Annotated in this window: 55 protein-coding genes and 1 tRNA gene (2 of these 56 running past the window's edge); 24 read left to right on the forward strand and 32 right to left on the reverse strand. The window is 64.7% G+C overall.

Annotation, left to right across the window (positions count from 1 at the left end):
- Nucleotides 1-718, forward strand: partial view of an LLM class flavin-dependent oxidoreductase gene (locus tag KMZ29_RS22990; RefSeq protein ID WP_215621342.1) — the 3' portion only. It extends 650 nt beyond the left edge of the window; only the last 718 of its 1,368 coding nucleotides appear in the window; its start codon lies beyond the left edge, outside the window; it ends in the stop codon at nt 716-718.
- A 13-nt stretch (nt 719-731) separates the two neighbouring features.
- Nucleotides 732-1,526, forward strand: coding sequence for a fumarylacetoacetate hydrolase family protein (locus tag KMZ29_RS22995; RefSeq protein ID WP_215621343.1), 795 nt, complete (start codon nt 732-734; stop codon nt 1,524-1,526).
- An 80-nt stretch (nt 1,527-1,606) separates the two neighbouring features.
- On the opposite strand, the gene KMZ29_RS23000 is transcribed toward KMZ29_RS22995, so the two are convergent.
- The 6 genes from KMZ29_RS23000 to KMZ29_RS23025 form a co-directional block, all read right to left on the reverse strand.
- Nucleotides 1,607-2,464: a D-amino-acid transaminase gene (locus KMZ29_RS23000; protein ID WP_215621344.1), complete on the reverse strand. Its 858-nt coding sequence runs from the start codon at nt 2,462-2,464 to the stop codon at nt 1,607-1,609.
- Nucleotides 2,465-2,630: 166 nt separating this feature from the next.
- The gene (locus tag KMZ29_RS23005; RefSeq protein WP_215621345.1) at nt 2,631-3,362 is read right to left on the reverse strand and encodes an amino acid ABC transporter ATP-binding protein; all 732 of its coding nucleotides are present in this window, start codon (nt 3,360-3,362) and stop codon (nt 2,631-2,633) included.
- Nucleotides 3,363-3,372: 10 nt separating this feature from the next.
- Nucleotides 3,373-4,065: an amino acid ABC transporter permease gene (locus tag KMZ29_RS23010; RefSeq protein ID WP_215603515.1), complete on the reverse strand. Its 693-nt coding sequence runs from the start codon at nt 4,063-4,065 to the stop codon at nt 3,373-3,375.
- 5 nt (nt 4,066-4,070) lie between these two features.
- Nucleotides 4,071-4,802, reverse strand: a complete 732-nt coding sequence (locus KMZ29_RS23015) for an amino acid ABC transporter permease (RefSeq protein WP_215621346.1) — start codon at nt 4,800-4,802, stop codon at nt 4,071-4,073.
- Between the two features lie 95 nt (nt 4,803-4,897).
- Complete coding sequence (locus KMZ29_RS23020; RefSeq protein ID WP_215621347.1) at nt 4,898-5,809, reverse strand: amino acid ABC transporter substrate-binding protein; 912 nt, start codon at nt 5,807-5,809, stop codon at nt 4,898-4,900.
- Complete coding sequence (locus tag KMZ29_RS23025; protein WP_215621348.1) at nt 5,806-6,054, reverse strand: hypothetical protein; 249 nt, start codon at nt 6,052-6,054, stop codon at nt 5,806-5,808. The genes KMZ29_RS23020 and KMZ29_RS23025 overlap by 4 nt, the downstream gene beginning before the upstream one ends.
- Before the next feature lie 344 nt (nt 6,055-6,398).
- Between KMZ29_RS23025 and KMZ29_RS23030 the strand changes: the two genes are divergently transcribed.
- The 3 genes from KMZ29_RS23030 to KMZ29_RS23040 all read left to right on the forward strand — a co-directional run bounded on the left by KMZ29_RS23030 (nt 6,399) and on the right by KMZ29_RS23040 (nt 9,530).
- The gene (locus KMZ29_RS23030; protein WP_369810151.1) at nt 6,399-7,352 is read left to right on the forward strand and encodes a tripartite tricarboxylate transporter substrate binding protein; all 954 of its coding nucleotides are present in this window, start codon (nt 6,399-6,401) and stop codon (nt 7,350-7,352) included.
- A gap of 171 nt (nt 7,353-7,523) precedes the next feature.
- Complete coding sequence (locus KMZ29_RS23035; RefSeq protein ID WP_215621350.1) at nt 7,524-8,009, forward strand: tripartite tricarboxylate transporter TctB family protein; 486 nt, start codon at nt 7,524-7,526, stop codon at nt 8,007-8,009.
- Nucleotides 8,010-8,021: 12 nt separating this feature from the next.
- Nucleotides 8,022-9,530 (forward strand): tripartite tricarboxylate transporter permease, encoded by a 1,509-nt coding sequence (locus tag KMZ29_RS23040; RefSeq protein ID WP_215621351.1) that lies wholly within the window; start codon nt 8,022-8,024, stop codon nt 9,528-9,530.
- A gap of 3 nt (nt 9,531-9,533) precedes the next feature.
- Here KMZ29_RS23040 and KMZ29_RS23045 read toward each other — a convergent pair whose 3' ends face one another.
- Both KMZ29_RS23045 and KMZ29_RS23050 read right to left on the reverse strand, forming a co-directional pair.
- A complete protein-coding gene (locus KMZ29_RS23045; protein WP_215621352.1) occupies nt 9,534-9,791 on the reverse strand; it encodes a hypothetical protein in 258 nt (85 codons plus the stop codon).
- A complete protein-coding gene (locus KMZ29_RS23050; protein ID WP_215621353.1) occupies nt 9,788-11,182 on the reverse strand; it encodes a M20 family metallopeptidase in 1,395 nt (464 codons plus the stop codon). The genes KMZ29_RS23045 and KMZ29_RS23050 overlap by 4 nt, the downstream gene beginning before the upstream one ends.
- 188 nt (nt 11,183-11,370) lie before the next feature.
- Between KMZ29_RS23050 and KMZ29_RS23055 the strand changes: the two genes are divergently transcribed.
- Complete coding sequence (locus KMZ29_RS23055) at nt 11,371-12,759, forward strand: LLM class flavin-dependent oxidoreductase (RefSeq protein WP_215621354.1); 1,389 nt, start codon at nt 11,371-11,373, stop codon at nt 12,757-12,759.
- A 113-nt stretch (nt 12,760-12,872) separates the two neighbouring features.
- On the opposite strand, the gene KMZ29_RS23060 is transcribed toward KMZ29_RS23055, so the two are convergent.
- The 3 genes from KMZ29_RS23060 to KMZ29_RS23070 form a co-directional block, all read right to left on the reverse strand.
- Nucleotides 12,873-14,531 (reverse strand): thiamine pyrophosphate-binding protein, encoded by a 1,659-nt coding sequence (locus KMZ29_RS23060; protein WP_215621355.1) that lies wholly within the window; start codon nt 14,529-14,531, stop codon nt 12,873-12,875.
- A 137-nt stretch (nt 14,532-14,668) separates the two neighbouring features.
- On the reverse strand, nt 14,669-15,151 hold the full coding sequence (locus KMZ29_RS23065) for a GFA family protein (protein ID WP_215621356.1): 483 nt from the start codon (nt 15,149-15,151) through the stop codon (nt 14,669-14,671).
- 102 nt (nt 15,152-15,253) lie between these two features.
- The gene (locus tag KMZ29_RS23070) at nt 15,254-16,381 is read right to left on the reverse strand and encodes an alkene reductase (RefSeq protein ID WP_215621357.1); all 1,128 of its coding nucleotides are present in this window, start codon (nt 16,379-16,381) and stop codon (nt 15,254-15,256) included.
- A 173-nt stretch (nt 16,382-16,554) separates the two neighbouring features.
- On the opposite strand from KMZ29_RS23070, the gene KMZ29_RS23075 reads away from it, so the two are divergent.
- The 3 genes from KMZ29_RS23075 to KMZ29_RS23085 all read left to right on the forward strand — a co-directional run bounded on the left by KMZ29_RS23075 (nt 16,555) and on the right by KMZ29_RS23085 (nt 19,659).
- Entirely contained in the window at nt 16,555-17,406 is an 852-nt protein-coding gene (locus KMZ29_RS23075) for an SDR family NAD(P)-dependent oxidoreductase (RefSeq protein WP_215621358.1), read from the forward strand.
- Between the two features lie 551 nt (nt 17,407-17,957).
- Nucleotides 17,958-19,226, forward strand: coding sequence for a PQQ-dependent sugar dehydrogenase (locus KMZ29_RS23080; protein ID WP_215621359.1), 1,269 nt, complete (start codon nt 17,958-17,960; stop codon nt 19,224-19,226).
- A 70-nt stretch (nt 19,227-19,296) separates the two neighbouring features.
- Nucleotides 19,297-19,659 (forward strand): c-type cytochrome, encoded by a 363-nt coding sequence (locus KMZ29_RS23085; protein WP_215621360.1) that lies wholly within the window; start codon nt 19,297-19,299, stop codon nt 19,657-19,659.
- 216 nt (nt 19,660-19,875) lie between these two features.
- Here KMZ29_RS23085 and KMZ29_RS23090 read toward each other — a convergent pair whose 3' ends face one another.
- From KMZ29_RS23090 to KMZ29_RS23100, 3 genes are all read right to left on the reverse strand, one after another.
- Nucleotides 19,876-20,082 carry a hypothetical protein gene (locus tag KMZ29_RS23090; protein WP_215603527.1) on the reverse strand — a complete coding sequence of 69 codons (207 nt, stop codon included), beginning with the start codon at nt 20,080-20,082 and terminating at the stop codon, nt 19,876-19,878.
- Between the two features lie 87 nt (nt 20,083-20,169).
- Nucleotides 20,170-21,042, reverse strand: coding sequence for a type 1 glutamine amidotransferase domain-containing protein (locus KMZ29_RS23095; protein WP_215621361.1), 873 nt, complete (start codon nt 21,040-21,042; stop codon nt 20,170-20,172).
- Between the two features lie 201 nt (nt 21,043-21,243).
- Nucleotides 21,244-22,218, reverse strand: a complete 975-nt coding sequence (locus tag KMZ29_RS23100) for a quinone oxidoreductase family protein (protein ID WP_215621362.1) — start codon at nt 22,216-22,218, stop codon at nt 21,244-21,246.
- A gap of 377 nt (nt 22,219-22,595) precedes the next feature.
- Between KMZ29_RS23100 and KMZ29_RS23105 the strand changes: the two genes are divergently transcribed.
- Nucleotides 22,596-23,873, forward strand: coding sequence for a sulfite oxidase (locus KMZ29_RS23105; protein ID WP_249779769.1), 1,278 nt, complete (start codon nt 22,596-22,598; stop codon nt 23,871-23,873).
- Entirely contained in the window at nt 23,873-24,223 is a 351-nt protein-coding gene (locus tag KMZ29_RS23110; RefSeq protein WP_215621364.1) for a hypothetical protein, read from the forward strand. Before KMZ29_RS23105 ends, KMZ29_RS23110 begins: the two co-directional genes overlap by 1 nt.
- 206 nt (nt 24,224-24,429) lie before the next feature.
- Here the strand turns inward: KMZ29_RS23110 and KMZ29_RS23115 are convergent, their stop codons facing one another.
- Entirely contained in the window at nt 24,430-24,813 is a 384-nt protein-coding gene (locus KMZ29_RS23115; RefSeq protein WP_215621365.1) for a c-type cytochrome, read from the reverse strand.
- 264 nt (nt 24,814-25,077) lie between these two features.
- Nucleotides 25,078-25,263 carry a hypothetical protein gene (locus tag KMZ29_RS23120; protein ID WP_215606875.1) on the reverse strand — a complete coding sequence of 62 codons (186 nt, stop codon included), beginning with the start codon at nt 25,261-25,263 and terminating at the stop codon, nt 25,078-25,080.
- A 178-nt stretch (nt 25,264-25,441) separates the two neighbouring features.
- Between KMZ29_RS23120 and KMZ29_RS23125 the strand changes: the two genes are divergently transcribed.
- Nucleotides 25,442-26,101, forward strand: coding sequence for a class I SAM-dependent methyltransferase (locus KMZ29_RS23125; RefSeq protein ID WP_215621366.1), 660 nt, complete (start codon nt 25,442-25,444; stop codon nt 26,099-26,101).
- 128 nt (nt 26,102-26,229) lie between these two features.
- On the opposite strand, the gene KMZ29_RS23130 is transcribed toward KMZ29_RS23125, so the two are convergent.
- Nucleotides 26,230-26,712 carry a GNAT family N-acetyltransferase gene (locus tag KMZ29_RS23130; RefSeq protein ID WP_215621367.1) on the reverse strand — a complete coding sequence of 161 codons (483 nt, stop codon included), beginning with the start codon at nt 26,710-26,712 and terminating at the stop codon, nt 26,230-26,232.
- A gap of 70 nt (nt 26,713-26,782) precedes the next feature.
- Nucleotides 26,783-27,961: a bis-aminopropyl spermidine synthase family protein gene (locus KMZ29_RS23135; protein WP_215621368.1), complete on the reverse strand. Its 1,179-nt coding sequence runs from the start codon at nt 27,959-27,961 to the stop codon at nt 26,783-26,785.
- 102 nt (nt 27,962-28,063) lie between these two features.
- Here KMZ29_RS23135 and speD point away from each other — a divergent pair, with 102 nt between their 5' ends.
- On the forward strand, nt 28,064-28,414 hold the full coding sequence (speD, locus tag KMZ29_RS23140) for an S-adenosylmethionine decarboxylase (RefSeq protein ID WP_215621369.1): 351 nt from the start codon (nt 28,064-28,066) through the stop codon (nt 28,412-28,414).
- 188 nt (nt 28,415-28,602) lie between these two features.
- A complete protein-coding gene (locus tag KMZ29_RS23145) occupies nt 28,603-28,827 on the forward strand; it encodes a hypothetical protein (protein ID WP_215624431.1) in 225 nt (74 codons plus the stop codon).
- A 46-nt stretch (nt 28,828-28,873) separates the two neighbouring features.
- Here KMZ29_RS23145 and KMZ29_RS23150 read toward each other — a convergent pair.
- Both KMZ29_RS23150 and cpdR read right to left on the reverse strand, forming a co-directional pair.
- A tRNA-Val gene (locus KMZ29_RS23150) sits at nt 28,874-28,948 on the reverse strand.
- A gap of 90 nt (nt 28,949-29,038) precedes the next feature.
- Nucleotides 29,039-29,398, reverse strand: a complete 360-nt coding sequence (cpdR, locus tag KMZ29_RS23155) for a cell cycle two-component system response regulator CpdR (RefSeq protein ID WP_079542506.1) — start codon at nt 29,396-29,398, stop codon at nt 29,039-29,041.
- Nucleotides 29,399-29,699: 301 nt separating this feature from the next.
- Between cpdR and KMZ29_RS23160 the strand changes: the two genes are divergently transcribed.
- Both KMZ29_RS23160 and hisN read left to right on the forward strand, forming a co-directional pair.
- Nucleotides 29,700-30,587, forward strand: coding sequence for an N-formylglutamate amidohydrolase (locus KMZ29_RS23160; RefSeq protein WP_215621370.1), 888 nt, complete (start codon nt 29,700-29,702; stop codon nt 30,585-30,587).
- A 563-nt stretch (nt 30,588-31,150) separates the two neighbouring features.
- Nucleotides 31,151-31,933 (forward strand): histidinol-phosphatase, encoded by a 783-nt coding sequence (hisN, locus tag KMZ29_RS23165; RefSeq protein WP_215621371.1) that lies wholly within the window; start codon nt 31,151-31,153, stop codon nt 31,931-31,933.
- Between the two features lie 35 nt (nt 31,934-31,968).
- Here the strand turns inward: hisN and KMZ29_RS23170 are convergent, their stop codons facing one another.
- Nucleotides 31,969-32,859, reverse strand: coding sequence for a LysR substrate-binding domain-containing protein (locus KMZ29_RS23170; RefSeq protein WP_215621372.1), 891 nt, complete (start codon nt 32,857-32,859; stop codon nt 31,969-31,971).
- A 212-nt stretch (nt 32,860-33,071) separates the two neighbouring features.
- Here KMZ29_RS23170 and KMZ29_RS23175 point away from each other — a divergent pair, with 212 nt between their 5' ends.
- Nucleotides 33,072-33,827: a sulfite exporter TauE/SafE family protein gene (locus KMZ29_RS23175; protein ID WP_215621373.1), complete on the forward strand. Its 756-nt coding sequence runs from the start codon at nt 33,072-33,074 to the stop codon at nt 33,825-33,827.
- Here the strand turns inward: KMZ29_RS23175 and KMZ29_RS23180 are convergent.
- From KMZ29_RS23180 to KMZ29_RS23195, 5 genes are all read right to left on the reverse strand, one after another.
- Nucleotides 33,815-34,453 carry a LysE family translocator gene (locus tag KMZ29_RS23180; protein WP_215624382.1) on the reverse strand — a complete coding sequence of 213 codons (639 nt, stop codon included), beginning with the start codon at nt 34,451-34,453 and terminating at the stop codon, nt 33,815-33,817. The two genes, KMZ29_RS23175 and KMZ29_RS23180, sit on opposite strands and share 13 nt — an antisense overlap.
- Nucleotides 34,454-34,512: 59 nt before the next feature.
- On the reverse strand, nt 34,513-34,944 hold the full coding sequence (locus tag KMZ29_RS23185) for a hypothetical protein (RefSeq protein ID WP_215621374.1): 432 nt from the start codon (nt 34,942-34,944) through the stop codon (nt 34,513-34,515).
- Between the two features lie 264 nt (nt 34,945-35,208).
- On the reverse strand, nt 35,209-35,343 hold the full coding sequence (locus KMZ29_RS26910) for a hypothetical protein (RefSeq protein WP_256442492.1): 135 nt from the start codon (nt 35,341-35,343) through the stop codon (nt 35,209-35,211).
- Nucleotides 35,344-35,526: 183 nt separating this feature from the next.
- Nucleotides 35,527-36,633, reverse strand: a complete 1,107-nt coding sequence (locus KMZ29_RS23190; protein ID WP_215621375.1) for a helix-turn-helix transcriptional regulator — start codon at nt 36,631-36,633, stop codon at nt 35,527-35,529.
- A 16-nt stretch (nt 36,634-36,649) separates the two neighbouring features.
- Nucleotides 36,650-37,597, reverse strand: coding sequence for an alpha/beta hydrolase (locus KMZ29_RS23195; protein ID WP_215621376.1), 948 nt, complete (start codon nt 37,595-37,597; stop codon nt 36,650-36,652).
- A 225-nt stretch (nt 37,598-37,822) separates the two neighbouring features.
- Between KMZ29_RS23195 and KMZ29_RS23200 the strand changes: the two genes are divergently transcribed.
- Entirely contained in the window at nt 37,823-38,296 is a 474-nt protein-coding gene (locus KMZ29_RS23200; protein WP_215621377.1) for an Hsp20 family protein, read from the forward strand.
- Between the two features lie 207 nt (nt 38,297-38,503).
- On the opposite strand, the gene KMZ29_RS23205 is transcribed toward KMZ29_RS23200, so the two are convergent.
- Nucleotides 38,504-39,229, reverse strand: a complete 726-nt coding sequence (locus KMZ29_RS23205; RefSeq protein WP_215621378.1) for a flagellar biosynthesis protein FlhF — start codon at nt 39,227-39,229, stop codon at nt 38,504-38,506.
- Nucleotides 39,230-39,687: 458 nt separating this feature from the next.
- On the opposite strand from KMZ29_RS23205, the gene gltB reads away from it, so the two are divergent.
- From gltB to KMZ29_RS23220, 3 genes are all read left to right on the forward strand, one after another.
- Entirely contained in the window at nt 39,688-44,427 is a 4,740-nt protein-coding gene (gltB, locus tag KMZ29_RS23210) for a glutamate synthase large subunit (protein WP_215621379.1), read from the forward strand.
- Nucleotides 44,428-44,613: 186 nt separating this feature from the next.
- On the forward strand, nt 44,614-46,083 hold the full coding sequence (locus KMZ29_RS23215; RefSeq protein ID WP_215621380.1) for a glutamate synthase subunit beta: 1,470 nt from the start codon (nt 44,614-44,616) through the stop codon (nt 46,081-46,083).
- Nucleotides 46,084-46,361: 278 nt separating this feature from the next.
- Entirely contained in the window at nt 46,362-46,712 is a 351-nt protein-coding gene (locus tag KMZ29_RS23220) for a BA14K family protein (RefSeq protein ID WP_215621381.1), read from the forward strand.
- Between the two features lie 75 nt (nt 46,713-46,787).
- Here KMZ29_RS23220 and htpX read toward each other — a convergent pair whose 3' ends face one another.
- Both htpX and KMZ29_RS23230 read right to left on the reverse strand, forming a co-directional pair.
- Nucleotides 46,788-47,723, reverse strand: a complete 936-nt coding sequence (gene htpX, locus KMZ29_RS23225; protein WP_215621382.1) for a zinc metalloprotease HtpX — start codon at nt 47,721-47,723, stop codon at nt 46,788-46,790.
- Nucleotides 47,724-47,883: 160 nt separating this feature from the next.
- Nucleotides 47,884-49,599, reverse strand: coding sequence for an outer membrane beta-barrel protein (locus tag KMZ29_RS23230; protein ID WP_215621383.1), 1,716 nt, complete (start codon nt 49,597-49,599; stop codon nt 47,884-47,886).
- A 202-nt stretch (nt 49,600-49,801) separates the two neighbouring features.
- Between KMZ29_RS23230 and KMZ29_RS23235 the strand changes: the two genes are divergently transcribed.
- Both KMZ29_RS23235 and KMZ29_RS23240 read left to right on the forward strand, forming a co-directional pair.
- Nucleotides 49,802-50,821, forward strand: coding sequence for a KpsF/GutQ family sugar-phosphate isomerase (locus tag KMZ29_RS23235; RefSeq protein WP_215621384.1), 1,020 nt, complete (start codon nt 49,802-49,804; stop codon nt 50,819-50,821).
- A 144-nt stretch (nt 50,822-50,965) separates the two neighbouring features.
- Entirely contained in the window at nt 50,966-52,135 is a 1,170-nt protein-coding gene (locus tag KMZ29_RS23240) for an IS110 family RNA-guided transposase (protein WP_215620307.1), read from the forward strand.
- Between the two features lie 569 nt (nt 52,136-52,704).
- Here the strand turns inward: KMZ29_RS23240 and KMZ29_RS23245 are convergent.
- Nucleotides 52,705-53,247, reverse strand: coding sequence for a carboxymuconolactone decarboxylase family protein (locus KMZ29_RS23245; RefSeq protein WP_215621385.1), 543 nt, complete (start codon nt 53,245-53,247; stop codon nt 52,705-52,707).
- A 73-nt stretch (nt 53,248-53,320) separates the two neighbouring features.
- Here KMZ29_RS23245 and KMZ29_RS23250 point away from each other — a divergent pair, with 73 nt between their 5' ends.
- A complete protein-coding gene (locus KMZ29_RS23250) occupies nt 53,321-53,665 on the forward strand; it encodes a winged helix-turn-helix transcriptional regulator (RefSeq protein ID WP_249779770.1) in 345 nt (114 codons plus the stop codon).
- Nucleotides 53,666-53,667: 2 nt separating this feature from the next.
- Here the strand turns inward: KMZ29_RS23250 and KMZ29_RS23255 are convergent, their stop codons facing one another.
- Together KMZ29_RS23255 and KMZ29_RS23260 are read right to left on the reverse strand one after the other, a co-directional pair.
- Nucleotides 53,668-54,114: an NfeD family protein gene (locus KMZ29_RS23255; protein WP_215621386.1), complete on the reverse strand. Its 447-nt coding sequence runs from the start codon at nt 54,112-54,114 to the stop codon at nt 53,668-53,670.
- 146 nt (nt 54,115-54,260) lie between these two features.
- Nucleotides 54,261-54,679: the 3' end of an SPFH domain-containing protein gene (locus KMZ29_RS23260; protein WP_215621387.1), read on the reverse strand. It continues 580 nt past the right edge of the window; the window shows 419 of its 999 coding nt (coding positions 581-999); its start codon lies beyond the right edge, outside the window — the gene reads right to left on this strand; its stop codon occupies nt 54,261-54,263.

The following is a 54,679-nucleotide window of genomic DNA, read 5'->3' on the forward strand; positions in this document are numbered from 1 at the left end:
GGGCCATCCGGTCATCATCCAGGCTGGCGCCAGCGGCCGCGGCCAGCGTTTTGCGGGGCGCTGGGGCGAAGTGATCTTCACGGCGGCGCGCAATCTGGCGGGCGCCAAAGAGGGCTACAGCGCGGTCAAGAACGAGGCCGCCAAGGCGGGCCGCGATCCCGACCACATGTTCCTCTGCAACCTGACGACGCCGGTATGCGGCGCGACCAAGTCGGAGGCCGAAGACAGGATGGCCCTGATCGAAAAGCTGCCGCTGGAAATCGACGCGCTGTCGCTGTTGTCGGAGGGACTGAACTACGACTTCGCCTCCAAGGGCATCGACGAGCCGCTGACCACGGAGGAACTGCAGGGCATGCAGGGCATCCTCGGCATCCGCGACGGCGTGCTCAAGACCTCCGGCAAGACCAATCCGAGCGCGCGCGATTTCGTCACGTTCAGCGGTCGCGGCCAGACCGCGGACGCGATCGTCGGCGGACCGAAGGAGATCGCGGACAAGTTCGAAGAGATGTTCATCGGCGGCGGCTGCGACGGCTTTGTCATCGCGGCCACCTGCGTGCCGGGATCCTATGCCGACTTCGTCCGCCACGTGGTGCCGGAACTGCAGCGGCGCGGCCTGTTCCGGAAGGATTATGCCGGCAAGACCCTGCGTGAAAATCTCGGCCTGCCGCGTCCGCCGGCCGGCGCATGGAAAACCAGGCCGCAGGTCGCGGCCGAATAAGAAGGATTGCAGGATGCGCTGGCTCAAATTCACCGCCGCGGGAGAGACCTCCTGGGGGATCGTGGAGGGTGACCGCGTCATTGCGGTCGGCGGCGACCCCTTCGGCGAATGGCAGCGCACGCAGCAAACCCATGCGCTGAGGGACGTCAAAATCGAGCTGCCGCTGGTGCCGCGCACCTTCTATTGCGTCGGCCTCAACTACCTCAAGCATCTCAAGGAAGCCGCCGACAAGGCCGGCACGGTTCCGAACGTGCCTGATAGGCCCGAGATCGGCTATCGCGCCCAGAACGCACTGATCGCGCATGACGAGGACGTCGTGATCCCGGCGACCGCCACGGAAAAGATCCATTACGAGGGCGAGCTGGTCGTCGTGATCGGCAAGAAGGCCAAGCACCTGACCGAGCGTGACGCGATGTCCTGCGTGTTCGGCTACACCATCGGCAACGACGTCAGCGAGCGGACCTGGCAGAAGGCCGATCGCGGGCTGTGGCGGTCCAAGAATGCCGACACCTTCAAGCCGATGGGGCCCTGGATCGAAACCGATGTCGACCTCGACAAAATGGAAACCATCGTCAAGGTCAACGGCAAGGAAACCGGCCGTTTCCGCACCAACGACATGATCTTCGGCATCGTGCCGTTCATCGTCGAGCTGACGAAATATTTCACGCTGTGGCCGGGCGACGTGATCTGGATGGGGACCGACGGCGCCTCGCCCGATCTGAAAGCCGGCGACGTGGTCGAGATCGAAATCACCGGGATCGGCACGCTGCGCAACAAATTCGTCAAAGAAGCGCCTGTTCGGTCCTGATTCCGGCATCCCGGATCGCCTTGCGCCGGCGCTTCTCCTCGCCGCGGACATCGCGGTCACGCTGCAGGCAGTATGAAAATTCACACCGCGGTGGCCTTGGCGAAATCGACATAGATTTCGCGCAAACGCTTGGTCATCGGGCCCGGTCTGCCGTTGGCGACTGGCTTGCCATCGATGGTCACCACCGCCTGCACGAATACGGTGGCGCTGGTGATGAAGGCTTCCTTGGCCGCCAGCGCCTCCGCGACCGTGAACGGCCGCTCCTCGACGCGCAGCTGGCGCTCTTCGGCGAGCGCGACCACCGCCTTGCGGGTGCAGCCCGGAAGGATGGCGGAAGAATTTTGCCGCGTCACGATCACATCATCCTGGGTCAGGATGAAGCAGGACGACGACCCGCCCTCGGTCACCTGGCCGTCCTCGACCATCCAGGCCTCGCCGGCGCCGGCTTCCGCCGCCGCCTGTTTTGCAAGCACCTGCGCCAGAAGGGCGACGCTCTTGATGTCGCGCCGGGCCCAGCGGATATCAGGCACGGTGATGACGCCGATGCCAGTCTTGGCCGATTCCGCATTGACGATGTCCTTGACCGACGTGAACATGATCAGCGTCGGCTTGACGCCTTTCGGAAAGGCGAAGTCGCGCCCGGTGTCGGCGCCGCGTGTCACCTCCAGGTAGACCATGCCGTTGACCAGGTTGTTGCGCGCGATCAGCTCCTTCTGGATTTCCTGGATGCGATCGGTGGTCTCCGGCAAGGCCAGCGCGATCTCGCCGACCGAACGCTGCAGCCGCGCCAGATGCGAGGCGCTGTCGATCAGCTTGCCGTCGAGCACGGCTGCGACTTCGTAGATGCCGTCGGCGAACAAAAAGCCGCGATCCAGTATCGAGACCTTGGCCTCTGACATCGGCACAAACGAACCGTTGACGTAAGCGATCTGTTCCAAGCGGGCTCTCCTGTAGGGGGGAAGCGGATTTGCGGCGGTTATATACGCGAATTATTAATGACCATAAACCCTCGGACCGTCATTCCGGGATGGTCCGCAGGACCAGACCCGGAATCTCGAGATTCCGGGTTCGCGTCTTCGACGCGCCCCGGAATGACGCGTGAGACTAATGCGACAGGATCTTGGACAGGAATTTCTGCGCGCGGTCGCTGCGGGGGCTGCCGAAGAAGTCCTCCTTCAGCGCGTCCTCGACGATTTCGCCCCTGTCCATGAAGATGACTCGATGCGCGACCTTGCTGGCGAAACCCATCTCGTGGGTGACCACCATCATGGTCATGCCCTCGCGGGCGAGGTCGACCATGACGTCCAGCACCTCGCTGATCATTTCGGGGTCGAGCGCCGAGGTCGGCTCGTCGAACAGCATGGCGATCGGGTCCATCGCCAGCGCCCGGGCAATGGCGACGCGCTGCTGCTGGCCGCCGGACAGCTCGGCCGGATATTTGCGCGCATGCTCCTTCAACCCGACCCGCTCGAGCAGTTTTTCGGCCTTTGCCACTGCCGCGTCATGCGGCCGGCCCAGCACCTTTTCCTGCGCCAGGCAAAGATTCTCGATGATCTTCAGGTGCGGGAACAGTTCAAAATGCTGGAACACCATGCCGACGCGGGCGCGCAGTTTCGGCAGGTCGGTCTTGGGGTCGTTGACCTTGATGCCGTCGAGGATGATTTCGCCGCCCTGGAACGGCTCCAGCGCGTTGACGCACTTGATCAGCGTCGATTTTCCCGAGCCGGACGGGCCGCATACCACCACCACCTCGCCCTTGGCGACGCTGGTGGTGCAATCCTTCAGCGCCTGGAAGCCGGGCCCATACCATTTGTCGACGTGTCTGATCTCGATCATGCGCGCTTCCCTAACGGACAATGCTGATACGCGCCTGCAGGCGCCGGACACCGAACGACGCAATGCAGGAAATGGCAAAATAGACCACCGCGGCGAACAGGTACATTTCGACCAGCCGGCCGTCGCGCTGCGCAACCTTGCTCGCCGCGCCGAGGAAATCCGGCATCGACAGCACATAGACCAGTGAGGTGTCCTGGAACAGCACGATGGTCTGGGTCAGCAGCACCGGCAGCATGTTGCGGAATGCCTGCGGCAGCACGACGTAGCGCATGGTCTGGGCGTAGGTCAGGCCGAGCGCATTGGCGGCGGCGGGCTGGCCCTTGGAGATCGACTGGATGCCGGCACGCATGATCTCTGAAAAGTACGCCGCCTCGAACATGATGAAAGTGACGAGCGCGGAGGTGAATGCGCCGACGCTGATCGGGCGCGAGGCGCCGGTCACCCATTGCCCCACATAGGGCACCAGGAAATAGAACCAGAAGATCACCAGCACCAGCGGCAACGACCGCATGAAGTCGACATAGATCCCGGCGATGCGGCCGAGCAGCTTGAAACCGGACAGCCGCATCAGCGCGATCAACGTGCCGAAGATGATCCCGCCGAGGGCGGAGAGCCCGGTCAGGGTCAGCGTGAACGTCATGCCGTCGAGGAAGAGGTAGCCGAACGAACGGCGGATAACGTCGAAATCGAAACTGGCGAACATGGCCGCTATTTCCCCGCGATGTAGCCGGGGATCGCCAGGCTGCGTTCGAGGAAGCGCATGCCGGTGACGACGACGATGTTGATCAACAGATACATCACGGTCGCGGCGGTGAAGGCCTCGAACACCTGGAACGAGAATTCCTGCATCGACCGTGCCTGGCCGGTCAGTTCGATCAGGCCGATGGTGATCGCGACCGCCGTGTTCTTGATGGTATTGAGGAACTCCGAGGTCAGCGGCGGCATGATAATGCGGAACGCGATCGGCAGCAGCACGTAGCGATAGGCCTGCGACGTGGTCAGCCCGAGCGCGGTCGCGGCCTGTTTCTGCCCACGCGGCAGCGAGGCGATTCCGGCTGCCAATTGCACCGCGACACGCGCCGACATGAACAACCCGATCCCGATCGCGGCGGTGTAGAACGGCGCGTTCGGGAGCTGTTTCAGCCACAGTCCCCAGCTTCGCGGCACCAGTTCCGGCAGCACGAAGAACCAGAGGAAGAGTTGCACCAACAGGGGCATGTTGCGGAAGAATTCGACGTAGGCGAAGCCGACCCAGGAGGCGGTCTTCGACGGCAGCGTGCGCAGCACGCCGATAATCGAGCCGAACGCCAGCGCGATGATCCAGGCGAAGATCCCGGTCTTGATGGTCAGCCACAGTCCCGACAGCAGCATATCGAAATAGGTGCCGGTCCCGCCCGGGGCCGGGTCGAAGAAGATGCTCCAGTTCCAGTTGTAATTCACGAGGTGCTACCGTCCGCTATGCCGCTGATACTTGCTCATGCAACGACCGTGCCGTTGCATGAGCAGTAGCATGATCATGCTTTGACGATAGAGCCCTATTTGTAGGAATCCGGGTCGGGAGAATCGGAGGGCTTGGCGAACTCGTTCTTCAGCTCCGGCCCGATCGGGACGTTCAGGTTCAGCCCCTTCGGCGGGATCTTCTGCGTGAACCATTTGTCGTAGATCTTCTGGCCCTCGCCGCCCTGATAGACCGCAGCCGTGGCAGCATCGACCACCTTCTTGAAGGCCGGATCGTCCTTGCGCAGCATGATGCCGTAGGGCTCGGGCTTGGAGAAGGCATCCTTCGAGATGACATAGTCGCCCGGCGCTTTGGATCCGGCAATCAGGCTCGCCAGCAGAATGTCGTCCATCACGAAGGCGACGGCGCGGTCGGTCTCGACCATCAGGAAGGCCTCGGCGTGGTCCTTGGCCGGGATGATGTTGACGTTGAGATTGCGTGCGGCGTTGGCCTCGGTGAGCTGCTTGATGTTGGTGGTGCCCGATGTCGAAACCACCGGCTTACCCTTGAGATCGTCGATCGAATTGATCTTGCTCGATTTCTTGGTGACGTAGCGGCTCGCGGTCAGGAAGTGGGTGTTGGTGTAAGCGACCTGCTTCTGCCGCTCGACATTGTTGGTGGTCGAACCGCATTCCAGGTCGATGGTGCCGTTGGCCAGCAATGGAATGCGGGTCGATGACGTCACCGGATTGAGCTTGACTTCGAGCTTGTCGAGCTTGAGCTCCTTCTTCACGGCGTCGACGATCTTGTAGCAGATGTCCATCGCGTAGCCGATCGGCTTCTGGTTGTCGTCCAGATAGGAAAATGGAATCGACGAGTCGCGGAAGCCGAGCGTGATCGCGCCGGTCTCCTTGATATTCTTCAGCGTGCCCGTAAGCTGCTGCGCCATCGCCGGTCCGGCGCATAGGGCGGCGGCGAGCGCGTAGCCAATCATCGCTTTACGTTTCATACGTGTTCTCCTTGCTTGGTGGGTGTCGACTGCTTGAAAATCTGGCCGTGGACCGGCGCAATGTAGCGGCGAAAGAGATCGTCCTTGAAGATGCCCGGCTCGCCCAGGCCGCCGCCGGCGCGCGATAGGAAAACCGCCAGGACCGCATCAGGACCGCCACGCGCAGGCGCCCGCTCGAGCGGCCCGGGAATTCCGGCAAACGCCTTGATCACCGCGGCGTCGGAGGGGTTCGGGGATGGCGTCATGCGCTTCAAGCAGGCGTTTTCCCGCAATGCCGACATTGGCGACTGAACGGAACGGACCCTTCCGATCCCCCATATCTATGACCGGAACGTCAGGCCATCGCAATGGGCCGTTTGGAGGACCCGCCGCGATACGCCGGGTCGCACCGGCCGGCGCGCATTTTCCATGGTGCGGCAGGCTTATTGTCGCACGCGCCGATTCCGGGAGGAATGCCGTCGGTACAGCGATTTACGCGCTTTTCTTCCCAATCGTTTTCGGGGAAGATCGCAGGAGCCACAACAATGCCGGTCCCGACATGAGCGGGTCCGCAAAGGGAGAAACCAGAATGTTTCGACGCAATCGTTTGATGATCGCCTTGGCGGCGGTCGGCATGCTGATGTCTGCCGGTGCCGGCGCGCAGGACTACCCGACCAAGCCGATCACCTTGATCGTGCCGTGGCCTGCGGGAGGATCGACCGACATCTCGATGCGCGCGATCGCAGACAGCGCATCCAAGATTCTCGGCCAGCCGATCACGATCGACAACAAGGCCGGCGGCAGCGGTACCGTCGGTCCGGCTACCATGGCGGCAGCCGCGAAGCCCGATGGCTACACCATCGCGCAAATCCCCATTACCGTGTTCCGCCTACCGCTGATGCAGGACGTATCGTGGGATCCCGCCAAGGACTTCACCTACATCATTCATCTCACCGGCTACACGTTCGGCGTCACCACCAGCGCCGAGTCGCAGTTCAAGACCTGGAAAGACGTGGTCGACTACGCCAAGCAAAACCCAGGCAAGGTGACTTACGCGACCCCGGGGGCCGGAACGTCGCTGCACATCGGCATGGAACAGATCGCGGGATTGGCGGGGATCAAGCTGACGCAGGTGCCGTTCAAGGGCGGCGCGGAGACCAATGCCGCGGTGCTCGGCCAGCACACCATGCTGCAGGCCGATTCGACCGGCTGGCGCCCGCTGGTCGACGCCGGCAAGCTCCGCCTCCTGATGGTGTGGACCTCGGCGCGGTCGCCGAATTTCCCCAACGTGCCGACGCTCAAGGAACTCGGCTATTCCATGGTCTACGATTCGCCGTTCGGTATCGCCGGACCCAAGGGCATGGACCCGAAGATCGTCGCCAAGCTGCACGACGCTTTCAAGAAGGCGCTCGATGATCCCGCCGTGATCGCGACGCTCGCCAAATTCGATATGGTTCCGAACTACAAGAATACCGAAGACTACAAGAAGTTCGTCGTCGAGGTCACCAATTCCGAACTCAAGGTGATCGAGACCCTCGGCATGGCGAAGAAAAAGGCGAACTAGATTCCAATCCGGGGAATGGCGTCATCCCTCGCGCGAGCGCAATCGCGCTCGTCGCGGCCGGCGCGAAGCCTCGCTTCGCGGCGAGCCTCGAAAGATGGACACGGGCACCGTCGCCCTTCTCGGGCTTCGTTACGCTTCGTCACCTCAGGGTGACCTCTGAAAGCATGATGCATGAGTAATGACAGCAACGTAAAACTCCGCCTCGACAATTCTGAACTGTGGGGCGGGCTGATCGGGCTGGCGCTGGGCGGTTTCGTCATCTGGTCGGGGCTGAAACTCAAGCTCGGCACCATCAACGATCCCGGCTCCGGCTATGTGCTGTTCTACACCGGCCTCCTGATCTGCGTGTTCGCCATCACCATCATTGTCGCGGCAGTGACCGAGGGCGGCCCGACCTTCGCCTCGCGCTGGAAAGACACGCGCTGGACCAAACCGCTGGTGGTCATCGCCTGTCTCATTGCGTTTTCATTTTCACTCAATACGCTCGGATTCCTGCTCTCCACGATACCGCTGATGTTGCTGCTGCTGCGCCTGATCGATCCGGTGCGCTGGTCGCTGGCCATTCCGATCGCCCTTCTCGCGCCGCTCGGGGTGTGGTGGGTTCTCAAGCGCATGCTCCTGATCCAGTTGCCCTCGGGCATCTTCGAAATCGGCTGACCGGACCCAATCATGGACGTACTTTTCAATGTCGCGCAGGGTTTTGGCGTCGCCCTGCAGCCGATCAACCTGCTCTACTGCTTCATCGGCGTCTTTATCGGCACGCTGGTCGGGGTGCTGCCCGGCATCGGCCCGATTTCGGCGATGTCGCTGCTGCTCCCGATCACGCTGTCAGGAACGCCGGAGTCCGGCATCATCATGATGGCCGGCATCTATTACGGCTCGATGTATGGCGGCTCGACCACCTCGATCCTGGTCAACATCCCCGGCGAGGCCGCTTCCGTCGTGACCTGCATCGACGGCCATCAGATGGCCAAGCAAGGCCGCGCCGGTCCGGCGCTCGGCATCTCGGCGCTGGGCTCGTTCATCGCCGGCACGTTCTCGCTGATCGCCTTGATGCTGGTGGCGCCAAAGCTCGCCAGCGTTGCGATCGCGTTCGGGCCGGCGGAATATTTCAGCCTGATGGTTCTGGGGCTGGTGGTGTTGACCTTCCTCACCCAGGGCTCGATGGCGAAGGCGCTGTTGATGGCCTGCATCGGCATCGTGCTCGGCCTGATCGGATTGGACAGCATCACGGCGCAGCCGCGCCTGACCTTCGGCCGCATGGAGCTGATCGACGGCATCGGTCTCGTACCCGTGGTGATGGGCCTGTTCGGCGTCGCCGAGGTGCTGACCAATACCGAGCAGGTCATCAAGCGCGACATCATCAACGCCAAGATCACGCAGCTGTTGCCGAGCAAGGCGGACTGGAAAGCCAGCGCCGGACCGATCGGGCGCGGCACCATCCTCGGATTCTTCTTGGGGATCCTGCCCGGTGGCGGCGCCGTGATCTCTTCGTTCGCGTCTTACGCGCTGGAGAAGCGGCTGTCGAAGTCCCCGGAACGGTTCGGCAACGGCGCGATCGAGGGCGTCGCCGGCCCCGAGTCCGCCAACAACGCCGCCGCCGGCGGCGCCTTCATTCCGCTGATGACGCTCGGCATCCCGCCGAACGTGGTGATGGCGCTGTTGCTCGGCGCCTTTGTCATCCACGGGCTGCAGCCCGGCCCACTGATGATCACGCAAAACCCCGGCCTGTTCTGGGGCATCGTCGCCAGCATGTATATCGGCAACGTCATGCTGCTGGTGCTCAACCTGCCGCTGATCGGAATGTGGGTTCAGCTCCTGAAGCTGCCGTATAACATCCTGTTCCCGCTGATCATCCTGTTCACCATCATCGGCGTCTATTGCTCCAGCAACAACGTGTTCGACGTCTATGTCATGATCGCCTTCGGCGTGATCGGCTATTTCATGCGCAAGCTCGGCTACGAGCCGGCGCCGCTGGTGCTGGCCTTCGTGCTGGGGCCGATGCTGGAAAATAACTTGCGCAAATCGCTGATCCTGTCGCAGGGCGATCTCTGGACCTTCGTGCAGCGGCCGATCTCGGCGGCTTGCCTGGCGCTGGCGGTGGTGCTCCTGGTCGGCCCCTTGCTGCCATCGTTCCGCAAGAAGCGCGAACTGGTGGCGCTGGACGAGGGCGTGTAGGTTTCACAGCAGCCTGGCGCGCACGAACAGCGCCCGAAGCGCATTGGTCGCCTGCACGCTCAACATGGCATTCTCGGCCGCCGCCTCGAGCGCGGCCCTCGCGTCGCCATGCAGCGATTTGAATTCCATCCACTCGACCGTGCTGAGACTGGTGATGAACCCGTAAGCCTGGCCGACGGTCTCGATTGCCACGGCCTTGCCGTTCAGCTTGACCCGGAACGTCGCCTTCAGCCGTGTTTCGGAGGTCGACACGTTGCTCATCGCGGAACTCTGCGGTCGCGCGGCATCTCGCCGAGATCCCAGAACAGGCCGGCCATGATGCCGAGCGCTTCTTCGGTGACCGAGAGGAGAATGTGCTCGTTCGGCGCATGTTGCGAGCAGCCCGGATAGGAGTGCGGCACCCAGATCGTGGGCAGGCCAAGCCCCTCGGAGAACACGTCGTTGGGCAGCGCTCCGCCGAAATTCGGCAGGATCGCGGGCGCCTTTCCGGTGGTCTGCCGGATCGACTCCGCCGCCCAGTTGACCCAGGGGCTGTCGAAATCGGTGCGCGAAGCGGCAAAGCTCTGCGCCGCGCTGACCTCGACCATCGGAAAACCATGGCTGTGCAGATGCGCCCTCACCACCTCAACAATGTTGTCGACCCTGGTGCCGACGACAAAGCGAAGCTGCAGCACGGCGTGGGCCTCGCCCGGAATGGCATTGGCGGGCTTCTCGATATTGCCGGCCGACATCGCCAGCACTTCGAGCGTGTTCCACGCATAGAGCCGTTCGGCGGCCGACAGCCCCTCCTCGCCCCAATTCTCCGATAGCGCCGGCTCATCGGCGGTCGGCTCCACCTTCACATCGGCCAGCGCTACGCGGATCTGGTTGGAAATGCGCGGCGGCTTCAGCTCGTTCAGCAACAGCCGTCCGTGACTATCGACCAGGGTGGCGATCGCGCCGGCAAGAATGGTCGCGGGATTGGCCAGCACGCCGCCCCAGTTGCCGGAATGATGCCCGCCGTCGCGCAGCTTGACGTCGAGGTGAATCCGGATTCCGCCGCGGCAGCCGAGGAAGATGGTCGGGCGATCCGCCGAAAGCCGCGGCCCGTCGGAGGCCAGAAACAGATCGGCCTTGAGTTCTTCACGCAGCGCCTCGCAGACCTGGCGCAAATCCGGCGAGCCGATCTCCTCGCCCGTCTCGACGATGAACTTGGCATTGAAGCCGAGCCGGCCGCCGCGCGCCTCGCGCACGGCGCGGAGCGCCGCCAGATTGATGCTGTGCTGTCCTTTATTGTCGGCGGTGCCGCGGCCGTAAACCCGATTTCCCGATATCGTCGTCCGCCACGGATCCAGATTGTCGCGCCATTCGCCGGCCATGCCGTCGACGACATCGCCATGCCCGTACATCAGAACCGTCGGCGCCGACGCATCCTCGCGATACTCGGCGACGAGGTAAGGACCCTTTCCGGTCGGCGATTCGATCAACCGTGTCGCAAAATCGAGTTGCGCGAATGACGGCTGCAATTCCTGCTCGAGATAGGCGCGCAAAGCATCGCGCTTGCCGGGGTTCTGGCTTTCGGTGGGATAGCCGACCCTGCGATCGAGTTCGGCGATGAATTCGCCGGAATGAAGAGTTTGGCGCGCCCGGTCGATGGCGTCAGTTCTGGTCATGTCTTGCTTTTCCCGGTCGCAGTGCTGTTCGCGTTCGCGGCAACGTAGCGAGATACGGCGCCGATCGGAAGTGGCGCGACGCCGACAATTTGCTTTGCTAAAGCGACCCGGAATGCAACAATTTCAGGTAATGGTCCCGCGTTCGACCGTGCGTTCAGGGGAGACAACGTGCCCAAGGCCCTTCGTTCATGAAAAAACAAATCCGGCTCAACGCCTTCGCCATGAACTGCGTCGCGCATCAGTCGCCGGGGCTGTGGACCCATCCGCGCGACCGCACCACCGAATATAACCGGCTGCCGTACTGGACCGATCTCGCCAGGACGCTGGAGCGCGGCCGGTTCGACGGGCTGTTTCTCGCCGACGTGCTCGGCGTCTACGACGTATTCGGCGGCAGCCCGGATGCGGCGCTGCGCAACGCCACGCAGACGCCGGCCAACGATCCCATGCTGCTGATTTCGGCGATGGCGGCCGTCACCGAAAATCTCGGCTTCGGCGTCACCTCGAACCTGTCCTACGAGCCGCCCTATACGTTTGCGCGGCGGATGTCGACGCTCGACCATTTGACCGAGGGGCGGATCGGCTGGAACGTCGTCACCGGCTATCTCGACAGCGCCGCCAGGGGCGCCGGCAAGGACAAGCAGACCGCGCATGACGACCGCTACGATGTCGCCGATGAATATATGGAGGTGGTCTACAAGCTCTGGGAAGGCAGCTGGGAGGACGACGCGGTGTTGCGCGACCGTATCAGCGGCATCTTCGCCGATCCCGCCAAGGTACACCGCGTCCAGCACGCGGGAAACAATTACCGCGTCGACGCCATTCACCTCTGCGAACCCTCGCCGCAACGCACCCCCGTGCTGTATCAAGCCGGCACCTCGCCGCGCGGAAGGCAGTTCGCGGCGGAACACGCCGAATGCGTGTTCATGTCGGGCCCCTCGGCCAAGATCATCGCGCCCCGCGTCGCCGCCATCCGCGAACTCGCCGCCAAGGCCGGCCGCAACCCGGCCGAAATCCTGATGTTCAGCATGTTCACCATCATTCTCGGCCGCACCGAGGCCGAGGCCAAAGCCAAATACGCCGACTATCGCAGCCACATCAATCCCGAGGGCGCGCTCACGCTGATGTCCGGCTGGACCGGAGTCGATTTCTCGACCTATGATCTCGACCAGCAGGTGCGCCACGTCGAGAACGACGCCGGCCGCACCGCGATGGACAACATCACCCGCGCCGATCCGGACCGGGTCTGGACCGTACGCGAGGTCGCCCAGCATGTCGGCATCGGCGGCATCGGCCCGGTCGCGATCGGCACGCCGGAAAAAGTCGCCGACGAGATCGAAGCCTGGTTCGACCAGACCGATGTCGACGGCCTCAACGTGCCGTTCGCGGTCTCGCCCGGCGATTTCGCTGATATCGCCGACATGCTGGTGCCGGAACTGACCCGGCGCGGACGCTACAAGGGCGCCTACGCCGCGGGCAGCTTGCGCGAAAAACTGTTCGGCGCCGGCCGCGCGCGGCTCAGTGCGCCGCATCCGGCCGTGCAGCACCGCCCTCACTTGCGGGCGAAGGCGGCGGAGTAGACGCGACGAAACCATTCCGGTTTCCGTCATTCCGGGGCGATGCAAAGCATCGAACCCGGAATCTCGAGATTCCGGGTCTGGTCCTTCGGACCATCCCGGAATGACGGGAATTCTCACACCGTGCCGTCCACCACCACCTCGATCAGTTTCGCGCCGGGCCGCGAAATCGCCGATTTCAGCGCGGGCGCGATCGCGCCGGGCTCAGCGACCCGCACCGCTTCCATGCCGAGCGATTTTGCCAGGCCCGTGAAATCCACCTTGGGTTCGACGAAATCCATGCCGACATAGTGATCGTCGCCATGGAACGCCAAGAGCCGCTGCTTGATGATGCGGTAGCCGCCATTATTCACAATCACCACCGTCAGCGGCAGCTTGTGATGCGCCGCGGTCCACAGCGCCTGGATCGAATACATCGCGCTGCCGTCGCCGGAGAAGCACACCACCGGCCGGTCCGGATTGGCGATGCTGACACCGACCGAGGCCGGCAGTCCCCAGCCGATGCCGCCGGAAGCCAGCGCATGATAACCGTAGCGGTCGCGATGCGGGCGCAGCGCCAGGATCTGCCGCGACGACGTCAGTCCCTCGTCGACCAGGATGGCGTTCGCGGGCATCGCCTCGACCACCTGCAGCGCCAGCCAGTCCGGATCGATCGGCGAACGATCCCTGGCTTTGGATATCTGCTCGACCAGCGCCTTGCGCTTCGCCGTCCAGTTCTTCGACGCCAGCGCGGCGATGCCCTGCCTGGCGCGGGCTTGCAGCGCCGCGCCGCCGGCGGCCTTGAGCGCCGGCACCAGCACGCGCAGGGTTTCCCTGACGTCGGCCTTCAGCGCGATCTCGGCGCCGTAATTCTTGGCGAGGTCGCCATCGACCAGGCCGACCTGCACGATCGACATGCCCTCGGGCAGCGGATCGACCTCGCTGTAAACCGACATCCGCAAGGGATCGGCGCCGAGCACGATCATCAGATCATAGGGCGACAGCACCTCGCGGACCTGCTTCTGCAGCCGCGACAGCGCGCCCATGAAGCACGGGCTCTCCGACAGGAAATGCGCGCCGTAGGGCGTCGAGCACTGATAGGCCGCACAGCCGAGCGTCTCAGCCAGCGCAGCCGCCTCCTGCAGCGCGTCGCTTTTGACGATCTCGTCGCCGGCGATGATGACGGGATTTTGCGCTTTCAGGATGCGTTGCGCCAGTGCAGCCAGAGATTCGTCCGACGGCTTCACCCGCGTATCGACGCGGGTCGAGCGGCCGAGTTCGATGCCGGCTTCGGCGTTGAGGATGTCGCCGGGCAGAGAGATGAACACCGGCCCGGTCGGCGGCGTGGTCGCGATCTTGGCGGCGCGGCGCACGACCCGCGGCAGGTCCTCCAGCCGGGTCACCTCGACCGCCCACTTCACCACCGGTTCCGCCATCTGCACCAGCGGTCCGTACAGCACCGGCTCCATCAGCCCATGGCCCTGCTCCTGCTGGCCGGCGGTCAGGATCATCGGCGTGCCGGTGAAGCTCGCATTGAACAGCGAGCCCATCGCATTGCCGAGCCCGGGCGCGACATGGACGTTGCAGGCGACGAGCTTACCCGAGGCGCGGCTGAAGCCATCAGCAATGGCGACCACCAGGCTTTCCTGCATCGCCATCACATAGGTGAGGTCGGGATGATCCTTCAGGGCGTGCATGATCGGCAGTTCGGTGGTGCCGGGATTGCCGAATAGATGCGTGATGCCCTCGTCCTTGAGCAGTGCCAGGAACGCCGAGCGCCCGGTGATACGATTCATGAAAACCCTCCCCCTTCCCGCGGCCGTTACCGTCGGGGTTTTTGCATCATGGCCGATCCGGAATGACGGAGGCAATGGAGCGCGGTCATGGCTGCCCTGCGTCGCCAGACTCGACATCACGCGCCCGCCGTTCCAGCTCAGAACATCCCCTCGGGCTCAACGCGCTTCTTCTTTTTCGAACGCTGCCAGACCACGCCGGGAAACCCCTTCAGCGGCACCAGCGGCTCGCCGGTGTAAGCCCACTCCTGCAATTCTTCGATCGCGATATGGTAGAGCGGCTGCCGGCCGGTGCGGCCCGAGAACAGCGCGCGCGGGATGTTGACCATATGCGGCGAGCGCGCGCGCTCGTAAAACAGCGGCGTGCCGCAGTTCGTGCAGAAGCCGCGCACGGTCTTGGTCGCCTGGTCCTCGAAGCGCGCGATGGTCGCCTTGCCCTTGGTCACCCGAAAGCGCTTGCGCCAGCTGCCGACATAGGTCGCATAGGCCGCGCCATGCGCGCGCCGGGATGCCGCCGAATGATCATGCCAGGCCCAGCGCGCCGGCGTGTCGATTTCGAAGGCCACCTTGCCGCACAGGCATTGGCCGGCGGCGATTCCGACTGGTTTAGCCTCTTTCGCCATTCGCGCCTTCCCCTCCACCGTCATTGCGAGGAGCGAAAGCGACGAAGCAATCCATTCTTGCTTTGTGGCGCGATGGATTGCTTCGCTTCGCTCGCAATGACGTTAGGCCTTCTCCAGTTCCCCATACACCGGATAATCCGTGTAGCCCGCGGCCTCGCCGCCGTAGAAGGTGGCGCGGTTGTAGGGCGTCAGCGGCAACCCTTCGCGCAGGCGGCGCGGCAAATCGGGGTTCGAAATGAAGATGCGGCCGAACGCGACGGCGTCGGCATGGCCGGCTGATATCGCCGCATCCGCTGTCTCGCCGGTGAAGCCGCCGGCCGCGATCAGGATGCCCTTCCAGATCGGACGGAACAGCATCATCGCGGAGGGCACGTTCTGCCAATTGACCTCGGCGCGGCCCGCACCGCTCGAGCGCGGCTCGATGAAATGCAGATAGGCGAGCCCGAGCGGATTGAGCGACTGGACGACATGGGTATAGAGCGGCATCGGGTCCGGCTCGCCGGAATCATTGGCGATGCCATAGGGCGACAGCCGCACGCCGACCCGGTTCGCGCCCCAGACCTCGACCGCGGCTTGCGTGATCTCCAGCAGCAGCCGCGCGCGGTTCTCGATCGATCCGCCATACTGGTCGGTGCGCAGATTGCTGCACGACTGCAGGAATTGCTCGAGCAGATAGCCGTTGGCGCCGTGGATCTCGACGCCGTCGAAGCCGGCCGCCTTGGCGTTGGCGGCGGCCTGCCGGAAGGCCTCGACCACGCCGGCGACTTCGGAGGTCTCCAGCGCCCGCGGCGTCTCATAGGTCGTGACCTTGCCGTCCGCCGTCATGGTCTTCAGGTCAGGCGAGATCGGCACCGCCGAAGGCGCCACCGGCAGCACGCCGCCGGGCTGGAACGAGGAATGCGAGACACGGCCGACATGCCAGAGCTGCAGGAAGATCACGCCACCCTTGGCGTGGACGGCATCGACGACTTCGCGCCATCCCTTGATCTGCGCGTCCGAATAGATGCCGGGCACGCCGGGGCTTCCGAACGCGGTCGCCGCCACCGGCGAGGCCTCGGCGACGATCAGTCCGCCGGCCGTCGCGCGCTGCGCGTAATATTCCACATTCAGCGGCCGCGGCGCCAGCGAGGGCTTTTCCGCCCGCATCCGCGTCAGCGGCGCCATCACGACGCGATGCTGGAGTTGGTAAGGTCCGATCTCGAGCGGTGAAAACAACGACGGAAATTTCATGTTGGCCCCGGATGATGCTGTCGATAGGGCTATGTAGCCGGTTAGCCCCGATCGCAAAAGGCCGGGCGAGGGAGATCGCGACGGTTGAAGACCTCCCATGCGGTTTCGTGCATGGTGGGCCCGCCGCATCGCCATAACTCGTCGCATGCCATCGCCACCTCAGGAGAATGCACGTGCTCCACCCCGCCATATCCCCCAATAATGTCGCCGTGATCACGGGCGGCGCGTCCGGCATCGGCCTTTCCGCCGCGATGCGCTTTGCCGGCATCGGCATGAAAGTCTGCATCGCCGATCTCGGCGGCGACCGGCTCGCGGCGGCGGAAAAGAAACTGGCATCGGCCGCCCGAGGCGGCGCCGCCGACATCATGGCTGTCGCGGTCGATGTCAGCCGCATCGAGCAAGTGTCGGAACTGGAAAGCACGGTGCGCAGGCGGTTCGGCGGCGCCGATATCCTGATGAACAATGCCGGCATCCAGCCGGGCAGCACCATGTTCGGGCCGCTGGAAAACTGGCAGCGCATTCTCGGCGTCAATTTGTGGGGCGTGATCCACGGCTCGCAAGCCTTCGCACCCCACATGATCGAGCGCGGACGGCCGGGCCTCATCATCAACACCGGCTCGAAACAGGGCATCACGACCCCTCCCGGCGATCCCGCCTACAACGTCTCCAAGTCCGGCGTGAAAGCCTTCACCGAGGCGCTGCAGCACGAATTGCGAAATACGGCGGACTGCAGGGTCAGTGCACATCTGTTTATCCCCGGCCACGTCTTCACCGCCCTCACCGCGCGCGGCCGCACCGAAAAACCTGCCGGCGCCTGGACGCCGGAGCAGACCGTCGACTTCATGATCGAGCGCGTGGCGACCGGCGATTTCTATATCCTGTGTCCTGATAACGACGTGCCGCGCAGTCTCGACGAGCGGCGCATTCTCTGGGCCGCCGGCGACGTCGTCGAAAACCGCCCCGCGCTGTCGCGCTGGCATCCGGACTATGCGGAGGCGTTCGCGGCGTTTGTGAAGGGGACTTGAGGTTGTCATTGCCAGGCGATGCTAATCCAAGACCATCATGCCCCGCCAACCGGTCCGGCCCTCGGCCGGCCGGATGACAGGCTCCGGCGGGATCCAGTACGCCGCGGCCTATCGATTTAATCACTGGCGTCTCTGGGATACTGTCATCACCCGCTTTCGCGGGTGATGACAGGCGAAGGATGTGGCGTGCATTCGCACACAAACGCAGTTTCGCGATGGTTTTACGGCTTACTCCGCGCTCTCCTCGGCGACCGGGCTTTCTTGCCACCGTCATCCCTGAGAAGCTTGCTTCTCAGCGTCCACGAACAAGGTCGCGGTGCCTCGCCGGCGCCAATTCGCTTTCCCATTTCATGACACTGAAACGCCGAAGGGAAAATTCATGGGCAGCGTTCCACAAACTCGGCACACGTGCGCCGCACCAGCGCCGCTATTGCGGCGCGATATTTGAAAGTTGCCGTTTGACAATCATGCACGCCGGCGCACTGATAGCGGCATTCCCCCGACAGCGGGTGACCACCCGTTAGAAATGGGGGCATCAAAGGGAGGCATCCATGAAGCTTCGTTTTATGACGACGGTGGCTTTATTGTCACTGGCCGCCTGGCCGGCCGCTGCGCAGCCTGCGCAGCCCGCGCCGAGCGCGCTGGAAACGCTCGGCGCCATGCATCAGACCGGCAGCACGGCCGATTGGCCCGAAATCCCGCAGACCGGTGCGAAAGCCGATCAGGTCAAACAGAATCTCACCAAGATAAAGCTGCCGCCGGGTTTCCACATCTCTCTCTACGCGCTGGTGCCGGACGCCCGCCACATCGCGGTCGGCCCGCAGGGGGTCGCGACCTTCGTGGGCACGCGCAAATCGAAGGTCTGGGTGGTGACCGACCGTGGACGCGGCGGCGTGGGAGACGAGGTGAAGGAGTTCGCGCCGACGCTGCCGAAGAAAATCCCCAACGGCGCCTGCTTCTCGAAGGACGGCTTCCTCTACATCGCCGAGCAGAATCGGGTGCTGGAATATGCGGCGGCCGAGTTCTTCTATGAAAGTAATGACGTCGTCGCCGGCGCCGTCGTCCCGGAAGGCGAGCTGATTCCGAAGGCAGACGAGAGCTACAATCATACGGCGCGAACCTGCCGGATCGGGCCGGACAACAAGCTCTATATCCAGCTGGGTCAGCCCTACAACGTGCCGACGAAAGAGAAAAATGATGCCTACCGCAAGCTCGGCATCGGCGGCATCATCCGCATGGACCGCGACGGCAAGAATCGCGAAGTCTACGCGATCGGGCTGCGCAACCCCGTCGGCATGGACTTCAATCCGAAGGACAAGTCGCTCTGGACCAACGACAACCAGGTCGACGGCATGGGCGACGATATTCCCGCCGGCGAGATGAACCGCATCACCGCCGTGGGCCAGGATTTCGGCTTCCCGTGGTACGGCGGCGGTCGCACGCGCACCAACGAATACAAGACCGATACCCCGCCGGCCAACGTGATTTTCCCCGAAGTGGAACAAGTCGCGCACGCGGCGGACCTCGGCCTCATGTTCTACACCGGCACCATGTTTCCGAAGAAATACCAGGGCGCGATCTTCTCGACACAACACGGCTCGTGGAATCGAACCGTGCCGGTCGGCGCTCGGCTGATGGTGACCTTTCTCAAGGAGGATGGCCACGTCGCAGGCAAGTCCGAGCCGTTCGCCGAAGGGTGGAACGACAAAGGCTATTACCTCGGCCGTCCGGTCGACGTGGCGCAGTTGCACGACGGCTCGCTGATCGTCTCGGACGATCTGGTCGGCGCGCTCTATCGCATCTGGTACGACGGCAAGTAAACTGAGCCGGTTGATGGCCCCCCACACATGGGGGCCATCAGCTTCCTTCGTCCAGGCTCAATGAGGATTCATGGTGATTCCTGCGCATCCCCGGGTGGCGCGGCTCGTCGTCTGCCTGTTGGCATCGGCCTGCCTTCTCGCAGCCAGCGGCAACCCGTGCCGTGCCGGCGACGTCAAAGCCGGCCGCGCCAAGGCGCTGATCTGCCAGGCCTGTCATGGCCTCGATGGCCTCTCCAAGACCCCCGACGCGCCGAACATCGCCGGCCAGACCGAACCCTATTTGATCACGCAGCTGCAGGCGTTCAAATCCGGCGGGCGCAAGAACGACGCGATGTCGGTGGTCGTACCGTCGCTGTCGGACAAGGACATCGAGGATCTCGCCGCCTATTTTTCCGCGATCGAGATCAGCATCGGAAAACTGCCGGGCCAATAGCCGGCATCCGGATTTCGCCGGGCGTTTTCGGCGTCTGCAAAGGGCAGTGCGCTATCGCTCTCAGCGTCGTCCTTGCGAACGCAGGGAGGCGACGGTTATGCGAAAGGTGTCTGCCTCCATGGCAAAACGATAGGCCGCGGCGCATGGGTCCCAGCGTTCGCAGGGACGATGATGCAGGGTGGCATTCCGCGCGCCGCAAAAACAGCGCAGCATTGCTCACAGCGTCTCTTGCTTGTGCCCGCATTGCTTGCAGGCGAATTTGACGCGGGTGGCGCCCTTTTCCGCCGAGATGCGGTTCGGCGCGCCGCATTTGCCGCACGTGGTCTCGATGCGGGTGTTGCCCTGCTTCACGACCAGCGTCTTGCGCGCCATGGTTTCGCGGATCAGGCGCTCGGCCTCCTCGCGCATCGCTTGCTTGTCCATCCGCTTCCGCCTGTCATGACTACCGAAGCAGCCTTATAACAGCGCACTTTGCCAGCGTAAGCCAGAAATGTCGCCTTCGCCGCCGATTCAAGCGGCCCTGTGTTGCTGCTTCAGCATGCCGGCAAAGGTATTCGCGAAGGTGTGAACATCGCCCGGCCATCTTGCCGAGACGTAATTGCGATCCCGGACGACAAAGGCCGGCGTCGCATTGTCGTTTGAATCGCGCTGCAGGCCCGACGTCTTCCGGCGAAAGTGCGGATCGGTGCGGGGCACGTCGCGGAAATCCTCCGGGCGCGCCAGCGCGCGCGTGACTTCCTGCTGCACCGACATAAAGCCCTTCGGCTGCCCGCTTTGCTCCAGATAGGTCCGGTAGTAATCGGGATCCCAGAACCGCGTAATGCGTCCGACCGACCAGGCGCTGTTCTCGAACGCCCAGGTCAGAGCGGTGGTCTGATATCCCCGGAGAACCGAGTGCCCGGTCCGCTTCGAGCGACTGCGCGCCGCCAGCAACACGCCGTGGCAGATCGCCGCCACCGGCTTTTCCTCATCGAAGAAATGGGCGACAATATCATGCAGAATTTCGCTTTCGAGGTAATCGCGCATGCCTCGCGCGCGATGCCCACCGGGTAACAGCAGCCCGTCGTAATTTGCGGGATCGACGGCATCCCAACGCTGCGGCGCCAGATAGTTTTGGTCCGCGATCATTTCGGCGTAGGCCTCGCGCGCGTCGCGGTTGGCGCGCATCAGAAGCCCGATCAGGGGAAGATTCCGCAACAGCGGAATGGCGCCCCAGGGATCGAGCCCCCTCCCCGTCAGCATCATGTCGTCGGCGACAGCGGGCCGTCCGTCCGGCGTCGCAAAATGGACCGCGTGTCCGGCGCTCGCGAGCACCCGCCAGCTCACCGCAGCTTCGCTCGGATCGAAATCCCGCGCCGGCAACAGGACAAGAACGCGCGCCATCAACCCGTCTCCGCACCAGCGGCAAGCGGCGGGCAAGCTGTGCCCGCCGCTTGCCGCTACGTCATTGCGAGGAGCGTAGCGACGAAGCAATCCAGTTTGCCTATGTGAAGGCTGGATTGCTTCGCGGAGCCTGTCATCGGGCGGCGCTTCGCGCCGACCCGTTGGCTCGCAATGACGGCCTCAACACCGTCCGCCAGCCCCTCACACCGTCAACACCGTCGATCCCGTGGTCTTGCGGGCGGCGAGGTCGGCATGGGCCCTGGCCGCGTCCTTCAGCGGGTAGGTCTGGTGCACCTCGATCTTGACCGCGCCCGATTTCACCACGTCGAACAGCTCGTTCGCCATCGCGACCAGGTTTTCGCGCTTGGCGGCGTAGGTGGCAAGCGTCGGGCGGGTGACGAAGAGCGAACCCTTCGCGGCGAGGATGCCGAGGTTGAGCGGCTCGACGCTGCCGGAGGACTGCCCGAACAGGGCGGCGACGCCGAGCGGCGCCAGGCAGTCGAGCGATTTCAAAAACGTGTCCTTGCCGACGGAGTCGTACACCACAGGCACCTTCTTGCCGCCGGTGATCTCGTCGACGCGTTTGACGAAATCCTCGCGGGTGTAGACGATGGTGTGGGCGCAGCCATGGGCCTTGGCGAGCTTGGCCTTTTCATCGCTGCCGACGGTGCCGATCACGGTGGCGCCGAGGTGCTTGGCCCACTGGCTGAGGATCAGGCCGACGCCGCCGGCCGCGGCATGCAGCAGGATGGTGTCGCCGGCCTTCACCCGATAGGTCTGGCGGATCAGATATTGCGTGGTCAGTCCCTTCAGCATCATGGCGGCGGCGGTCTTGTCGTCGATGCCGTCGGGCAGCTTCAGCAGCCGATCGGCCGGGATCAGCCGCGCCTCGGCATAGGCGCCGATCGGCGCGGCGCCATAGGCGACGCGGTCGCCGGGTTTCAGATCGGTGACGCCGGCGCCGACCTCCTCGACCACGCCGGCCGCCTCGCCGCCGAGGCCGCTCGGCAGCTGCGCCGGATAGAGGCCGGAGCGGATATAGATGTCGACGAAGTTGAGGCCCACCGCGGTGTGACGGATGCGCGCCTCGCCGGGACCGGGCTTGCCGACCTGGACTTCCTCCCAGGCCAGAACTTCGGGACCGCCGGTTTTGTGGAAGCGGATGGCGTGCGTCATGGAGTTACTCCTTGGGGTGGGATGATGCGCCGAAGACGACAGGACGGTCCGTTGCGGACAGCCTGCAAAGCGCGCGAATGGTTGTCTTGATGGTGTTGCGGTGTTCGGTTTCCGCCCACGGCGGCGGCACGGATGGCGCAGTCGATCCGCATGGCCGCCATGGGCATTCCCTGGGTTTCGTTCTTGGCGGCCTTCGATGCCGCGGCGCAAATCTGCCGCCGACGGGCGGCAAGCGCAAGGGCGGAGCGGGCCAACCGGCCGGGTAGCGGGCCTGCATCGGCCTTGCGGAGAGGCCCCAAACCGCCAATACTCGGCATCAAAGTTGGCGTTCCGGGGCAACCGGACCACGAACCAACAATGCGAAGGGGAGGATGATCATGACGCAGCAGAGCGGGAGCAGTTTTTCCACCAGCCGGCGCGGATTTCTGGGCAGTACGGGCCTGGCGGCCATGGGAGCGATCCTTGGCGGCAGCCTGCCGATATCCGGCGACGGCGGCGGCATTCCGGCCGCCCACGCGCAAGGCGCGGCCGCGCCCGCCGCGCCGAAAGGGCCGCAATATCTGAAATTCCCCGGCAAGAGCGACAAGCTCGTCGTGCTCGGCGAAAAGCCGCTGGTCGCCGAGACGCCGGAAAGCTTGCTCGACGACGACACCACGCCGATCGACAAATTCTATATCCGCAACAACGGGCAGATCCCCGAAGAGACGAAGAATCCCGACGCCTGGAAGATCACCATCGACGGCGAGGTCAACAACAAGCTCGAGATCACGCTCGGGGAACTGAAATCGAAATACAAGGCAGTGACGCGGCGCATGGTGCTGGAATGCGGCGGCAACGGCCGCGCCGGCTTCTCGCCGCCGGCGCGCGGCAACCAGTGGACCAATGGCGGCGCGGGCTGCGCGGAATGGACCGGCGTGCCGCTGGCCGAGGTGCTGAAGGCCGCAGGCCTGAAGAAGACCGCGACATATACCGCGCATTATGCCGCCGACCTGCATCTGTCGGGCGACGCCAAAAAGCCGAGCCTGTCGCGCGGCGTGCGCATCGAGAAGGCGATGGACTCTCACACCATGATCGTGTGGGCCATGAACGGCCAGCCGCTGCCCAACATCCATGGCGGGCCGGTGCGGCTGATCGTGCCGGGCTGGGCGGGCTCCGCGTCGCAAAAATGGCTGACGCGCATCACCATCCGCGACAAGGAGCATGACGGCCCCGGCATGACCGAATTCTCCTATCGCGTCGCCATCAAGCCGATGGTGCCCGGCGACAAGGCCGATCCGAAGAACTTCCGCATCCTGGAATCGATGCCGGTGCGCTCGATCATCACCAATCCGGCCAACGGCGCCAAGTTCGCGGCCGGAACCAAGGAACTGAAACTGCGCGGCGCGTCGTGGGCCGGCGATCTCACTGTCAAGCAGATCGACGTCTCGACCGATTTCGGCGCCAGCTGGCAGCGCGCCAAGCTGGAAAAGCCGAAGAACAAATACGACTGGCAGCGTTGGACCGCGACCGTGAAGCTGCCCTCCGACGGCTATTTCGAGATCTGGACGCGCGCCACCGATTCCAAGGGCGCGATGCAGCCGCACCAGGCCGGCTTCTGGAATCCGCAAGGCTACGGCGGCAACGCCATGCACCGCATCGCGGTGCTGGTGGGCTGATGCTGCGATTCGTAATGGCGGCGATGGCGGGCCTGCTGTGGATGGCGCCCGCGACAGCGCAATCGACCTTCACGCCGCGCGACGAGAGTCCGGAGGAGTTTGCCGAAGGCAGCGGCCGCGACCAGACCTTCTACACCTGCACCGCCTGCCACGGCTTCAAGCTGGTGGCGCAGCAGGGCATGACGCGGGCGCAGTGGGACGATTCGATCAGCCTGATGATCCGCCGCCACAACATGCCCGCGCTCGACGACAAGGACCGCGACGCGGTGCTGGGCTATCTGGAGGCGGCCTATCCGCCGCGCGCACCGGCCGCAGGCCGCGGCGGCTGGCAGAACCCGTTCGCGAAGTAAGAGGGGGCCGGCGGAGCCGACCCCCTTTCCGGGTCCGATTGAATCAGAACTCTGGTCATCTTTTCTTGACGCGTTTTCTTCACGCGAACCGGCGCCCACTTCGCTCGAAAACGCTACCGTTTCTTGACGCGTTTTCTTCACGCGAACCGGCGCCCACCCCGCATCAAGTGCGGGGCAGGCTTTCGCTCGAAAACGCTTTTTGGATTCTATTTCTTCTTGCCGTCGGCGTCGTACTGCTTGAGGAAGGCGATCAGGTCGCTGGTCTTCTGCTCGTCCTTCAGGCCGGCATAGACCATCTTGGTGCCCGGGACTTTCGCCTTGGGGTCCTTGATGTATTCGCGGAAGGTGGCCTCATCCCAGGTGATCCCGGAGTCCTTGTTGGCGGCTGAATAGGAATAGCCGGCGACGCTGCCCGCCTTGCGGCCGATGATGCCGTTGAGGACCGGCCCGACGACGTTCTTTGCGGTCTCGCCGACCTGGTGGCAGGCCTTGCACACGGCAAAGACCTTCTCGCCGGCAGCGGCGTCCTGCGCGCTGGCTTCGCCGGCGCCGGCGACCGCCAAAAGTGCAACGAAAACAACTCCTCGCATCCTGTTCTCCTGTTTGAGTGGCCCTTCGGACCGGGAAATCCTTGGCTGATCAGGGCCACGCGGTCGATCCGACTTTCGGATTGCCGGCAGACCGGCATCCCTCGGGCACCACATACCATCAAAGTGCCGCCCGCGTCGATCATGCGGGCCTGATCCCGCGGCGGCTAGCCGGATTGTCGCGCGCTTGATCCGTCAGTTCGCCGCGCGCGGGTTCGCCCGGCGGACTGATCGGCCCGGGCAAGTCGGGTGGCTTAACGAAATGACTTAATGGGCCCGCGGCGCTTCGCCGGCGGTACGGACCAGCCGGTCTGCCTTCTTGAGAACGTAAGTGTTCTCGGGCTGCTCCCTGGCCAGGAAGGTGATGGCGACGAAGGCCGCGCAGAACATCAGGCCGACCAGCATGATGCGGCGGTGGGTGTGCTTATCGGCGTTGTGCATGGAAGCGGACATGGAACCATCCATACAATGCCACGCACCCGCCGCAATCGAAGTTCCGATTTAACCTAACTCATGAAGGTTATCGGACCCCGCAACTTTCCGAAAATTGTCGTCAATGTAGCGGTTTGCGCCCGTGAAGCGTAAATATGCCCGCGCGGAGGAAGCCACGTTTGAACGGACAGGCCGGGTCATGACAAGCGGAGGGCCGCAGGATACAGCCCACCCGAAGCGGCGTTCGCCGAAGGCGAAGCATCCGCTGGATTCCGCCTTCGACTTCGTCAACGGCGCGGTCGGCTATCGCTTCCGGTCCGGCGCTTCCCGCCGCGACGCGCTGGCGCGGGCCGCCGGATTCGGCAAAGGCGCCGTGCCGACCATCATCGACGCCACCGCCGGACTCGGCCGCGACGCTTTTCTGCTCGCCACCCTGGGCGCGCAGGTCACCCTGCTGGAGCGCTCGCCGGAAGTCCACGGCCTCTTGCGCGACGCGCTGGCGCGGGCGGCCGCGAAGAGCCCCGAACTCGCCGCGGTGGTGGCGCGGATGACGTTGATGCAGGGCGATGCCCGCGATCTATTGCCAGGCCTGCGGGCGGACACGGTGATCGTCGATCCCATGCATCCGCCGCGCACCAATTCGGCTGTTGTGAAACAGCAGATGCGGCTGCTGCGCGAAATGGTCGGCGCCGACCCCGACGCGCTGGAACTGATGCAGGCGGCCTTGGCCGCCGACTGCAGGCGCGTGGTGCTGAAATGGCCGCAGCGCGCAGCGCCGCTGCAGGGGCTGCGCAAGCCGTCGCATTCCATCGCCGGCAAGACGGTACGCTATGACGTGTTCATGATGATGGGGCGGTAGGATACCAACACCGTCATTGCGAGCCAACGGGTCGCGCGAACGCGCGCCCGATGACAGGCTCCGCGAAGCAATCCAGCTTTCGCGCAACCTGCGCTATGGATTGCTTCGCTACGCTCGCAATGACGATCTCAAGACCCGCTCTTCTCCCTATCGAGCGCCTTCTCGTAATAGATCTGGGTCGGCAGGAAGCCGACACGCGTCAGCACCGACTTCATGCGCTCGTTGTCGGCGCGGGTGCGGAACACCACCTTGTCCAGTCCCTGTTTGCGGCAATGGTCGAACACCGCGTTGACCAGCGCCGATACCACGCCGCCGCCGCGCTGCGACGGCGCGACATAGATGCTGTGGAAGTCGGCGTATCTTTCCTTGGTGATGAAGTTCTGCCGCTGGCTGACATTGGCCCAGCCGACCAGTTCGCCCCCGCTGTCGGCGACGAAGGTGGCGGCGTCCTTGTTGGCCATCAACTGCTTCAGCTTCTTGACGTAGAAGCGGGTGTCGGTGATCGGATCGTCGGGAAACGAGATCTTGGCGATCTCGCCCTCGAACACGGCCACCGTTTCGAGATCCTTTTCCTCGAGCGGACGCAGGCGGAAGTTTGGTTTGTCAGACATTGGTCCTATCCATGCAATTCATATCCATTGGCGCGCCGGCGCCGAACTCAACCGGCAGTGGACGCGCCGTTCATGACGGCCGGCCCGACTGCCGGCGGAACACGTGCCCGCCGCAGTGGCTGCATCCCCTCGCCTTCGCCTCATCGATGGTGGCGGGTATGCCGTCCTGTCCGAGCACGATCTCCTTGCCGCAGCCGGCGCAGGCATAGACGCGCTGGCGCGGATTGACCTCGGCGGTATATAGCGCGCCGCTGAAGTCCGGCAACTCGGCCGCCGCCTCGCCGGCGTGCACGAGTTCGATCAGCTGGCCGAGATTGCCGAGCACGCTCGCGCCAGCATAGCGGTTGAAGTTCGGCCACACCGCCCGCACCGCGAGGCCGAGCTCGACGAACACTTTCTGCAAGTCCAGCGTCTGCGACGGCGGCCAGTGCGCGAACGAGAAGAAGCAATGGCCGTCGGCCTGCGCCGTCAGCGCCTCGCAGCCGCGGGCGAGAAACAGCCGCGCGCCTTCCAGCGTATAGGGCGGGTCGGTCTCGATCGCGTCGAATGAACGCCGCAAGGCGGCCGGCAACGGCCGGCGCAGATCGTGATGCACGGTCTCAATCGCCAGTCCTTCGCGCGCGGCGGCATCGCGCAGAAATGCCAGCCGCCGCTCGTCGGCGTCGATCACGGTAACGCCGCGGGTCAGATCGGCTTTGGTCAGGTCGTTTTGGCGCAGCGCGCGGCCGAGCAGGCCGATCGCGATCGAGACCGAATCGTCGTCGCCGAGCAGCAGCACGCGTTTGCCTTCGAGCGCGCCATTCTGCAGCATCAACAGCGCCCGGCGCATCGCGGTGTCGGGGCTGCAGGGCGCCTGGTCCAGCGTCACGTCGACCGACGGCGCATGCGTGATGATTTCCGCCAGCCGCGCGACCTCGTCCTGCAGCGAATCCGGAATGACGATGCCATGTCCCGCACATGTGGGGCAGGTGACGTCAATCTGCGTGCGCATGCCGAGATCGCGCTCGACCAGTTCGCGTCCGTCGCCGGTCAGCGTCAGCCCGTGCCGGCGTTCGAGCAGCCCGGCCTTTTCCAGCTCGCGGCGCACGGCGGTGGCGACCGGCAGCGGCAACCGTGCCTCGCGTGCCGCGTCCTGCAGGCGCAGCGGGCCTCCGCGGTAGACCGCGCGCAGCATTGCCGAGACGCCGGACGGTCCCTCACGCAGGCGCGTGGCCTGCGCTATCAGGTCCAGAATCGACGTCGCGGCCATCACTCTTGATCTCGCTGCCAATTCGGCTAACTAGCACACACCCGTATTAAATGCGAGTTGGGCCAGGCATTCGGATCCGGTCCGGACCGAAGGAGCGCTTCGATGCTGATGACCCATATTCTCGCGGAGCTGTACGAGTGCCCTGACGTCATCCACGACGCGCAGGCGCTCGCGGAAGCCGCCAAGAGCGCGGCGCAGTCGGTCGGCGCCACCATCGTCGGCGAATACGAAGTGCGCTACGTCCCGCACGGCCTCACCATCGCGATCTTTCTCGGCGAGTCCCACATCGTGCTGACGACATGGCCGGAGTATCGTTTGCTGCTGGTCGATATCCTCCTGTGCAATCCGCAGATGGACCCGCGCAAAGTCGTCGACCAGATCCAGGCGCAGATCTGCCCGGACGGACAGATGGCCGTGCATGAGATGCCCCGCCGGATCGCCGCGCAGCCCTAGAGACGATGGGAGACACCGCATAGCCGCGCCGCATTGCCGCGGCGGTCTCCGTCCGCGGCCCGTGTGGCGAATGGAACCAGCCTGCCCGATTTCGGCCCGGCCGCGCCGCCATATCGACACCGTCCCGGCGAACTGCGGTCAAACGTCCGGACGACCGTAGGCCTCGTAAAAGCCAACGGGGAAATCATATGGCCTTTGAGATCGTCGCGGAACGGGACAGCGAAACCGTGAGAATGAAGAGAAACAGTTCGCTGATAGCGATTGCGAAGGCGCGGGTGTGGGCCAGCGAAGGATGGAACGTCACCATCGTCGTCATGGATGAAGATGCTGCGGTGACCACTGAGGAATGCGGCCAGTCGCTGGTTCTGGCTTCTGCACCGTCCCGGCAGGCCGTCGGCAGCCTGGCTTCTTGAACTTGAGAGCCGGACCGGAAAACCATCCTAAATCATTGATTTAAGATGGTGGGCGCGACAGGGATCGAACCTGTGACCCCCTCGATGTCAACGAGGTGCTCTCCCGCTGAGCTACGCGCCCCTCTTTAAGAGGTGGTCTTTACGGGTGAGGTCCGTATATCGGCTCCAAAGCGGGCAGGCAAGCAGGCTTCCGCCGGATAAAGCGGCCGAATCAGGCCGCCAGCATCTTGTTCACTTCGCTGACCAATTCGCGCAGGTGGACCGGCTTCGACAGCACCTTTGCATTTTTCGGCGCTTCCGAATCCGAATTGAGCGCCACGGCGGCAAAGCCGGTGATGAACATGATCTTGATGTCGGGATCGAGTTCCGAGGCCCGGCGCGCCAGCTCGATGCCGTCCATCTCGGGCATCACGATATCGGTGAGCAGCATCTCGAACGGCTCCTCGCGCAGCCGTTGATAGGCGGACAGGCCGTTGTCGTGCGGCGAGACCTGAAAACCGGCGTTTTCCAGCGCCTTGACCAGGAAGCGGCGCATGTCGTTGTCGTCTTCGGCGAGGAGGATCTTGTGCATGGCGGGGTCGTCGAATCCGAATTGGAGGACAGTGCGTCCACTAAGCCCGACAGACGGTAAATTTCGGGTGAAAGGGGACGGCGCGCGGCGGCTGGTTAGCGGCACTATTTCTGTACCGGAAAGCGTCGCAAGGCAATGAAGCCGGGCATTTTTCGGCCGTTAAGATACGTTCCAGATGGTTTCGAACTTTTTTCGCTTGGCAGAATGGTCGTGATTACCGACAATGCATTCCCATAAAACCTCCGTTTTTCTGGCGGAATCGACGCCTCCAGAGCCGCGGAACGCAGGGACGGCGCCCGAGATGCCCCAGCTTGATGGCGAACTGTCGCCACCGTTCGAGATTGTGGAGCCGGCCGAGTGGCGGGCGCCGATCATCTTCAACTCCCCGCACTCCGGCTCGGTCTATCCGCACGAATTCCTCGACGCCGCGCGGATCGATCTCACCGCGCTGCGCCGTTCCGAAGATTCCTTCATGGACGAGCTGATCGCCGATTTGAGCGATCGCGGTTTTCCGACCGTTCGGGTCAACTTTCCCCGCTCCTATGTCGACGTCAACCGCGAGCCCTACGAGCTCGATCCCCGGATGTTTGCAGGACGGCTGCCGAGCTTCGCCAATACACGGTCGATGCGGGTGGCCGGCGGTCTCGGCACCATCCCGCGCGTGGTCGGCGACGGCCAGGAAATCTATCGCCAGCGGCTTTTGGTCGATGACGCGCTGGCGCGGATCGAGGCGCTGTACAAACCCTATCACCGCGCGCTGCGTCGGTTGATCAACAAGGCGCATCAGGCATTCGGCACTGTCATCGTGGTGGATTGCCATTCGATGCCCTCGATCGGCATCTCGCGCGACGAGCCGCGGCGGCCGGACATGGTGATCGGCGACCGCTATGGCACCAGTTGCGCGGCCGTGCTGCCTGACATGGTCGAGGAAACCATGACTCAGCTCGGCTATTCGGTCGGGCGCAACAAGCCCTATGCCGGCGGCTTCATCACCGAGCACTACGGCAATCCGGCAAGCGGACTGCACACCATCCAGCTCGAGCTCAACCGGGCGATCTACATGGACGAGCGGCGGCGCGAACGCAGTGCGAGATTCGCCCAGGTGACCGCGGATTTCGCCGCCTTGGCCGACGCGCTGGCCGCGGTGCCGCTCGGTGATCTCGGGCCATTCCAGGCTGCGGCGGAGTAGGATCTCCCCTCCAGTCATTCCCAGATGCGCCATTTGGCGCATCTGTGGTTCGCCCGCTTCGCGCGCGCCCCGGAATGACGATGTTGAGAGGATACGGGCAAGAAAAAAGGGCCGCTTGAATGAACAAGCGGCCCAAGTCTAGGGAGGAAACGCCCAAGGAGGGCAGCGATAGCGCGAGGCGCTACCGCACCGCAACAATATGCGACCGCGCTGCACAAAGCGCAAGGGCTTTTGAGCTATTTGCAATGCAAAATTCACATTGCTGGGCTGCAGATTGGGACGGCTGGATTTGGCCGTTTTCCACGTCATTTCAGGGGCTTCCTTCCTTCGGGAGCTGGCCTAAATCGGCATCGCCGGGCCGCGGCCGTTAACCTCTCAAATTCGTGATCGGCGCTGTCATCAGAAAGTACACCGCTTCGCGGCCCTGATTCGGCGCCTAACCGGCCCGGCTACCGGCTCCGCCGTCTGTATAATGTGTGCGCCACCGGTGCGCGGCTTGCCGGATTGGGCTAGGCAAGATCAGGAGATTTTCCGCCGCCCGCCCCCACTTTCAAGGAACCGCCGTGACGGTCATCGATTTCACCGCCTTCATCGGCCGCCTCGCGACCACGTCGGGCGAAACCATCCTGCCGTTCTTTCGGACCTCGCTCTCGGTCGACAACAAGAGCAATGCCCACGAATTCGATCCGGTGACCGAGGCCGACCGCGCCGCGGAAGCGCTGATGCGGCGGCTGATCAAGGCCAATTTTCCCCAGCACGGCATCGTCGGCGAGGAATTCGGCAACGAGCGCGAAGACGCCGATTATGTCTGGGTGCTGGATCCGATCGACGGCACCAAATCCTTCATTTCCGGCTTCCCACTGTGGGGCACCCTGATCGCGCTGCTGCACAAGGGCACGCCGGTGTTCGGGATGATGCACCAGCCCTTCATCCGCGAGCGCTTTTACGGCGACAGCGGCTCGGCAAATTATCAGGGGCCGCTGGGCGAACGGAAACTGGCGGTGCGGCGCTGCGCCTCGCTCGCCGAGGCGACCTCGTTTACCACCAGCCCGCTGTTGATGAACGCCGCCGACCGCGAAGTCTTCGGCCGCGTCGAACGGGCCGTGCGGCTGTCGCGCTATGGCGGCGACTGTTACTCCTACTGCATGCTCGCCGCAGGCCATCTCGACCTCGTCGTCGAGACCGAGTTGAAGCCCTATGATATCGCGGCCTTGATCCCGATCATCACCGGCGCCGGCGGCGTCGTTACCACCTGGGACGGCAAGCCCGCCCAGAACGGAGGCCGCATCATCGCCGCCGGCGACCCGCGGGTGCATGAGGCGGCGATGAAGCTGCTGAATAGCTAGGGCTCCTCCTCATTGCGAGGACTTGACAGTTTTCCCTACTGCGCCGCCTTGCGCAAATACTCCACCAATTGTTTTGCCGGGCGCGGCAGCGTCTTGAAACTGCGGGCGCAAATCGCAAGCTTGCGGTTGGCCCAGGGGTCGCGGATCCGGATCAGGCTGATCGGCATGGTTTGCGCGCAACGCCTGGCGGCGGATTCCGGCACCACGGCGATGCCGACCTCCGCCGCCACCATCTGGCAGATCGCGTCGAAATCGCGAAGCCGTGCCCGAAAGCGCAGGCGCAGACCGAGCCGCGCGGCGTGTCTTGCGATGTGGACCTGCAGCGCGGTCGAATTGGTCAGCCCGACGAAGTCACGCCCGGCAACTTCGGTGAAATCGATGCCGCGGCGGCCGGCAAGCTCGCCGCGTCGCGCAGCAACCAGCATCAGCCTGTCCTCGCAGAAGGCGAAGCGTTCGATGTGGTCCGGCAGCGCATGCTCGGCGGCGAAGCCGAGATCGGCGGCACCGCTGGCGATCGCCGCCGCGATGTCGGCGCTTTCGCGCTCCTCGATGTCGACGTTGATGTCGGGATGATCGCGCAGGAAGGCGGCCAGCGCCTTCGGCAGATGCTCCGACAGCACCGAGGTGTTGGCGAGCAGATGCACGCTCGCCCGGACGCCGCTGGCGTAAGCCGCTAGATCGCCGCGCATGGCCTCGACGTTGTGCAGGATCAACCTGCTATGATCGAGCAGGCTCTCGCCCGCCGCGGTCAATTCGACGCCGCGGCGAATACGCCGCAACAGCGCGACACCGAGCGCCTGCTCCAGCCCCTTGATCCGCGCGCTGGCGGAGGCCAGCGCCAGATTTGCGCGCATCGCGCCGCCGGTGATGCTACGCTCCTCGCTCACCGCAACGAACAGCTGGAGGTCGACCAGATCGAAACGCATGGGTGTTTCCTTGCAACGAGACCGGCATTGAGGTCGTCATTGCGAGCGAAGCGAAGCAATCCATCTATCCGAGCAAAGAAAAGAAAGCTGGATTGCTTCGTCGCTTCGCTCCTCGCAATGACGGCAAATAGATCCCAGCCTTCGCTACCGCCGAAGGCTGGCTCCGGAAGCTGCAGATTGTGCCGTCAGCTTCGATCGGTCAATGTGCCCTGATGTTCGAACCCCTGCTGCTTCTGATCGCCGCCGCCTTCCTGCTCGCCGGATTCGTCAAGGGCGTGATCGGGCTCGGCCTGCCGACGGTGTCGATGGGGCTGCTCGCGGTGACCATGCAGCCCTCGCACGCGCTGGCCATCGTCATCGTGCCGGCCATCATCACCAATATCTGGCAAACCTTCATCGGTCCCTATCTGCGCGACATCATCCGGCGGCTGTGGCCCTTGATGGTGGGCACCGTGATCGGCATCTGGCTGAACTCGGACATGCTGACCGGCCCCTATGCGCGCTACGGCACGGTCGTGCTCGGCGTACTGCTGGTGATCTACGCCATCATCAGCCTCAATAAATTCTCGTTCCGGGTCGCGCGCCGGGACGAAGGATGGATCGGCGGCATCGTCGGCGTCGTCACCGGGATCATTTCCGCCGCCACCGGCGTGCAGGTGATCCCGTCGATGCCGTTCATGCAGGCGATCGGCATGGAAAAGGACGAACTGGTGCAGGCGCTCGGGGTGTTCTTCACCGTCGCCACAGTGGCGCTCGCCTTCAACCTCACGACCGCCGGATTGCTGACCGCTGCGACCGCGCTGCCGGGCGCAGTGGCGATGGCGTCAGCCTTTGCCGGCATGTTCATCGGCCAGGCGGTGCGCTCGCGGATGCAGCCGGAAACCTTTCGGCGCTGGTTCCTGATCGCGATGATTTTGCTCGGGCTCTATCTCGCCAGCAGCACGCTCTACAATATCTACCGCGCCTGAAGCATCGCGATGCGGACGCCGAGATAGACGAACAGTCCACCCAGCGCGCGGTCGATCCACAGCATCGCCCGGCCGGACTGCTTGACGCGGCCGGCGGCTTTCGCGGCGAACGCAGCCACGCCGAGGCACCACAGCGTGCCGTTGAAGATGAAGATCAGGCCGAGAGCCACGAAGGCAAAGGCCTTGTGCGGCGCCTCCGCCGCCACGAATTGCGGCAGGAAGGCGAGAAAGAACAGCGCCACTTTCGGATTGAGCGCATTGGTCAGCGCGCCCTGCCAGAACACCTGGCGCAGCGGGATGATGGCGTCTGCGGGCGCCGCCTCCGCGGCTGGCGCGCCCAAACGCGACAGCAGCATCTTGACGCCGATGAAGCAGAGATAGGCGGCACCGGCCCATTTCACCGCGGTGAACGCGGCCGATGACGCCGCCAGCAGCGCCGACAGGCCGAGCGCCGCGGCGAACACATGCACGAGGCACCCGGTGCCGATACCGAGCGCCGCCGCCGCCCCGCCACGCCAACCCATCTGCACGCTGCGGCCGACGATATAGGCGGTGTCGGGTCCCGGCGTGATGTTGAGCAGGAGGCCGGAGAGGATGAAGAGCCAGAGTTCCTGGATGCCGAGCATGAGTTTCAAATTCTCGTTCGCAAGCCCGGCAAAGCGGTCACAGCAAAAGGCGGCGGCTATCAGCGCCGCATGCGTGCGATCGCGCCGGCAACGATCTGCATCGCTACCCCGATGACCCATCCGGCCATGATCATGATGGTCCAGAACATCCGCGGATTCTCGCGAAGCACGATCACGCCGACCGAGACGAAGGCCGTCAGCGCCGCGAGGAAGGTGCCGACGGCGCTGAGGAATTCCGCGGTATCGATCTTGCCGCCGGAGCCGTCCGCAGGCTCCTGATGCGGTTCATGAAACGGCAAAGGCGGCGTGTCGATCCCGAGATAGAACCCGATCGCGCCGGCAATCATCATGACGACCAGAAAGCCCTGGGTCGTGAGCGCGGCGATGCTGGAGCCGACATGGGCGGCGACAAACAGTCCGGCGGCAGCACCCGCCATCGCAAGCCCGGTGCGTTCCAGCACATGGGCATATTTTCGAACGCGGAATCGCATCGCCGTATCCCCCAGAGCGCCGAGACATCAGGCTAGGACATTTCCCGGCCCTGCAAAAGCCATTACGGCGCGCGCGAGACCAACTCTTGTTGATTCAGATCAACCTCCCGGCGCTACTTCGATGAGGACCGGCCCCCCCCGCATCGAGATCTGCGTCGCGTACCAGACGGCGAGGAACTTGGCCGCCATGGGAAATGAAAGACATGCGCCCGCCGGCGCGGGTGGCCGGCGGGCGATGTCGGACTGTTCGATCTCAGAACGCAATCAGCACTTGCGTGCGCCGCTGTTGCAATCCCGCTTCATGCGGTCGCCGTGCGGATCGGCGGAGGCCGGAGCCATCGCGGCGAATGCACCGGCGACCGAGGCAAGCAAGACCGTCAACAGGATGAAGCGCTTCATTTGTCTTTCCCTTGGTTGCATCCCCGGCCGCGAAGGGCGCGCGGGATGCTGGCGTTGGACAGCCTCCGGCCGATCCGGAAGCTGGTGACACGAGATGTCATGGCGAGCATGAGGGCGGCGGAATCCGGCGTCATCCTCCAAATTGATGAAGCCGCCGTGAGATCGGATCGAAAGCCGGGAAACTTACGACGTCGTCGGGCTCTCCGGCGCGCTGCGATCCAGCGTCACGTTCGCCAAAAGCGCTACCAGCTCGGCCTGGCGGGCGCAGCCGGTCTTCTGCAGCACCACGCGCAATTGCGAGCGGACGGTCGAGATGGCGACGCCGCCGGCGGACGCAATCTCCTCCAGCGTCTCGCCTAGGGCGAGGCCCCGGGCCACCCGCGCTTCGGACGGCGTCAGGTCGAACAGCGACCGCATCAGTTCGATGCGCGGCGCCAGCGGCATCGTCACCGGGGTCAGCACCAGCAGGACGTAACTGCCGGCGAAGATGTCGTGGGCGGAGCGCCGGATCGGAATCATGTGCACGACCAGCGCCGCGCGGTCGTCGGCATCGCGCAACGGAAACGAGCGCACGACCTGGTCCGGATCGCTGTCGAGCGCGGCAAGGCCGGCCCATAGCAGCTCGCTGGCGCGGCCGTCGGCCAGCGCGATGCGGTTGCGGGCGCGCCATTGCACATGGTCGCCGAGCCCCTCGATCAGGTGATTGGCCTCGATCACCGTGCCGCTCTCGTTGAGCAGCAGCGCCGGCAGCCCCATCGCGGTCAGCGCCTCCTTGGCGCCGGTGGCGCGCTGCAGCCCCAGCCGGGCCGTCACCAGCGCGCTGCGCGCCAGATGCGGGCGAAGCTCGTTCAAGGCATTGACCCGCTCCTTTTCGATCGGACCGCGGCTATACTCCCGCTCGATGCTGAAGACGACGCGATCCCCGGTCGGCATCTGCAGGCCGGTGCCGGCCGACCAGCCCAGCCCGCGCGGACGGAAGAAGTCGCGATAAATCGGATTGCTGTCGAGCTGATCGGCGGTCCAGAAATCATGCTCGACGAAGAAGCCGGGCTGCGACTGGCCGAACAGGCAAACCCGGCGGGTACAGCGCGGAAACCAGCCGTCCTCGACATAAGTGCGAAAGATCTCGCTGAGATTGGCCGACGCGGTCCAGTTCAAAACCCGGTCGCGGGCCGAAAACAACAGGCCGCCGCGCGAATCCGAAAGCGCAGCCAGTTCATCCAGCACGCCGGGCCAGAGGTCCGGCAAAACCGAGCATTCGTAGATCCGGTCGATCAGATCGGGTTTCATGGCAACGATGCCTTCATTACTTGAACAGCGGCGTGCCCGGCACGAAGGCGTCGAACGCGGCCCAGAACTGCGCGCGGTAGCGGTCCTGCTCCTGCAGGATCTCGTGCTTGGAGCCGGCGATCACAAGATGCGAGCCGGCGCGCAGGTGATAGGCGAACTCCTCGATCGCAGCCGTCGAGACGACGGTGTCGTTGGAGGCTGCGAGCATCAGGATCGGCTGTCGGATCTGTAGCGGATAGTCGGCGGCGCGGAAGCCGCCCATGGTCCTTATCGCGGTATCGGCCCAGGCCACCGTCGGCGCGGCCAGTCCGAGCGTCTGATCCTCCTCCAGGATCGCGGCGTTGCGCGCATAGCGCACGGGATCGCTGGTGAGGCGATTGTTGACGAAGGATTCGGTGCCGCTCAGCGCGTCGCTGCCGCCGGGAATGTAGCGGCCGCCCTGCCCGGTGAGCCGGAGGAACTTCAGGAGCGCGCGTGCCGGAAACGAGGTGGCATGGCCGGGCAGGTCGATCATCGGCGCCGACAGCACCATGCGGTCGAACCAGCGCTTTCCGGCATGCGCCACCCGCAGCATGACGGCGCCGCCCATCGAATGCGCCAGCGCGAAATAGGGCGGCGGGCAATCCGGCAGCACCACCTGCTGCACGAAGGTTTCGACGTCGACCTCGAAATCGGCGAAATCGCGCACATAGCCCTTGCGTGGATCGCGCAAGCGCCGCGACGAATGGCCCTGCCCGCGCCAGTCGATCATCGCCACCGCAAAGCCGCGCTCGCGCAGATCGCGCACGGTCTCGAAATATTTCTCGATCATCTCGCTGCGGCCGGTGAAGACGCAGACCGTGCCCTTGCGGCCCGCCGGCGGCGCCCAGCGCGCGAAGCGCAATTCCGCGCCGTCCGGCGTTTTGATGGTGCCGGAGACGACGTCTTCCGGAACGGGATTGGCGGGGATCGAGACGAGCGTCATGGGGGGCCGACCGGATAGGTGAAAAGCGCTGGAAATCAGGGGTGCGGGCAGCAAAACCGGCGCCGTTCCCACCCTCTTGAACGCTGCGGGGCCTCTCCCATATCACCTTCGTGCAGGCCGCTACCAGCGTTTCGGGAAACCGGGCCTGAGGCTGCACGTTGGACGAAAGCCCGGCCCGATGGCGGGCGGGTTAACTGAAACAGTCGCTCAATGGAGGACTACCCCATGCGTACCTACGATCTCACCCCGTTTTATCGTTCCACCGTCGGCTTCGACCGCTTCTTCAACCTGCTCGACCGGGCAGCGACCGACGGCAGCCCCGGTTATCCGCCCTACAACATCGAGCGCACCGGCGAGAACGCCTATCGCATCACGGTTGCCGTCTCCGGCTTCTCGCAGAACGAGCTTTCGATCGTCGCCAAGGAAAACACCCTGACGATCAAGGGCGAAAAATCCGTCACCGAGAACGGCAACAAGGCCGACGTGCTGTACCGCGGCATCGCCGCGCGCGCCTTCGAGCGCGCCTTCCAGCTTGCCGATTTCGTGCAGGTGAAGAACGCTTCGCTCGAGAACGGCCTGCTCCACGTCGATCTCGTGCGCGAGATTCCCGAAGCCAAGAAGCCGCGCACCATTCCGATCGCCACCAGCTCGGTAGCGCCGCAGGTGATCGACGGTTCGGCCGAGAAAGCCGCCGCTTAAGAGAATCGGTTTTCGGCAGATATTGGCCGAGACCAGAACGCCCCGGGAAACCGGGGCGTTTTTTTGTGGGTCGCTCGTCATTCCGGGATGATCCGGAGGACCAGACCTCAGGTGCGCAATTGCGCACCGGGGAATCTCGAGATTCCCCGATGTGCAATTGCACATCTGAGGTTCGCGCTTTTGCGCGCCCCGGAATGACGGCGCGCCTTACTCCAGCCCCTGCGCCTGCGGCATGTCCTGGGTCGGCAGGATCTGCGGCGCGGGCTTGGCCTCGACCGCGGGGGCTGCGGCCTGACCGGTGGTGGTTGGCGGCCCGGCCGGCCTGGTCTGTGCCGCAGCCGATTGCTGCGCCGGCGGGGTCGCGGGCTGCACAGCCTGCGGCTTGGCTTCGCCGGCGGGCTTGGCCTCGCCGCCATGCGGCGAAGCCTTCGGAATCGGTACCGCGCTCGTACGGCTTGCGACCTTGGGAATGGCGCGCGGCGGCCGCGGCACGCCCCTGACGCCGACAGCCGGCGGCGGACCGGGCGGGCCGTAGCTGTCCGTCAGGGCCTCATCGAAATTGTCGCCCATCCGGTTCGCCGGCAGGAAGCGGAGGATCCGCCCGGTGCGGGCGTCGATCACCAGCCGGCCGTCGTCGCCGCCGCGATCGATCACCGAAATCGTGTAGACGAAGCCGCGCTGCCGCGGGATGCCGAGCGGCGAAAACCCGCTCTCGCGCAGCACCGTGTAGACCTCCTCCGGCGGCAGCAACCGCGGGCCGTAGCCCGGCGGCACCCGGGCTTCCGGCGGCATCGCCGCATAGGGGCCGGCGACGTCGGACACCGCCCGATAAGGCGAGTTCCCGATGCCGTAAGGCGCCAGCACTTGCGCCTGCGCGGCGGTCGCCGCCACCACCAGCCCGGCCGACACCACCCATCCCGTGAACAACTTCATCGGATCATCGCTCCTGTGCGCCCCAGAGCGTTTTTCGCTCCTTGTCCCGGCCGGAATTTCATTGCGGATTCCGGCGGTCCTTGGGCCGGATCGCGGCGCGTTTGCTTCAAATCCGGGGCGTGGCTATCCCCCGAAGGCACGGATCTGCCATGCAGCGGGGGACTTTCACGCGCTTGTGTGATAGAAAAAAATTTGGCATGGTCTGAGTTAGGACAGCATAGCTGTCTCAATTGCGGTGCGGATCCCGGCACAGGATTGCAGCGAAGGTTGGTGCTCAGGCGCCAGGAAGTAAAAGGCAAGGCCGTTCGTCGGGGACGCCGGACGCCCAAGCCTGAATTTACGAAATTGCGGCTCGCGGAGGACGAGCGGTGGCCCGGTGGGTGCCGCAACGCCCAAGGTGCGCCGACGACGATTGAGGCCCCAAGCCTTATTGCGAAAGCCTTTTTGAGAGGACTGAGATGAGCGGGTCGGAGTTCGAGCGCGAAAACATCGTGACGCATGCGCTGTCGGCGGACCCGGCCTCGAAACCGGCCGAGCCTGCGCACGAGCGCGAGCATGACTGGCGCCCGCCCGCCGAGGGTCTCTACGATCCCGCGCTGGAAAAGGATTCCTGCGGCGTCGGCTTCATCGCCAACATCAAGGGCAAGAAGTCGCATCAGATCGTCTCCGACGCGCTGAACATCCTGTGCAACCTCGAACACCGCGGCGCGGTCGGCGCCGATCCGCGCGCCGGCGACGGCGCCGGCATCCTGGTGCAGATCCCGCACGCCTTCTTCGCGCGCAAGGCGGCCGAGATCGGCTTTGCGCTGCCGAAGCCGGGCGACTACGCCGTCGGCGCGCTGTTCATGCCGAAGGAAACGGCGTGGCGCAAAGTCATCAAGAGCATCATCGCCGACCAGATCAAGGACGAGGGGCTGGTGCTGCTCGGCTGGCGCGACGTACCATCAGACAATTCCTCGCTCGGCCAAACCGTCAAGCCGACCGAGCCCGCGCACATGCAGGTGTTCATCGGCCGCAACGGCACGGCGAAGACCGACGACGAATTCGAGCGCAAGCTCTACATCCTGCGCAAGTCGATTTCGCAGGCAATCTACCAGCGCCGCGACCGCGGCCTCGCCGGTTATTACCCGGTGTCGCTGTCGTGCCGCACCGTGGTCTACAAGGGCATGTTCCTCGCCGACCAGCTCGGCAAGTATTATCCCGACCTCTCCGAGCCGGACTTCGAGAGCGCGCTGGCGCTGGTGCATCAGCGGTTCTCGACCAACACCTTCCCGACCTGGTCGCTGGCGCATCCCTACCGCATGATCGCCCATAACGGCGAGATCAACACGCTGCGCGGCAACGTCAACTGGATGGCGGCGCGCCAGGCCTCGGTGCATTCGGAGCTGTTCGGCAAGGACATCAGCCGGCTGTGGCCGATCTCCTATGAGGGACAGAGCGACACCGCCTGCTTCGACAACGGTCTCGAATTCCTGGTGCAGGGCGGCTACTCGCTGCCGCACGCCGTGATGATGATGATTCCGGAAGCCTGGGCCGGCAATCCCCTGATGGATGAGGAGCGCCGCGCGTTCTACGAATATCACGCCGCCCTGATGGAGCCGTGGGACGGCCCCGCCGCGATCGCGTTCACCGACGGCCGCCAGATCGGCGCCACGCTGGACCGCAACGGGCTTCGTCCCGCGCGCTATCTCGTCACCAGCGACGACCGCATCATCATGGCGTCCGAAATGGGCGTGCTGAAGATTCCGGAAGAGCACATCACCACCAAGTGGCGGCTGCAGCCCGGCAAGATGCTGCTGGTCGACCTCGAACAGGGCCGCCTGATTCCCGACGACGAGATCAAGGCGCAACTGGCCAAGAGCCATCCCTATCGCGCGTGGCTCGACCGCACCCAGATCGTGCTCGAGGAACTGCCGGATGCCCCGACCAAGGGCATGCGTTCGAACCTGCCGCTGTTGGACCGGCAGCAGGCGTTCGGCTATTCGCAGGAAGATGTCTCCATCCTGATGACGCCGATGGCCTCGACCGGCGAGGAAGCCAACGGCTCGATGGGCAACGACACGCCGATCTCGGCGCTGTCGGACAAGCCGAAGCAGCTTTTCACCTACTTCAAGCAGAATTTCGCGCAGGTCACCAACCCGCCGATCGATCCGATCCGCGAGGAGCTGGTGATGAGCCTGGTCTCGATCATCGGGCCGCGGCCGAACCTGTTCGACCTGCAGGGCATGGCCGGCACCAAGCGGCTCGAAGTGCGCCAGCCGATCCTGACCGACGCCGATCTGGAAAAGATCCGCTCGATCTCCGAGGTCGCCGACACCCACTTCGTGTCGCGCACGCTCGACACCACCTTCCACGCCGGGTTCGGCGCGGCCGGCCTCGAGCAGGTGCTCGACGAACTCTGCGCGCGCGCGGAAGCCGCCGTCCGCGAGGGCGTCAACATCATCATTCTCAGCGACCGCATGGCCGGCACCGACCGGATTCCAATCCCATCGCTGCTCGCCTGCGCCGCCGTGCATCATCACTTGATCCGCGTCGGGCTGCGCACCTCGGTCGGCATCGTCGTCGAATCCGGCGAGCCGCGCGAGGTGCATCACTTCGCCTGCCTGGCCGGTTACGGCGCCGAAGCGATCAACCCCTATCTCGCCTTCGAGACCATCATCGCGATGAAGGACCGGCTGCCGGGGTCGCTCGACGATTACGAGATCGTCAAGCGCTACATCAAGTCGATCGGCAAGGGCCTGCTCAAGGTGATGTCAAAGATGGGCATCTCGACCTACCAGTCCTATTGCGGCGCGCAGATCTTCGACGCGGTCGGACTGAAGGCGGATTTCGTCGCGAAGTATTTCGTTGGCACCCATACCCGCATCGAAGGCGTGGGGCTGGCTGAAATCGCCGAGGAAACCGCGCGCCGCCACACGGACGCGTTCGGCGACGCGCTGCAATACAAGACCGCGCTCGACGTCGGCGGCGAATATGCCTACCGCACCCGCGGCGAGGATCATGCATGGACCGCGGAATCCGTCTCCACGCTACAGCATGCCGTGCGCGGCAATTCGCTGGAGCGCTACAGGGCGTTCGCCAAGATCCTCAACGAACAGTCCGAGCGGCTGCTGACCTTGCGCGGCCTGTTCAAGATCAAGTCCGCCGAGGACGAGAAGCGCAAGCCCGTGCCGCTCGACCAGGTCGAGTCGGCCAAGGACATCGTCAAGCGCTTTGCCACCGGCGCGATGAGCTTCGGCTCGATCTCGCGCGAGGCGCACACGACGCTGGCGATCGCGATGAACCGGATCGGCGGCAAGTCCAACACCGGCGAAGGCGGCGAGGAGAGCGACCGCTTCAAGCCGCTGCCTAACGGCGATTCCATGCGCTCGGCGATCAAGCAGGTCGCCTCGGGCCGTTTCGGCGTCACGACGGAATATCTCGTCAATTCCGACATGATGCAGATCAAGATGGCGCAGGGCGCCAAGCCCGGCGAAGGCGGACAGTTGCCCGGCCACAAGGTCGACGCCACCATCGCCAAGGTGCGGCATTCGACGCCCGGCGTCGGCCTGATTTCGCCGCCGCCGCATCACGACATCTATTCGATCGAGGATCTGGCGCAGCTGATCTACGACCTGAAGAACGTCAATCCGGACGGCCAGGTGTCGGTCAAGCTGGTCTCCGAAATCGGCGTCGGCACGGTCGCGGCGGGCGTTGCCAAGGCGCGCGCCGACCACGTCACCATCGCGGGCTTCGAGGGCGGCACCGGCGCCTCCCCCCTGACCTCGATCAAGCATGCCGGCAGCCCCTGGGAAATCGGGTTGGCCGAAACCCACCAGACGCTGGTGCGCGAGCGGCTGCGCAGCCGCATCGTGGTGCAGGTCGACGGCGGCTTCCGCACCGGGCGTGACGTCGTGATCGGCGCGCTGCTCGGGGCCGACGAATTCGGCTTCGCCACCGCGCCCCTGATCGCGGCCGGCTGCATCATGATGCGCAAGTGCCATCTCAACACCTGCCCGGTCGGCGTCGCCACCCAGGACCCGGTACTGCGCAAGCGCTTCACCGGCCAGCCCGAGCACGTCATCAACTACTTCTTCTTCGTCGCCGAGGAAGTCCGCGAAATCATGGCGCAGCTCGGCTACCGCACCTTCAACGAGATGGTGGGCCAGACCCAGATGCTCGACCAGTCCACCTTGGTGGCGCACTGGAAGGCCAAGGGGCTCGACTTCTCGAAGCTGTTCGTGCGGCAGAAGGAAGAAAAGGGCCAGAAGATCTATCACGCCCAGGCGCAGAACCATCACCTGGAAGCCGTGCTCGATCGCACCCTGATCGAGAAGGCGAAACCCGCGCTCGACCGCGGCGCGCCGGTCAAGATCGAGGCCGAGATCAACAACACCGACCGCAGCGCCGGCGCGATGCTGTCGGGCGCCGTGGCCAGGATCTACGGCCATGCCGGCCTGCCGCACGACACGATTCAAGTGAACTTCAAGGGCACCGCGGGCCAGGCGTTCGGCGCCTGGCTGACGCGCGGCGTCACCTTCGAACTCGAAGGCGAAGGCAACGACTATGTCGGCAAGGGCCTGTCCGGCGGCCGCATCATCGTCAAGCCGCCGCGCAATTCCGGCATCGTGCCGGAAGATTCGATCATCGTCGGCAACACCGTGATGTACGGCGCGATCGAGGGCGAATGCTATTTCCGCGGCATCGCTGGCGAACGCTTCGCCGTGCGCAACTCCGGCGCGGTCGCGGTAGTGGAAGGCGCCGGCGATCATTGCTGCGAATACATGACCGGCGGCATCGTAGTGGTGCTCGGCAAGACCGGCCGCAACTTCGCGGCCGGCATGTCGGGCGGCGTCGCCTACGTGCTGGACGAGGCCGGCGACTTCGCCAAACTCTGCAACATGGCGATGGTCGAACTCGAACCGGTGCTGTCGGAAGAGATGGTCAACGAGAACGCCTATCACCAGTCCGGCGACCTCGAGGCGCATGGCCGCGTCGACGTGTTCCAGAACCTGCTGGAGTCCGACGTCGAGCGGCTGCACGTCCTGATCACCCGCCACGCCAAGCTGACCGGCTCGAAGCGCGCCGCCGATATTCTCGCCAACTGGAAGACGTGGCTGCCGAAGTTCCGCAAGGTGATGCCGGTGGAATACCGCCGCGCGCTCAGGGAACTGAAGGCCGACGCCGACGCCGAGCCGAAAATCGCGATCGGAGCATAATACGACGACGCCGTCGTCCTGAGGTGCCCGCGCGCAGCGAGGGCCTCGAAGGACGGCGGGACGACGACAGGAAAAGAGGACGTCATCCCCGCGTATCGGCTTCGCCGTTATCGCTGGAGGCGCGAGCCGAAGGCGAGCCTCGAAGGATGACGACGGAAAATGACGAAGCGAAGTTCAGGGACGTCAATGGGCAAGATTACAGGTTTTCTCGAGATCGACCGGCACGAGCGCAAGTACACACCGGTCGCCGAGCGCGTGAAGCATTATAACGAATTCGTCATTCCCCTGAGCGAGAAGGAAACCCGCGACCAGGCCGCGCGCTGCATGAATTGCGGCATTCCCTATTGCCACGGCACCGGCTCGGTGGCGCCAGGCACGCCCGGTTGCCCGGTCAACAACCAGATCCCCGACTTCAACGACCTGGTCTATCAGGGCAACTGGGAAGAAGCCTCGCGCAACCTGCACTCGACCAATAATTTTCCGGAGTTCACCGGCCGCATCTGCCCCGCGCCTTGCGAGGCCTCCTGCACGCTCAACATCGACGACAATCCCGTCACCATCAAGACCATCGAATGCGCGATCGTCGACCGCGCCTGGGAAAATGGCTGGCTGCCGCCGGAAATCGCGGCGAACAAGACCGGCAAGAAGATCGCCATCATCGGCTCCGGCCCGGCCGGGCTCGCCTGCGCGCAGCAACTCGCGCGCGCCGGCCATGACGTGCATGTCTATGAGAAGTTCGCCAAGGCCGGCGGCCTTCTGCGCTACGGCATTCCCGACTTCAAGATGGAGAAGCACGTCATTGACCGCCGCGTGGCGCAGATGGAGGCCGAGGGCGTCACCTTCCACTACAACTCGCCGGTCGGCGGCAGCGCCCAGGGAAACGGAAACGTCGCGATCGATCCGCAAGAATTGCTCGCGCAATATGACGCGATGGCGCTGACCGGCGGCGCCGAAGCCGCGCGCGATCTGCCGATCCCCGGCCGCGATCTCGCCGGCATCCACTTCGCGATGGATTTCCTGCCGCAGCAGAACCGCCGCGTCTCCTCGGAGCCGCTCGGCGGCGTCGCCGAAATCCTCGCCGGCGGCAAGAACGTCGTCGTGATCGGCGGCGGCGACACCGGCTCCGACTGCATCGGCACCTCGTTCCGGCAAGGCGCGAAGTCGGTGACCCAGATCGAGATCATGCCGGCGCCGCCCGCGCACGAGAACAAGGGCCTGACCTGGCCGAACTGGCCGATGAAGATGCGGACCTCGTCGAGCCAGGCCGAAGGCGCCAAGCGCGACTTCGCCGTGCTGACGCAGAAGTTCTCCGGCGAAAACGGCAAGGTGGCAAAGCTGCATTGCGTGCATGTCGACGACAAGTTCAAGCCGATCGCCGGAAGCGAATTCGAACTCGACGCCCAGCTGGTGCTGCTGGCGATGGGCTTCGTGCATCCGGTGCATGAGGGCCTGCTCAAGACGCTCGGCGTCGACCTCGACCCGCGCGGCAATGTGCGCGCCAACACAGCCGACTACCAGACCTCGCTGCCGAAGGTGTTCTCCGCCGGAGACATGCGCCGCGGCCAGTCGCTGGTGGTGTGGGCGATCCGCGAGGGCCGGCTCTGCGCCCGGGCGATCGACCAGTTCCTGATGGGGACGACGAACCTGCCGAGGTGATTGCTTAGGCAGCCCTTGCGAACCTCGAAACGAGAGCAGCTCTGTCGAGACGAGCGGAGCTCGCTCTGTCGAGACGAGCGGAGCTCGCTCTGTCGAGACGAGCGGAGCTCGCTCTGAGGAGACGAGCGGAGCTCGCTCTGAGGACGCCGACCGAGACCGGTCGGATGGGCATGAGCCCCACAAAGCCGGATTGCTCGCGCGATATTGCTTGATCCAGATCAACGCCGGCGGTCCGGTGGGGCGGCATCGTGATTGGAATTAATGGGAAAGGCAACGATATGGCAGTTCAGAAATCGGGCGCACGCAAGCTTGTCACCCGCGTGCTGGCGACAGGGGTCCTGTTGTCGTTGTACGCGGTCGGCGTGGTTGCCACCACCGGCGCCATGGGCGTTTCCTCGGCCTACGCGCAGCGTGGCCGTGGCCGCGGTCGCGGTCGAGGCTGGGGTGGCGGCGATGTCGGCGCCGGAGTCGCTCTCGGGATCGGCGCTGCCGTCATCGGCGGGGCGATCATAGCGGGCGAGGCCCAGCGGCGAGATGCGATCAGCTACTGCATGCAGCGATTCCGGTCGTATGATCCCGAGAGCATGACCTATGTCGGGCGCGATGGCTTCCGCCATCCCTGTCCGTAACGGAAGATTGCCTGCGCGCGATTTCAGAACCCCGGCCTTGCGCCGGGGTTTTTGTTCTTTGACGGCGGTGAATTTTCATCCCCACGGCCTGCGCGGGGCAGCGCCACTACCGCGCGGGACGCTCCAGGGACCGCGTCGTGGGCGCAGCGGCGGCGCCGTCCCTGCACCCATTTCGGCGGCGAGCCGCTGCAGCTCGGCGATCCGGTTTTCGGTCGAGGGATGAGTCGAGAACAGGCTGTCCATGCCGCGACCCGACAGCGGGTTGATGATGAATAGATGCGCCGTTGCCGGATTGCGCTCGGCTTCCTCGTTCGGGATCTCATGCGCGGCGCCTGCGATCTTGACCAGCGCGGACGCCAGCCACATCGGCTGGCCGGCGATGCGAGCGCCGAGATCGTCGGCGGCGTATTCGCGGGTGCGGCTGATCGCCATTTGCACCAGCATGGCGCCGAGCGGCGCCAGGATCATCATCGCGATCGAACCGATGATGCCGGGACCGTTGTTGTTGTCGCGGTGGCCGCCGAAGAACATCCCGAACTGCGCCAGCATCGAGATCGCGCCGGCAATGGTCGCGGTAATGGTCATCAGCAGCGTGTCGTGGTTCTTCACATGCGCGAGCTCATGGGCGATCACGCCCGAGAGTTCCTCGCGGCTGAGCGACTGCACCAGCCCCGTGGTCACCGCCACCGCGGCGTTCTCCGGATTGCGGCCGGTGGCGAACGCATTGGGCTGCGGATTGTCCATCAGGAACACGCGCGGCATCGGCAGCCCGGCCCGTGCGGCGAGCGTGGCCACCAGGCCGACGAGGTCGGGCGCGGCGCGCGCATCGACCTCATGGGCGCCGTACATCGACAGCACCATGCGGTCCGAGTTCCAGTAGGCGAACAGGTTGGTCGCGGCCGCGATCAGAAGCGCGATGATCGCGCCGCTGCCACCGCCGATCAGATAGCCGACGCCCATGAACAGGGCCGTGAGCCCGGCCAGCAGGATCGCCGTTTTGAGGTAGTTCATCGTTGTCTCCCTGATGCCGCCGGCAGCGCCGCGGCACATACCGATCAGGTAGGGATTGCGCCCGGGCCGGTTCAAGACCACCCGGTGCGTCGCCGCGTCGCGGATTGGGCCGCGCCGGTGCTCGTCTCGACCCACAAGGGGGAGGGATAAGATCAGAGTCCTAATGCTGCAGCCGCACCCCCAGCATCACCACGGTCGAATTGGTGCTGTTGCCGGGGATGTTGGAGTCGAGCCAGTCGCGGCGCAGGGTGCCCTTGAGCCAGACGTTGCGGTTCAGCTTGTAGATCAAATCGCCGGAGATCGAATAGAAGCGGTCGAAGCGCGCGTCGCCCTGGTAGTCCTGCGTGCCCCAGGTGAATTTCCCGATTCCCGTCAGCCAGCGGCGGAAATCGTGATCGACTTCCACGGTGTAGGTGTTGGTCAGAACGCCGGAAACGCCGGGCACCGTGGTCTCGTCGATCGACGTGGTGGCAAAAAATCTCGCTGTCGTCAGCGGCGTCGCGACCCACACCAGCGAGGCCGACGTCAGCAGCCCCTGCAGCGGCAGCAGCCGCGGGTCCTCATAGCTGCGCGCCGCCCAGCCGATCGCGAGTTCGCCGGTCAGGATCCGCGAGAATTCGAAAGTGGTGCCAGCGCGCACGGAGCCGCCGCTGGAATTGCGCTGATAGCCGTTGCGATCGAACAGCAGGTCATGCGAGCGGACGTTGCCGTCGATCTCGCCGAACGGTTTCAGGCCCGGTATCAGATCGTAGCTGACACGCCCGAGACCGCCGAACTGATTGTAGTTGCGGTCGGCGTTGCTGGTCGAAGTGCCGTCGGTCAATTCCGAGTTCTGATAGACGGTGCGGTCGACCGTTGCGCCGGCGGAAAGCTGCAGGCGGTTGAAATTCTGGTCGACGCCGAGGGTGCCGCCGAGCGTCGAATAGACCGGATATCGCTCGAGGCCGGCCTGGATGTTCGGGCTGCCGGGATTGTCGGTGGCGACGCGCAGCCGCGTCTGCGCAGTGAGGCGGGTGTCGCGGCTGACGTCGAGACGGCCGTCGATGTGGCCGGTGAAGTCCGGCCGATCGATGATGACCGGCGCCGACGAGACGGTGCCGTCGGTCGGCGGCGGAAAGGTGTTGCCGTAGCCGGTGAACGAGCCGCGCAGATCGGCGACCAGCGCATGGCGCTCCCAGTCGGAGAACACGACCAATTCCGGCGCAATCACATAGAACGGCGAGCCGGCTGGCACGACGGTGCGGCGCGGATTGGTGTCGTAGCCGCCGCGCAGTTCGAGCGCGGACTTGATCAGGAAGCTGCCGGCGTAATCGCCGACCGCGCCGAACGGATCGTCGTCGATCTTGAGCCGCTTGCGCGGCGGCTGCCCCGGCACGGTGCCGGCCATCGCCGGCGGGATCGGCGTCTTGTTGGCGGTTTCCGACGGCGGGACCGACAGCCGCACCCGTGCGTTCGGATCCCGCATCCCCGGCGGCTTACTGCCGGGACCCGGCGGCGGCTTTGGTTTGGCCTGGCCCGGATAGAATTTCGCCTTCTTGCGGGTGCGGTTGAGCGAGTCGTAGCCGGATGCGGACGCGCCGCTGGCGGCGGGAAGGCCGTAAGTGGGGATAGCGCCGATCCGCGACGGCGCCGGCCGGTCCTTGTCGCGCAGCCGCGCGTCGTTGGCCACATCGCCGGTCCGGTCGCCGGACTCGGCGGTCCGGCGCAGCGGCGAATCCTGCGGCGACACGAAGCCGTCGCGGGTGGCGCGAAACAGGTCCGGCGTGAGCGTCTGGGCGCGGCTCGAGGTCTCATCGAACGCGACCAGCGCAAGGCATGGCAACAACGCGCGCCAAATGAAAACGCGCCTGCGGCGGCCCCTTGCTGGACCCGACATCACGATGAAAATACTCCAACAAAATCATCTACTTGCCGACCGGGTTCCAGATGCGCGAGCACGCAGGCGGAAAACGTCGTTAATGGAGTTAAAACAATTATGGTTAATGAGCCGTTGAGAGGCCGCCCGGCGCGTCGCATCGCGAAATCGGCCGTGCTAAGGAGGGGCCCGCGGCCAAGACCCGCCTCCTTCGGAGCCACGCATGGCCAATTCGAAACCGCTGATGGCAAAATCATCCGGGACCGATCAGGCGAGCGCCGCCCTCGCCTCGGGCCTGCGCACGCTCGAGACCGAGGCCAGCGGCATCGCCGCGATGTCGGCCGCGTTGCAGGGTCCGCTCGGGCCGGCCTTCGCCGCCACTGTCGAGCTGATCCGGCAGGCCAAGGGCCGCGTCATCGTCACCGGCCTCGGCAAATCAGGCCATGTGGCGCGCAAGATCGCGGCGACGCTGGCCTCCACCGGCACCCCCGCCTTCTTCGTCCATGCCGCGGAAGCAAGCCACGGCGATCTCGGCATGATCACGCCGGACGATGTCATCATCGCGCTGTCGTGGTCCGGCGAGCAGCCGGAAATGAAGAACCTCGTCAATTACTCCAGCCGCTTTGCGATTCCGATGATCGCGGTGACCTCGAATGCCACCTCCTCGCTCGGCGAGGCCGCGCGCATCGTGCTGGAATTGCCGAAGGCGCGCGAGGCCTGTCCGCACAACCTGGCGCCGACCACCTCGTCGCTGATGCAGGCCGCAATCGGCGATGCGCTCGCCATCGCGCTGCTCGAAGGCCGCGGCTTCACGGCGCTCGAATTCGCCAATTTCCATCCCGGCGGCAAATTGGGCGCGATGCTGAAATTCGTCCGCGACATCATGCATACCGGCGACGCCATCCCCGTCAAACCGCTCGGCGCCAAAATGTCGGACGCGCTGGTGGAGATGTCGACCAAGGGTTTTGGCTGCGTCTGCATCGTGGACTCCGGCGGCGAGATCGCCGGCATCATCACCGACGGCGATCTGCGCCGTCACATGCGGCCCGATCTGATGACCGCATCGGTCGACGAGGTCATGACGAGGAACCCACGCACCATTCCGCCCGGCATGCTCGCGACCGAAATGCTGGAGACGATCAATTCGTCGAAGCCGGCGGTGACCGTGCTGATCGTCGCCGAGGGCAAGAAGCCGGTCGGCATCGTCCACGTCCACGACGTGCTGCGCGCGGGCGTGGCGTAGCTTTCTCACGTCGTCCCGGCGAGCGCCGGACCTCTCCACCGTCTTTGCGAGGAGCGACAGCGACGAAGATTCCATGGGGAGTGGATAGCGGCCGGGTCTGGAGCCAGACTGAGGTTGCTGAAACCACTCAACCTGGAGACGACGATGTTGCTCGATCATCCTTCCGACGAACCGACCGCTATCCGCACGCATATTGGCGCAATTTTTGTGTCGTTGGAACTGAGCCGTTCGAATTGGCTGGTGACGTCGCTGTCGCCGGGCAAAGGCGAAAAGATGTCCAAGCGCAGCGTCGCAGCTGGCCATGTGGCCGAGCTTTTGGCGCTGTTTGCGGAGCTCAAGCGCAAGGCGGAGGTCCGGACCGGCCAAAGCTATCCGATCATCACGATCCAGGAGGCCGGGCTGGATGGGTTCTGGCTCCACCGCGTTCTGCAACAGGAGGGGATCGAGAGCCACGTGGTCGATCCCGCTTCGATCGCGACGCCGCGGCGGCGCAGGCGGGCCAAGACGGACAGGCTCGACGGCGAGACGCTGCTGCGGGCGCTTCTGGCCTACAAGCGCGGCGAGCCGCGGGTCTGCGCGATGGTGGTTGCGCCCTCGCCCGAGGAGGAGGATCGCCGGAGGCTCTGCCGCGAACGGCGGACATTGATCGAGGAGCGCGTCACGCATGTGAACCGGATCAAGGGGCTTCTGTTCGCGCAGGGGATATCCGACTACGGACCGCTGCGGCGCGACCGGCGGGCGCGGCTTGAAGCGTTGCGCACCGGAGATGGACGGGAGCTGCCGTCGCATCTGAAGGCTCAGATCGGCCGCGAGCTCGATCGGATCGAGCTGCTTCTGGACCAGATCAAGTCGGTCGAGGCCGCGCAGGAAGCCCTGCTGGCGGCGGCGAGAATGCCTGCAAGCGAGAAGGCCGCGCCGGACCCGGTCACGATGCTGCTCGCCTTGAAGGGAGTGGGCGCCAACTTCGCCGCCGTGCTCTGGTCGGAGGCGTTCTATCGGCAGTTCGCCAACCGCCGCCAGGTCGCCGCCTATGCGGGCCTTGCGGCAACGCCCTGGCAAAGCGGACGCATCCGACACGAGCAAGGCGTGTCGAAGGCCGGCAATCCCAGGCTGCGGACCACGATGATCCAGCTCGCCTGGCTGTGGGTACGTCACCAGCCGCAGTCGGCCCTGACGCGCTGGTTCAAGGAGCGAAGCCCGCAAGGCCGCAAGCGCGCGATCGTGGCGCTGGCGCGCAAGCTTCTCGTGGCGTTGTGGAAGTATGTCACCCAGGGCGTCATCCTCGAGGAGGCCGTGATGAAGCCCGCCGCCTGATCCGGGACCGAGCCCAACAGCAAGCCGCCCGGACGCAACGAAACAACCATAACCCATCTGCCGAGGCCCGATCAGCCTCGGAAGATCCGGGTGGACGAACCGATGGATTGCATGGCTTCAAATGCCGCAACGAAGAATGGCCTCGTCCTCTCGAGCCTGCCCGCCGCAAGCGGAATCCTGGTGCAGTCGCATCAAGCGACGACCGAATGTGAGTTTGATCTGGCAAGCAACCCAGATCGCCGAACCGGCTCGAACCCTGGATCGTAACTGCGAGGATTGCAGATGCCCTGACGGAACCGCCAACACCAGGAGCTCCTGTCGTGCCCGACGCACCAAGCATGATGACGTGCTCGCTCAACTCAAGGCCAAGCCGCTGCGCGGCGGCCCTAACGGGCCGGCCTTGACTTGATCTGCGCGCGTCATCCTGCACAGCCCACGGTCGGGACGGAAAGGTGGCCGCAGTCGAACAAAAAGGTGACTGCTCATCCTTGACACACACATTCCCCATGTGAGCAATCCACACTTGCTTTGCGGCCTTATGGATTGCTTCGCTTCGCTCGCAATGACGGCTAAGCCTTCGGAAACCGCGCCGCCGTTTCCTCCCGCGGCAAGGCCAGCCCGTTGGCCAGATACGACACCGTGCGATAGAAGCCGCACAGCAGCAGCACTTCCAGAATCTTCGCCTCGTCGTAATGCGCCGACAGCGCCGCAAATTCCCCGTCGCTGAGCGTGACGCGGTCATGCAGCGCGTCGACGGCTGCGATCAGCGCCTGCTCGGCGGCGGACCAGCAGGGTGCATCGGCCTTCTCCAGCACGGTGGCGCGGACCTGCTCGTCGGTCAGGTGCGCGGCGGCGGCAAAGGCCGCGACATGCACGCCCCATTCGTATTCGCAGGCCGTGCGGGCGCAGGTCCGCATGATCGCGATTTCACGCTCCCTTAAAGTGAGCGGGCCGCGGTCCAGCAGGCTGCCGGCGCGGAATTTCTCCCAGGCGCGCGCGCTGGTGGCGATGGTGCGGAACAGCACCAGCGGCGGCGCGCCGCGCATGATGCGGTCGAAATGGCCCTGGATCTCGGGCGGGTAAGGCGGCTGCAGCGGCGCAATGCGTGACATCGTCGGCTCCTGTGCTACAATAAACGTAGCGTTACGCTACATTATCTGTAGCAATCCGCAAGAGGAGCCTGCGATGCCGAAACCGGGTTCAGCCATGAAGAAACGCGCCGCCCGCGGCTCGGCGTCCGGCCGCCCGATCATGGCCCTGCTCGACCTGTTGGGCCGGCGCTGGAGCCTGCGGATCATCTGGGAGCTTCGCGACGACCGGTCGCTGACCTCGCGCGCGCTACGCACGGCCTGCGACGACGCCTCGCCGACCATCCTGCAGACCCGGCTGACCGAACTGCGCGAGGCGGGCCTGGTCGAACTGATCGCCGGCGACGGCTACCACCTCACCGCCCTGGGCAGGGATCTGGCGGAGAATTTCCTGCCGCTGTACCGCTTCGCCGAGCGATGGAGCAAGCGCGCGGCTGGCTAATTTCATACCGCGGCCACCGTCAGACTCGCGCCGTCGGCCTGCACGACCCTGACCCGGCTGCCGGCGGGCGCATCGGGACCGGCGACGCGCCAGATGGTGTCATCGATCCTCACCGTGCCGGCGCCGTCGATGATCGGTTTTTCCAGCGTGAACACCCGGCCGACCAGCGCATCGGTGCGCTTGTTGAGAAACGGGTTGCTCTGGCTGGCCGATTTGTGGCTCAACGCCACCCGCCGCCACAGCGGCACCGCCGCCACCGCAAACACCGCGAACATCAGGAGCTGCGTCTGCCAGGACAGGTCGATCGCGAACGACAGCAGCCCGACCAGCAGCGCCGCCAGCCCGAGCCAGAACATGAAGACACCGGGTGCAAGCAATTCCAGCGCCATCAGCACGAAGCCGAAGATCAGCCAGTTCCAGGTGCCAAGGGAGGTAAACATCTCGGTCATCATCTGACCCTTTCAACTATCTGCTCAAGCGATCTATACGACACAACGGCAGTGGGCCCCCTCTCCCGCTTGCGCTTTGCTCGGCACCCTCCCCCGCAAGCGGGAGAGGGAACTCGCTCGCGCCAGCGCGCGCACCACGCCAACCTCTAGGGCCGCGGCGTGAAGGGCGGCGGGGTCGGCCCGGTGTTCGGCACCGATCCACGCCGTGCCGCAGCCTGCGCGGAAGCCGAGCTTTCGCCGAAGGTCGCCTTCGCGATCTCGCCGATGCCGGCGAGCGAGCCCAGGATGCTCATCGCCTCGATCGGCAGCATGACGATCTTCTGGTTCGGCGAATCCGCGAGCTGTCCGAACGCCTTGATGTATTTGTCGGCGATGAAGTAGTTCAGCGCGGCGACGTCGCCCTTGGCGATGGCTTCGGAGACCATCTGCGTCGCCTTGGCCTCGGCTTCGGCCGAGCGCTCGCGCGCCTCGGCGTCGCGGAACGCGGCCTCCTTGCGGCCTTCGGCCTGCAGGATCTGGCCTTGCTTGGCGCCTTCCGCGCGCAGGATTTCCGACTGGCGCTGGC

The sequence above is a fragment of the Bradyrhizobium sediminis genome (assembly GCF_018736085.1).
GTDB classification, from domain to species: Bacteria; Pseudomonadota; Alphaproteobacteria; order Rhizobiales; family Xanthobacteraceae; genus Bradyrhizobium; species Bradyrhizobium sediminis.

Bases quoted from the DNA above. Each gene is read 5' to 3' on its own strand.
- KMZ29_RS22995 (WP_215621343.1), top strand. From the start codon at position 732: ATGCGCTGGCTCAAATTCACCGCCGCGGGAGAGACCTCCTGGGGGATC.
- KMZ29_RS23005 (WP_215621345.1), bottom strand. From the start codon at position 3,362: ATGATCGAGATCAGACACGTCGACAAATGGTATGGGCCCGGCTTCCAG.
- KMZ29_RS23010 (WP_215603515.1), bottom strand. From the start codon at position 4,065: ATGTTCGCCAGTTTCGATTTCGACGTTATCCGCCGTTCGTTCGGCTAC.
- KMZ29_RS23020 (WP_215621347.1), bottom strand. From the start codon at position 5,809: ATGAAACGTAAAGCGATGATTGGCTACGCGCTCGCCGCCGCCCTATGC.
- KMZ29_RS23025 (WP_215621348.1), bottom strand. From the start codon at position 6,054: ATGACGCCATCCCCGAACCCCTCCGACGCCGCGGTGATCAAGGCGTTT.
- KMZ29_RS23030 (WP_369810151.1), top strand. From the start codon at position 6,399: ATGATCGCCTTGGCGGCGGTCGGCATGCTGATGTCTGCCGGTGCCGGC.
- KMZ29_RS23035 (WP_215621350.1), top strand. From the start codon at position 7,524: ATGAGTAATGACAGCAACGTAAAACTCCGCCTCGACAATTCTGAACTG.
- KMZ29_RS23040 (WP_215621351.1), top strand. From the start codon at position 8,022: ATGGACGTACTTTTCAATGTCGCGCAGGGTTTTGGCGTCGCCCTGCAG.
- KMZ29_RS23045 (WP_215621352.1), bottom strand. From the start codon at position 9,791: ATGAGCAACGTGTCGACCTCCGAAACACGGCTGAAGGCGACGTTCCGG.
- KMZ29_RS23050 (WP_215621353.1), bottom strand. From the start codon at position 11,182: ATGACCAGAACTGACGCCATCGACCGGGCGCGCCAAACTCTTCATTCC.
- KMZ29_RS23055 (WP_215621354.1), top strand. From the start codon at position 11,371: ATGAAAAAACAAATCCGGCTCAACGCCTTCGCCATGAACTGCGTCGCG.
- KMZ29_RS23060 (WP_215621355.1), bottom strand. From the start codon at position 14,531: ATGAATCGTATCACCGGGCGCTCGGCGTTCCTGGCACTGCTCAAGGAC.
- KMZ29_RS23065 (WP_215621356.1), bottom strand. From the start codon at position 15,151: ATGGCGAAAGAGGCTAAACCAGTCGGAATCGCCGCCGGCCAATGCCTG.
- KMZ29_RS23070 (WP_215621357.1), bottom strand. From the start codon at position 16,381: ATGAAATTTCCGTCGTTGTTTTCACCGCTCGAGATCGGACCTTACCAA.
- KMZ29_RS23080 (WP_215621359.1), top strand. From the start codon at position 17,958: ATGAAGCTTCGTTTTATGACGACGGTGGCTTTATTGTCACTGGCCGCC.
- KMZ29_RS23085 (WP_215621360.1), top strand. From the start codon at position 19,297: ATGGTGATTCCTGCGCATCCCCGGGTGGCGCGGCTCGTCGTCTGCCTG.
- KMZ29_RS23090 (WP_215603527.1), bottom strand. From the start codon at position 20,082: ATGGACAAGCAAGCGATGCGCGAGGAGGCCGAGCGCCTGATCCGCGAA.
- KMZ29_RS23095 (WP_215621361.1), bottom strand. From the start codon at position 21,042: ATGGCGCGCGTTCTTGTCCTGTTGCCGGCGCGGGATTTCGATCCGAGC.
- KMZ29_RS23100 (WP_215621362.1), bottom strand. From the start codon at position 22,218: ATGACGCACGCCATCCGCTTCCACAAAACCGGCGGTCCCGAAGTTCTG.
- KMZ29_RS23105 (WP_249779769.1), top strand. From the start codon at position 22,596: ATGACGCAGCAGAGCGGGAGCAGTTTTTCCACCAGCCGGCGCGGATTT.
- KMZ29_RS23110 (WP_215621364.1), top strand. From the start codon at position 23,873: ATGCTGCGATTCGTAATGGCGGCGATGGCGGGCCTGCTGTGGATGGCG.
- KMZ29_RS23115 (WP_215621365.1), bottom strand. From the start codon at position 24,813: ATGCGAGGAGTTGTTTTCGTTGCACTTTTGGCGGTCGCCGGCGCCGGC.
- KMZ29_RS23120 (WP_215606875.1), bottom strand. From the start codon at position 25,263: ATGTCCGCTTCCATGCACAACGCCGATAAGCACACCCACCGCCGCATC.
- KMZ29_RS23125 (WP_215621366.1), top strand. From the start codon at position 25,442: ATGACAAGCGGAGGGCCGCAGGATACAGCCCACCCGAAGCGGCGTTCG.
- KMZ29_RS23130 (WP_215621367.1), bottom strand. From the start codon at position 26,712: ATGTCTGACAAACCAAACTTCCGCCTGCGTCCGCTCGAGGAAAAGGAT.
- KMZ29_RS23135 (WP_215621368.1), bottom strand. From the start codon at position 27,961: ATGGCCGCGACGTCGATTCTGGACCTGATAGCGCAGGCCACGCGCCTG.
- speD (WP_215621369.1), top strand. From the start codon at position 28,064: ATGCTGATGACCCATATTCTCGCGGAGCTGTACGAGTGCCCTGACGTC.
- KMZ29_RS23145 (WP_215624431.1), top strand. From the start codon at position 28,603: ATGGCCTTTGAGATCGTCGCGGAACGGGACAGCGAAACCGTGAGAATG.
- cpdR (WP_079542506.1), bottom strand. From the start codon at position 29,398: ATGCACAAGATCCTCCTCGCCGAAGACGACAACGACATGCGCCGCTTC.
- KMZ29_RS23160 (WP_215621370.1), top strand. From the start codon at position 29,700: ATGCCCCAGCTTGATGGCGAACTGTCGCCACCGTTCGAGATTGTGGAG.
- KMZ29_RS23170 (WP_215621372.1), bottom strand. From the start codon at position 32,859: ATGCGTTTCGATCTGGTCGACCTCCAGCTGTTCGTTGCGGTGAGCGAG.
- KMZ29_RS23175 (WP_215621373.1), top strand. From the start codon at position 33,072: ATGTTCGAACCCCTGCTGCTTCTGATCGCCGCCGCCTTCCTGCTCGCC.
- KMZ29_RS23180 (WP_215624382.1), bottom strand. From the start codon at position 34,453: ATGCTCGGCATCCAGGAACTCTGGCTCTTCATCCTCTCCGGCCTCCTG.
- KMZ29_RS23185 (WP_215621374.1), bottom strand. From the start codon at position 34,944: ATGCGATTCCGCGTTCGAAAATATGCCCATGTGCTGGAACGCACCGGG.
- KMZ29_RS26910 (WP_256442492.1), bottom strand. From the start codon at position 35,343: ATGAAGCGCTTCATCCTGTTGACGGTCTTGCTTGCCTCGGTCGCCGGT.
- KMZ29_RS23190 (WP_215621375.1), bottom strand. From the start codon at position 36,633: ATGAAACCCGATCTGATCGACCGGATCTACGAATGCTCGGTTTTGCCG.
- KMZ29_RS23195 (WP_215621376.1), bottom strand. From the start codon at position 37,597: ATGACGCTCGTCTCGATCCCCGCCAATCCCGTTCCGGAAGACGTCGTC.
- KMZ29_RS23200 (WP_215621377.1), top strand. From the start codon at position 37,823: ATGCGTACCTACGATCTCACCCCGTTTTATCGTTCCACCGTCGGCTTC.
- KMZ29_RS23205 (WP_215621378.1), bottom strand. From the start codon at position 39,229: ATGAAGTTGTTCACGGGATGGGTGGTGTCGGCCGGGCTGGTGGTGGCG.
- gltB (WP_215621379.1), top strand. From the start codon at position 39,688: ATGAGCGGGTCGGAGTTCGAGCGCGAAAACATCGTGACGCATGCGCTG.
- KMZ29_RS23215 (WP_215621380.1), top strand. From the start codon at position 44,614: ATGGGCAAGATTACAGGTTTTCTCGAGATCGACCGGCACGAGCGCAAG.
- KMZ29_RS23220 (WP_215621381.1), top strand. From the start codon at position 46,362: ATGGCAGTTCAGAAATCGGGCGCACGCAAGCTTGTCACCCGCGTGCTG.
- htpX (WP_215621382.1), bottom strand. From the start codon at position 47,723: ATGAACTACCTCAAAACGGCGATCCTGCTGGCCGGGCTCACGGCCCTG.
- KMZ29_RS23230 (WP_215621383.1), bottom strand. From the start codon at position 49,599: ATGTCGGGTCCAGCAAGGGGCCGCCGCAGGCGCGTTTTCATTTGGCGC.
- KMZ29_RS23235 (WP_215621384.1), top strand. From the start codon at position 49,802: ATGGCCAATTCGAAACCGCTGATGGCAAAATCATCCGGGACCGATCAG.
- KMZ29_RS23240 (WP_215620307.1), top strand. From the start codon at position 50,966: ATGTTGCTCGATCATCCTTCCGACGAACCGACCGCTATCCGCACGCAT.
- KMZ29_RS23245 (WP_215621385.1), bottom strand. From the start codon at position 53,247: ATGTCACGCATTGCGCCGCTGCAGCCGCCTTACCCGCCCGAGATCCAG.
- KMZ29_RS23250 (WP_249779770.1), top strand. From the start codon at position 53,321: ATGCCGAAACCGGGTTCAGCCATGAAGAAACGCGCCGCCCGCGGCTCG.
- KMZ29_RS23255 (WP_215621386.1), bottom strand. From the start codon at position 54,114: ATGACCGAGATGTTTACCTCCCTTGGCACCTGGAACTGGCTGATCTTC.